This is a genomic window from Candidatus Limnocylindrales bacterium (assembly GCA_035559535.1).
Lineage (GTDB): Bacteria > Moduliflexota > Moduliflexia > Moduliflexales > JAUQPW01 > JAUQPW01.
On record DATMBG010000052.1, the window covers coordinates 1 to 57,671 of the forward strand.

Here is a 57,671-nt window from a genome sequence, read left to right on the forward strand (position 1 = left end):
GCGGGAAGCCCGCCTCAAGATGAGATCTCCCAATCCGCAAGGATTCTGAAGACCCCTGGAAGAAGACCAGGTAGATAGGTCGGAGGTGTAAGCCGGGTAACCGGTTGAGCCCACCGATCCTAATCGGTCGTGAGACTTGACCTCTCAATAAAAAGAAGGGAGTTGATTACTCCAAACCTAACCTGTTTTTTAGACCTCCCAGGTTTTAAAACCCGGGAGGTCTTAATTTAAAATAACCTCTTCACTTTATCCTCTCTTCTCCTCACACATCAATCTGAGCCTTCTGCAACTTTCCACTGTAATCTATATAAACCGTCTTCCATTCTGTAAATACATCCAAAACATGTCCCCCTTCCCGATGGCCATTACCGGTCTGCCTGGTTCCTCCGAAGGGTAAATGAACTTCCGCACCAATGGTGGAGGAGTTTACATAGGTAATCCCTGTATAAATATCTCGGATGGCAACAAAAGCTTTATTAATATCTTGCGTGTAAATCGCGGAGGAAAGGCCGTATTTGCTGTTGTTAACAATATCAATGGCCTCTTCCAAACTTTCAGCAGGAATAATGGCCGGGCAGGGACCAAAAATCTCTTCCTGGGCAATCCGGGACTGAGGTTTTACCTCTGCAAAAACCGTCGGAAGATAAAAATAACCCTTGGCACATTCCCCCTCTTTATAGATTTCTCCCCCTGTGAGAATTTGAATCCCTTCCTCGCGGGCAATCTGGGTATACCGATGGATTCGCTTCAATTGTTGTTCATTAATGACCGGACCTACATCGGTATTGGGGTCTAATCCGTTTCCCAACTTTAACTTTTTAACCTGGGTTACGAACCTGTCGGTAAATTCCTGAAGGACTTTTTTATGAACGATCAGACGACTGGCTGCCGTACAACGTTGTCCGGTTGTTCCAAAGGCTCCCCAGATAGCTCCTTCCACCGCCAGATCCAGGTTAGCATCATCCATGACGATAATCGCATTCTTGCCTCCCATCTCCAAAGAAACCCGCTTATAGCTTTCGGCGCACTTTAAAGCCACTTCTCGTCCTACTTCACTGGAACCTGTGAAGGAAACGAGATCTACACCAGGATGGGTTACCAGGGCGGCCCCTGCTTCTTCTCCAAATCCGTGAACTAAATTCAAGACCCCTTTAGGTAAGCCGGATTCAACCAATATCTCCACAAACTTGGTCGCCATAAGGGGAGTATCCTCGGCAGGTTTGAAGACCACCGTATTCCCACAAACAAGGGCCGGTATCAATTTCCAGGAAGGAATAGCCAGAGGGAAATTCCAGGGTGTAATGGCAGCTACGACTCCAACCGGCATGCGAATAGACATGGCAAACTTGTTGGGTAATTCCGAAGGTGTCGTCTCCCCAAACATCCTTCTTCCTTCACCGGCAATGTAATAGGTCATATCAATGGCTTCCTGAACATCTCCCCGGGCTTCTTTAAGAACTTTTCCCATTTCTCGGGTCATGAGTTGGGCAAGCTCTTCTTTTCTCTGAACCAGCTTTTCTGCAGCCCGAAACATGATCTCAGCCCGTTTGGGGGCCGGTACTTTCCGCCATGAATCAAAACTGGCTCTGGCCGCTTCTACAGCGGAAGCTACATCTTTCTCGGTAGATCTGGGAAATAATCCTAAAACCTCTTCGGTATTTGCTGGGTTAATATCCTCAAAAGTTTGCCCGGATTGAGCATCTACCCACTGGCCGTTTATGTAATTTTTATAAACTTGCGGCATAAAAAACCTCCCATTTTTCTTTTAAGTCGGTCCTATAGATAAAGGTTCTATAAAGGTTTCTATACTTAGAAATTAGGACAAACTCTTCCCTAAATCAAGGAACCTTCTTCCATGGTCCGGATTTTGGGATGAAGGAGAGGCTGGACAAATGTTGTTAAGGAACCGGGGATAGATGAGCCAGGTAATAAGCCAGAGCTTCGATTTCCTCATCAGATAAGGGTTGTGCGGCCTCTGTCATACTTCCGTCAATGTCGGCACTGGTTTGATCTTTGAATCCACGCAGTTGTTTTAAAAGATAAGCATAAGGTTGCCCTGTGAGGCGTGGAATATGATCCCGCCCTGCTAATCCAGGCCCATGGCAGAATGCACAGCGATGTTTCTCTAAAGCTTGTTTGCCTGCCGCCATTTTTTGAGGATCAGGTTCTCCACCGTGGGTGGAGACCGGTTTTTGTGCTGCAAAGTAGGCAGCGATGTCTTGAATATCTTTATCACTGAGGTTTGCGGCAAACGGTGACATTAAAGGATTCCTACGACGTCCCTCCCGGAACTGGATGAGTTGATTGTAAAGATAGAGTTGTGGCTGACCGGCCAGCGAGGGAACCTCCGGAGCGATAGAGTTGCCGTCTAAGCCATGACAGGGTGCACAAACTTCAATCTTCCGTCTCCCGGCCTCCAAATCTGCTGCTTTACCCCCAACCGGAATGATCAACCCTGATAACATACCCATCCCTATTATTACGAAACTAAAAATTCCTTTCATTTAACCTCTGGGTTAACCCCCCCTTGCAAATCCAGATATCCCTGCGAAAGGGGATACCTGGATTTGCTTCTCAAAGACCTAGCGTTGATAGGTAATACGATAGAGAACCCCATTCCAGTCATCAGATACCAGGAGAGATCCATCTGGCATGACCTGTACATCGACCGGTCGACCCCAGAATTCCTCACCCTGTAACCAACCTTCGGCAAAAACTTCATAACCCGGCGGCTGTCCTGGAGTCAGAGTGACCTGCATCAGCTTGAAACCTGTCTTCTGGGTACGGTTCCATGAGCCGTGTAAGGCCATAATGATGCGATTCTTGTACTCTGAAGGGAACATATTGCCGGTATAGAATCGCATCCCCAATGCAGCTACATGGGGTCCAAGCTTGAGGATGGGAGGTGTGAATTCACTGCAGGAATGCCCTTTCCCGAACTCCGGATCCAGCACATCACCCTGATGACAATACGGATATCCAAAGTGGAGTCCGATGCGGGGTGCATAGTTCAGTTCATCATTGGGCAAATCATCCCCCAACCAGTCACGACCGTTATCGGTGAAATATAACTCTTTGGTAACTGGATGCCAATCCATCCCTACGCTATTGCGGACCCCACTGGCAAAGACTTCATAACCACTCCCATCGGTGTTGACCCGTACAATACGGGCATAGGCAGGGGGCGGCTCGCAGATGTTGCAGGGAGCTCCGATGTTAAAGTAGAGTTTGCCGTCCGGTCCTAAGGCCAGGAACTTCCAGCCATGGGGTTCATCCTTGGGTAGATTGTCTAAAATCACAACCGGTGATGGCGGATTATCCAGCCGCTCTTCGATGTTGTCAAAGCGAAGAATACGACTTAATTCGGCGACATACAGGGTGCCATCCTTAAAGGCAACGCCGTTGGGACGATGAAGCCCTTTGGCAATAACCTTAACCTCGCGACTATTCCCCTTATCTACCACAGCATAAACATTCCCAACCAGGCGGGTACCAACAAACACCGTGCCTTTATCGCCGATTGTAATAGAACGGGCGTTCGCTAACCCTTCTGCCCAAATGCTGATCTGGAAGCCGGGGGGTAATTTGATCTTGTCTAAGGGGATATCTTTGGCCGGTTTGGCAGTGAGCGCAGGGGGGTGAGGTCTCAAGGGGGAATTGGCAAATTCAGGGGGTCGGCCCTGGGTCCCGGGCGGTGGCGCTCCCGGAGGGGATTGCTGAGCCTGAATCGGCAACTGTATCAGGGCCCATAGCAAAGCCAGGAATGTTACCCTCCTAAGACCATAGGGGATGAAACGATGCCATAGGCCGGTTATCCGGTTCCCATGCGCAATTGGCTTCTCCCCCTCCGTTAAGTTGCCTCTCTCTGCTCTTTGTCGACTTGAAGCCTGTACGTGCCTGAAGGGTTGATGATCTCCGTCCGAAGTAGTTTGTAGGAGTTCAGATCTGGTCTGTTTGTTTTCCATTTGGATACCTCCCCGTAAAATTCTTGGTTTCCCAGTTACGATAAATTTAAAATTCTTTTTGTCAATTAAGATAAATTTGAAATTCTTTTTGTCAAGTTCTTCATCCGGTAAGTTCTTCACTTATCAAAGAAGCCTTCTTTCATGATAAAAAGCTTGACAAGTAGTTGGAAAGAGATTAGAACGTGTAGGATTTATTAAGTACAAGAAATGGCTTTCATTTTTTTTATAGAGGGAGATGGATATGAAACAAGAATCTCAAGGTTTAGAGATTAGTGTGGTAGGACTTGGACAGTGCGGGGGAAACATCGCCGCTGAATTTTACAAGAGAGGATATAATGCCGTAGCGCTCAATACCTCCTATACCGATCTAAGGGCTTTGGAAGCCCTACCCGAGGAGAACAAAGTTTATATCGGTGTAGACGGCAGGAATGGCGCCGGTAAAGATATATCCCTCGGAAAACGAAGCATTCAGATAAATCAGAACAAGATTCTAAGTGTCATACAGAGATTACTCTCCGGAGCCGATGTTCTCCTGTTAACCGCAGGTCTGGGTGGAGGTACAGGGAGTAATCTTTCGGAGTTAGCGACCGTTTTAGAACCTTTAAAAGTTTTAACCTCTGCTCTGGTTACCATTCCTACATCCGGTGAGAGTAGTATTACCAAGGTAAATGCCGTTAAATCGTTGAATAACCTTTTGAGTGCTAACCTGGGGAGTATCATTCTGGTAGATAATCAGAAAATATTGGAGCAATCTCCTCATATCAGTCTTGCTTCCTTCTATTCACGGGCTAACGCCACCATTGCCGAAGTTTTTAATATTTTTAACACGATTAATGAAGAAGCCGATGCCATTAGCATTCGAAGCTTTGATAGTGAAGATTTTAAAAAGGTATTTCTCTCCAGTGGTTTTGTAACCTTTGGATATACCACCCTCCCTTCCCAGGAGCCTTTGACCAGTCAGGTTTTGGTGGAAAAAATGAGCGAACTCTGGGACTCTGGCGGTATTTTTGCCTCTGGATTTGATTTTTCGGCTGCTGCTATTTCTGCCGTAATTCTCTTTGCTCCTAAACAAATCCTCACGAAAAGCTCTGCCGATGTTTTTGAGAAATTTACCCATGCTATTAAGGAGATTACCTCCGGTTCTGCCGTTTACACAGGAATTTATCAGTATACCAAAGAGGACAAACCCATTAAGCTTTATGCCATGCTGGGGAAATTACCTATTCCATCCCGGGTGAAAGAGTTGTTATCCCAGGCTTTAGATGAGGGTAAGCAACTCTCTCAAAAGGTAAAGTTAGAAATACCTAAGCTGGATTTAAGCGGATTAGAAGGGGTTGAGTTATTCAGCAGTGCTTCAATGGTAGAGCCTATTTCTGCAAAACCTGAATCCAAGAGAAGATCTGAAGCTGAACGCCGGATGTTGGATTATGACAAGGTTATTCAATACTTGAAAAAAGAAACCCAACCCCAGAGAAGAAATGAAATTCTCCAACTGGTCCTTGAAGATTATAATAGCGAAGATCCCGATATACGAAGAAAAGTTATTGAAACTTTAGGGGAAATAGGAGATCCCAGTGTTCGAGCCGTTATCCTGAAGGCCCTGGGTGACAGGGATAAGGCCGTTCAACGAGCTGCTGCCAGGGCTTTAGAGAAGATTTCGGGCGAAAAGCCGGAGAAAGAATAAAATTCAAGAGAAGGACGGTTTGAATCGTTCTTTCTTTAGAGGTTGTAACGTAACTTGCTGATCTACGCTTCGTAGGGCGAAACGTAGTTTCGCCCTATCTTTCAGGCAAGGATTTGAATATCCTCTGCTAAGGTATCTTGAGTTTTTGTCCGGTATAAATCACCATGCCTTTTAATTGGTTAATTTCGGCAAGGGTATCTACTTCAACTTTGTAAAGATTGGCAATCCGCCAGAGAGTCTCTCCTTCTTTTACAATATGGATGCGACCCTCGCTTTGCCGGACGGGCAGGCCGGTCTCTACGGTTACAGGGGAAGAAGAAGATACCAATTCACCAGGGAGAGATGGCTGGATAAAAGACTTACTCTCCCGGCTGGTTTGGCGGACCGGAAATAGTTTATTGGAACGAAGCCCTTTGGCAGAAGCTTCTGGATTTTTAAGGGAGGCTTCATTTTCATTTTTGTCAGGGCGGGATGAACGGAATCGCTCAAAATAACTTATGACACTTTGATAAAGGGCTTCTGCAATCCGATCCTGCATAACCGGATTTATCAAAAGCTGCTCTTCATAGGGATTGCTGATATAAAGGGCTTCTACCAAAACAGAAGGAATACTGGGTATTCTAAGGACCGCAAAGTTGGCCCTTTTTAACCCCTCATTACGAACCTTTAAGAAGGGAACGGCTTTATCTAAAGTCAACTCACCAAATGCAAGACTTCGGATTAAAGACTCCCCTCCGATAGATTTCTCAGATAAAATTCTGTTAATTTCTGGATCCTCTTGATTGAAAACAACCCCACCCATATGATCCGATGCATTTTCTCTCTGGGCAAGGAGTTTAGCCGCTTCGTCTGTAGCCTCTTCCGACAGGCAATAAACCGAAAAGCCATTCATACTCGTGTCGTAATTGGCATTTACATGGATACTCAGAAATAGATCGGCATCGTGTTCTCTGGCGATTTGAGTTCGTCGTCCGAGAGATAAAAAATAATCTCTATCTCGGGTCAGGTAGGCTTTAATATCCCTGGTTTGATCCAGCCAATATTTCAACTTTTTAGCGATATTCAAAACAATATGCTTTTCCATGGAGCCATTTCGACCGATGGCCCCTGAATCACTTCCGCCGTGTCCTGGGTCGATCACGACAACTTTATAATTCTGTCGGTCTCTATTTCGGGTTATTTGAGGTGGTTTTTTAAATTCAACCTCCTTTTCCTTGGGATGGAAAATATTGACCATAAGACGGTCTGGTTGATCATTGGTCTTTTCAATGGGAGATACTTTAAATTCCGGCCGGGATTGAACTAAATCAAAGACGACCTGAAATCGCCCGCTGGTTAAACGCTGAAGTCGAATGGTTTTAACCGCCCTATCATAAACTTGAATGGTTTCTTTCTCCTGAATGTATTTACCCCGAGTGAACTCAACGACCAGGCGAGGAGGATCTTCCAGGGTATAGGTGTGATAAGACCCACTCCTGGGACTTCGATTTAAATTAACCACTACCTGAGTCTGGTCGGGGGCCAGCCAGTATTCGACACCGGTGATAAGGATCGGTTCTTCATTTATAACCGGATAAGAACGATCGGTTGAATCCCCTGTCTCGAACTCCTTTGCATAAGTTTCTGCCCCTGATTCTTTAGAAACCTCTGAAGGGGAAGGAATCCGAGAATCCAACCTTGCCGGAGAGTCTTCTGTTATCTGGGGGGTTATATAGGAATTGGTTTTTTCGGTTACAGCGGGTTTTTCCAAAGCCAAAACCGGCTTGTATTCCTTCATAAGGAGAGCTGACGGAGAAGAAGTGGAATGATAACGAGAATTTAAGAATAAGAATAAACCACCTGAGATAAGCAATAACCAAAAGATGCGCCTTTTCATAGCTAACCTTTCCTCCACAACCTGTTGAGATTCGGTGAATCAGATCAACTGCTTGCCATTACCATAACCACGGGCAGATGTCAAGGACTTTTCTCTTTCTTTCGGACAAAAATTGTAAGATATCCCGAAGTCCCCGGCTAATCCAATCCAAATACTTGCCCGGTTACACCGTCGACCTCCCGCTTTTTCAGCCTGCCTGCCACATACAATCCTTCTAAGATGGCTTCGGTTACCGAGGCTATCACCTCATCAACCTCCTTTAATCCCTGATCCTGAATATATCGGTCAACCAGCTTTTTTAATTCAGGTTCCGAATCCAGTTGTTGAACATATTCAGCGCCGACCATGTTGGGGGAAACACGAAAATTGCCAATAGATAGGGTTTCCCAATTATATTTGGCAAAGTGCCGCGTACAGATTTTTAGGATAGCCTGCCTGCATAGCTCATCGATGATTTGATCTTTGCTTTTAGATGCCATATAGGTCAGTTCCAGCTTTGGATACATAGAAGCCCGAATGGCATTCAAATCCGAAATCCGTGGAACAGGGGGAACATTTTTTAGATCGAATCGCTCTTCGGCCTGGCTGATCAGGTTTTCGTAATTATCGATGGTCATCCGTACGCTGGTCCCTTTGACCTGATCCACATCGGGATGGTTCCTCGCCTCCAGGGTAATCTGTACGATGATTTCCTGCATAAAGACAGGTACGATAGGTTGAGAATCTCGATTACTAAAGGCTTCCTGAACCATAATCTCGCGCTCTTCTTCAAGGGTGCGTGGATAGTGGGTATAGATACCACTACCAAACCGGTCCAGGAGGGGTTCGACGATTTTACCGGCTGTGGTGTAGTCCACCGGATTGGCCGTTGCAACCAAGAGCAAGTCTACGGGAAACTCTATGGGATAGCCTTTAGCCACTACGATTCCTTCTTCCATTAAGTTAAAAAGAGAAACCTGGGTCTTAGGAGCTAAATCCGGAAGCTCATCGATGTAGAGAATTCCATTATTGGCCTGAAGGGCCTTACCCGGAGAGAAGGTAGCAGGATCAATGAGATAACGTCCTTCGGCTACTTTGATGGGATCAATATCTCCGATGATTTCAGAACTTGAAATATCTGTGGTGGAGAGAATCTGGCGAAAACGCTCTCGTCCGGTAATCCACCGAATTTTAGCCTCTTTTCCTTTCTCGGCAATGAGCGTTTTGCAGAAATGACACAGGGGATGAAGGGGATTATCATTGATGGGGCAGCCTTCCAGTACGGGAATTTCATTTAATAAAGAGGACAACTGGCGGGCTATTTTAGATTTTGCCTGACCTCGTTCTCCGATCAACAAGACATGATGACCCGAACGAAGGGCATTATAAAGCTGGGGAATAACCGTATCGCTATAACCGATGAGTCCTTCAAAAACAGGCTCTCCGGCTCTTAATTTCCTCCGTAAATTGGTTCTGATCTGTTCGATCACCCTAGGTCTTTTATAGTCTTGGGCTATTAAATCACCCAAAGTCTTTATTTCAGCGTGAATCATATAAGGAAATTGAGGGTTATAAAAATAAAAAGGGTTAGGCAAACCAGGTTTTTACCATCCCTTCGACTAAGGAATAGGGGTCTGCTTCTCGATTGACTATTTTTGAAAGGAGCCGGGCAAACGCTTCCCGGTCGCCTACTTTGGCCATAGCTTGTTGCATCAGGTTATGTTGTAAAATTTCCAGGAATTCACTTTCGGTCTGGTTGAGTTTCCTTTTTTTAAGCTCTCCTGAATCTTTCAGATAGCTCAGATGGGCATCGATACCTTCGACAAGTGCGGGAATTCCTTCCTCTTTGACGGCTATAGTTTTATAAATAAGAGGTTTCCAGCTTTTTTGCTGGTAGGTATTAAATCCCAGCATGATTTCTAATTCCTTGACCATTTTATCGGCTCCTTCCCGATCTGCTTTATTAACTACGAAGATATCTCCGATTTCGAGGATACCTGCTTTAATGGCCTGGATATCATCGCCCATGCCGGGTACTGTAATGACGAGGCACGTATGGGCCGTTTTAACAATTTCCACCTCATCCTGTCCCACTCCAACGGTTTCTATGAGGATGATGTCCATTCCATAAGCATCCAAAATATGAACCACATCATGGGTCGCCACGGCTAACCCGCCCAGGTGGCCCCGGGTCGCCATACTCCGGATAAAAACCCCTTCATCCAGGTAATGGCGCTGCATACGGATTCGATCACCTAAAATGGCACCTCCGGTAAAGGGACTGGTGGGATCGACGGCAATAATTCCCACGGTCTGCCCACGGCTTCGAAACGCCGAGGTGAGTTTATCGACTAAAGTGCTTTTTCCGGCTCCTGGAGCTCCTGTAACACCTAAAATATAAGCTCGTCCGGTATGCGGATAAAGGGCTTTTAAGGCCGGTAGTGCCTCCGGGTCTCCATTTTCTACTAAAGTAATGAGTCGGGCAACTGCACGAACATCCTTGCTTAAGACACGGTCTGCTAACTTCAAGTACCGGTGGGAGGGGATAGGAGTATGGGAATAGGGGCGACCGGCCGGTCGCCCGTATCAGGAAGTAAGGGTGACCGGCCGATCACCTCTACTCCCATACTCCTATACTTCCATTCACTCTTTTAATAACTGATTGGCAATAACCATTCGATGAATTTCCGAAGTTCCTTCGCCAATTTCGCAGAGTTTGGCATCTCGATAATAGCGAGACACGGGATATTCCCCGATATATCCATAGCCGCCATGGATTTGAACGGCTCGATCTACAACCCGAACACAGGCCCGAGAGGAATAAAGCTTGGCCATGGAGGCTTCTTTCTTGATAGGTAAACCTTGATCCTTAAGATAAGCGGCTCGAAGGGTTAACATTCTGGCAGCTTCCAATTCTACTTCTGAATCGGCCAGCATCCATTGAACAGCCTGAAAATCTGCAATAGGTCTACCAAATTGAATTCGCTGTTTGGAATATTTAATGCTTTCTTCCAAAGCCGCACGTCCAATCCCAACAGCTAACGCAGAGATCCCGATACGTCCACCTTCCAGAACCTTCAGGCTGTCTATAAAACCCTGTCCTTCCTGCCCCAATAGGTTTTCCCTGGGAATACGACAGTTCTCGAAGATCAACTCTGCGGTATCGCTTCCCCGCATTCCCAACTTGTTGCGTAGTTTAACAGAAGAAAATCCCCGGGTTCCTCTCTCTACCAGAAAGGCTGAGATACCATGATGTCCCTTGGTTTTATCTGTAATAGCCATAACGACAACAACATCACAGACTGTCCCTTGGGTTGTAAACATCTTGCTTCCGTTTAAGACCCATTCGGAGCCATCGAGTACGGCTGTGGTACGAAGGGATTTAGCATCACTGCCAGAGTTTGGCTCGGTTAATCCCCAGGCACCCAGGAGTTCTCCCTGAATAAGGGGAATTAAATATTTTCGTTTCTGTTCTTCATTCCCGGCCAGATAGATATGGTTCGAACAGAGAGAAATATGGGCCAGGGCACTCAAAGCGATAGAACCGTCGGCTGCGGCCAATTCTTCCATAGCCAGTGCATAGGTCACGTAATCGGCTCCAACTCCTCCCCATTCCTCCGGGAAGATAATCCCAAAAAAGTTGATAAGGGCCAATTTTCTAAAAATTTCCTCGGGAAACTCTTCCCGTTCATCATAGTAAGCCGCATAGGGAGCCACTTCCTTCTGGACAAACTCCCTGACGGTCTGTTGGATCAACTTCTGATCCTCTGTTAAATCAAAATCCATTTTTAACATGGAAATGTGGGAGTATGGAGGTAGAGAAGTGTGGGAGTATGGGAGTGTGGGGGTATATTTGTGCTCTTACACTCCCATACTCCCACACTTCTGTACTCCCATACTTCCATACCCCCACACCTCCACACTTCCCTGCTTCCCTACTTCTTTCTAAGCGGGTACAAAGTACACATCGGTGGGTTTGAATTTGCAATTCCGTAAGAATTGAGCCTTGACCCGCATCCCAATTTCGGCTTTACCGGGCTCCACCCCAACCAGACGGCTTAAAAAGAGGGTATTAACCCCTTCAAACTCTACCAGAATAAGGGTAAAAGGGGTTTCTTTTAGAAATTCTTCGCTTCCAAAATAACAGGTGGTCCAGGTATGAATTTTCCCTTCCAGGGGTAATTCAAACCATTCAGTTTTTGCTCCACATTCCATGCAGTGAGATCGGGGTGTCGCAAACTTATAGTTACATTGCGTACATCGACTTCCTAAAAGTTTTTTCTTGGTCAATCCGGCAAAAAAAGGGGAATCTTGGGCATAACTATGGATATAGTCGATTTCATAATGGTGTTTGATGATAATGGGGTCTACACCAAAAAGAACTGTTCCTTCTTCTGTTTCAGGTAATTTAATTTTTTGGGCTCCTGGTTCGTGACTCATGATTTTAAGTAGGGGAGTGTGAGGGTATGGGAGTATGGGAGTACTTCCACACTTCCACACTTCCATACTCCCATACCCTCCACACTCCCCTACTCTTTAAACGGCTTCCAAAATACTTACGGTGATATAGGTTCCCGTTCCGGCATGGCTATGAATAAGTCCACGTCGGGCGTTTTTAATCTGGAGATGGTCATTTCCCAGATGTTTCTGGATAGTCCCCTGAAGTTGCCAGAAAGCAAAAACAGCCTGCATGAGGCCTGTAGCACCTACCGGATGACCGCAGGCCAGAAGGCCACCGGAAGGGTTAACCGGTATTTTTCCAGTTAAGGTACTATGACCGGCCTCGATAAAGGGGCCTCCTTCCCCATACTTACAAAGACCCAGATCTTCGTAGGTCTGAATCTCAGAAGAAGTATAGGCATCGTGTAACTCTACAAAATCCAGTTCTTCCAGGGGGTTTGTAATTCCGGCCATCTCATAAGCCTGTTTAGCGGCCATTCGACCTCCCCGAAACGAATGAACCCCGGGGTATTTGAGATTTTTGTAATCAGACTCAGATTCGTGGGGTAACAAAATGACTTTACCGTGGGGACGATCTGCCATACGCATGCTATCGGTACCTGCGCCGATTCCGATGATTTTAACCGGTTTGTCGGTTAAGCGGGCCGCCATTTCTTCCGAAGCGAGAATACAAACTGCTGCTCCATCCGACATGGTGCAGATATCCAACATGGTCAGGGGGTCTGCAACCATGGGCGAGTTACGAACATCTTCAATGGTCAATTTCATAGGACTCTGGGCATAGGGGTTATAGAGAGCATTTCCGTGATTTTTTATGGAGACCAGGGCCATTTGTTCTACGGTGGTACCAAACTCATGCATATGCCGTCGGACCATCATGGCGTAGTAACCGGTATAAAATCCTCCCACAGGGTAATCAAAATTAGTATCGGAGGCGTGGGCGATAAATTCGTTGCCTTTCCAGGTGCTGACACGAGACATGGTTTCAAATCCAAAGGCCACGCAAACATTCATTCGGCCTGAGGCAACAGCCTCCCATGCTGCTTGAAAACAGAGCCCACCCGTAGCTCCCCCTCCTTCGATCCGTTTAGAAGGCTTGGGGCAAAGTCCGAGGTAGTCTTGAACCATAGAGGCCGCTTTCAATTGCCGGGTAAAGTGATCTGAAAAATAAGACGCTACGCTTCCATCGATCATATCCCTTGTCAGGTTTGGGACATCGTTCATGGCATAGTCAAAGGCCTGTTTGACCATATAACGAAAATCCATATCCGGGTGAGCTTTGGCAAATTTTGTAATTCCACCCGATACCATGTAAACGGGGCGCATTTATTACAGGTATGGAGGTATGGAGGTAGGTATGGGGGTGCGGGGTATGGGAGTAAGTATTTATACTCCCACCCTTCCATACTCCCACCCTTCCATACTCCTACCCCTCCCATACTATTTTTTAATGTTTTCTCTCAAAAACTTGATAACCTCTTCCGTAGAAGTTCCCGGAGTGAAGATTTCCTTCACACCCATTGCCTTGAGTTTAGCAATATCTTCATCGGGGATAATTCCCCCTCCAAAGAGCATCACGTCTTCCAAACCTTTTTCCTTCATAAGCTCCAGGACACGCGGGAAAAGATAGTTGTGAGCTCCCGATAAAATACTCAATCCTATGGCATCCACGTCTTCTTGAAGGGCCGTGGCAACCACCTGTTCTGGGGTCTGGTGAAGTCCGGTGTAGATCACCTCCATTCCGGCATCCCGCAATGCCCGGGCAATGATTTTCGCACCTCGATCGTGCCCATCTAATCCCGGTTTAGCGATAAGCACCCGTATTTTTTTCTGTTTTTCCTCGGCCATACGTTTGGGTCCCGGAGGTCCGGAGAGCACAGAGGAAATTTTTATAACCTAAATCTTTAGATCCCTCGTTTGGGATGTTCTGGATTAAAACCGACAGAGTCGGTCTTATCAGGGTTTCGGTTTCATTCTGACGTATTTCCTTCTCCATGTTCTCCGGGTCTCTGGGACTAAAAAAATCCCGGATCCTGGTAAATCCCGAAGACTTCCCTAAACACGTCGCAGATTTCTCCAACGGTTGCGTAGGCTTTTACTGCTTCAAGGACCGGAGGTACAAGGTTTTCCTTTCCCTTAGCTGCGGCACGAAGTTGCTCTAAAGCCGCTTTATGTTTGATCGGATCTCTTCTTTTTTTCACATTCTCCAGCCGTTCGAGCTGCTTTTTTTCTACTTCAGGGCCGATTTTTAATATTTTAATCGGGGTTTCCTCCTTGGCTACAAACTCATTCACGCCCACGATAATTTTCTCCTTATTCTCGATTTGTTTCTGGTAGGTGTAGGCAGCTTCTTGAATTTCCTTTTGCGGGAAACCCTGATGAATGGCCGGAATCATTCCCCCCAGGGCATCCAATTTTTTAAAGTAATCGTAGGCGGCTTCTTCCATCTCATTGGTCAATCTTTCGAGGTAGTAAGAGCCTCCCAGGGGATCCACCGTATTTGTAACTTCGCTTTCATAGGCAATAATCTGTTGAGTTCGCAGGGCAATGGTTACCGCTTCTTCTGTGGGGAGGGCTAAGGTTTCATCGTAGGAGTTGGTATGCAGGGATTGGGTTCCTCCTAATACGGCGGCCAGAGCTTGAATGGTTGTTCGGATGATATTATTTAAGGGTTGCTGGGCGGTTGCCGAGCATCCGGCGGTTTGTGTGTGAAACCGAAGCATCAAGGAGCGAGGATTTTTGGGGTTATAGCGGCGTTTCAGCTCACGGGCCCAGATCCTTCGGGCCGCCCGGTATTTTGCGATTTCTTCAAAGAAATCATTATGGGCGTTGAAAAAGAAAGAGAGTCTGGGTGCAAACTCATCCACTTCCAATCCGGCCCGGATTCCATAATCTACATAAGTTAATCCATCGTAAAGGGTAAAGGCAAGTTCTTGAACGGCGGTAGATCCAGCTTCTCGTATGTGGTAACCGCTGATACTGATACTGTTCCACCGGGGCATATGGCGTGTGCAGTAAACGATAATATCGGTCAAAATTCGCATGGCCGGTTCGGGTGGACAGATCCACTCCCGTTGAGCAATGTACTCTTTTAAAATGTCTGCCTGGAGGGTTCCGCGGAGTTGGGCCGGTGGAACTCCCTGTTTCTCTGCGACTGCCAGGTACATGGCCAGAAGGACGATAGCCGGTCCATTAATCGTCATGGAGGTGCTGATTTGATCCAGAGGTATGCCTTTGAAGAGAATTTCCATATCTTCCAGGCTATCAATAGCCACGCCCTCCCGACCAACTTCTCCTCGAGATATGGGATGATCTGAATCATAACCCATGAGGGTCGGAAGATCAAAGGCTACACTAAGTCCCATCTGTCCCTGGCTTAGAAGATAGTGAAATCTCCGGTTGGTATCTTCAGCCGTACCAAAACCGGCGAATTGACGCATAGTCCAGAGTCGCCCCCGATGCATGGTTGCATGAATCCCACGGGTGAAAGGATATTCTCCAGGAAATCCGATGTCTTCATTATAATCCATCCCGGCAATATCTAAAGGGGTATACAGCACTTTAACAGGTCGATTGGAGAGGCTGACAAACTTAGCCTGTCTCTCCGGCATAACCTCCAGGGTTTTCTTCAAGGTGGTCTGTTCCCATTGGACTTTACGTTCTTGAATTTTTTTTAAACTTTGGACGTCGATCATAACTAAGTACTGAGTGTTGAGTACTGAGTACTGAGTCAAAGAGAGAGGATTAAGTAGGGACACGGCACGCCGTGTCCCTACTGTTCAGTACTCAGTATCAATTTTGCAATCACATTTCGCTGAATCTCCGAGGTTCCTTCATAAATTGTCGTAACCCGGGCATCTCGATAATAACGTTCTACGGGAAAGTCTTTGAGATAACCATAACCCCCATGAATTTGAAGGGCCTTGTAGGCCACTCGATTAACCATTTCAGAGGCGAAAAGTTTGGCCATGGAAGCCTCTTTTGTAAAGGGGAGTCCCCGGTCTTTTAACAGGGCGGCCTGCAGGGTTAATAGTCTGGCCGCTTCAATCTCCGTCGCCATATCTGCGATCATCCATCGGATTCCCTGAAATTCGGCAATGGGTTGACCGAAAGCTTCTCGTTTTTTAGCATAGCGTGTCGCTGCATCCAGACAGGCCTGCGCAATTCCCACAGATTGTGAAGCAATTCCGATTCGACCCCCGTCTAAAGCTGTCATCATGATCTTGAATCCCTCTCCTTCTTTCCCTAACAGATTCTCAGAAGGGACTCGACAGTTTTCAAAAATCAGCTCGGTGGTATCTGAGGCCCGAAGTCCCATTTTATCCTCGACTTTACCTATGGAAAAGCCCGGCATCCCTTTTTCCACAATGAAAGCCGAAATTCCATGATGCCGGGCTGTTTTATCAGTTACGGCCGTCGTGATAAAAACTTTCGCATGGCTTCCACTGGTAATAAACATCTTGGTCCCGTTCAGGATATAGAAATTATCCTTTAAGAGAGCCGAGGTTTTTTGATTGGCCGCATCGGACCCAGCTCCCGGCTCGGTTAAGGCGAAGGAACCGATAAATTTTCCTTGGGCCAGAGGGACAAGGTATTTCTGCTTTTGAACTTCCGTTCCGAATTTCAGGAGAGGTTCACAAACCAGATTATTGACTCCCATGATAACCGAGGTAGCTGCGCAGGCATAGGCAATCTCTTGCATTGCCAGTGAATAGCTGACGGTATCCAGCCCGGCACCTCCATACTCGGTGGGAACCATCATTCCCAGAAGTCCCATCTCGGCCATTTTTGAAATCGTTTCCTCCGGGAAAAGACTTTCCCGGTCGCACTTCCCGGCCATGGGTTCGATCTCTTTCCGGGCAAATTCCCGAACGGTCATCTGGATCATCCGTTGTTCTTCGGTGAGTTGAAAGATCATATTTTATCGATAATCCCCTGTTGGAAGACGATCAGGTCGTTCCAGACTCGACAACCGGATCGCCTATAAATGGAACTCAACTTTCTGCCAGGAGCTTTTTAAATTCCTCTGTCAAGATCGGAAGGATTTCAAACACATCTCCCACGATCCCATAATTGCAGACATTAAAGATATTGGCATCGGGATCTTTATTAATGGCCACGATATATTTCGAGGAACCCATTCCGGCCAGATGTTGAATAGCTCCCGAAATTCCACAGGCAATGTAAAGGTTTGGGGTCACTACTTTTCCGGTCTGTCCGACCTGATAGGCATGCTCTTTCCAACCTGCATCCACCACGGCCCTGGAAGCCCCTACGGCAGCTCCAAGGACTTCGGCCAGATTTTCTACAAGATAGAAATTCTCCGGTCCCTTTAATCCACGACCTCCCGATACTACAATGCTCGCTTCCGTTAATCCCACTTTACCTGTGGTCCCTTTTATGATCTCTTTAACGGTAGTTCGAATCTCTCCGGGGGCAAATTCCACAGGAACTTTTTCAACTTCTGCTTTATGGGATTCATCTCGCCTGGCCGGCCTAAATACATTAGGTCTCAGGGAAGCCATCTGAGGCCTGGTTAAAATAGCCTCCCATACCAATGCCTTTCCGGCATACACGGGACGTTTACAAAGTAAGGATTTATTTTCGTCCAGTTTAAGCTCAATACAGTCAACCGAAAGTCCCGCGCCAACCCTGGCAGCCACCCTGGGAGCAAAGTCCCTTCCCATGGTTGTTGCAGCAAATAATACTACGGCAGGCTGTTGGGTTTTAATTAAATTCGTAATAACCTTGGCATATCCGTCGGTTGTATACTTGTCAAGTGCCTCGTGATCTGCTACGAATACCTTATCTGCTCCATAAGAACCGATGGATTCTGCAAGATGGGTTATGTTTCTTCCAAGTAAAACAACTTCTAACTTACCTCCCAGTTCGTCTGCCAACCGCCGTCCCTCGCCGATGAGTTCGTAGGTTACCTTCTTCAATTCACCTTCTCGCTGCTCTGCGATAACCCAAATATTTCCTGACATGTCGGGGAGTGGGCGGTGAACAATGGACGGCAAATCCTGATGCAGTCATCAACTACGGCCCATTGCCTACTGCCCACGGTGTAAAGTTTAAATAACTTTGGCTTCCTCCCGTAATAACCGTACCAGTTCTCGACAAACCTCTCTGGGGTCTCCTTTAAGGATTTTCCCTTTGCTTCGAGGGGGTGGAAGTTCCATACTTAAAACTTTAACTCGAGAACCTTTCTCACCCACCTGGGTAGGATCTAAACCCAGGGCTGCCGCGTTCAACTCCTTGAGTTCTTTCTTTTTGGCTTTCATGATATTGGGAAGGGTAGGGTAGCGAGGTTCATTCAACTTCCATTGGGTGGAAATAACAGCCGGTAGTGGACCTTCGATTACTTCCTTGGCTCCTTCAATATCCCGATAAGCCATGAACTTTCGGGCGTTGGGATCTACTTCTAACTTGACGACGATGGTTGCCTGGGGTAATCCCAACAATTCCGCCAGGTAGGCGGGAACACTCATGGTATCCTGGTCGATGGCCTGTTTCCCACAAAATATAATATCATAAGGAAGTTGCTGAATAGCCTTTGAGAGGATGAGCGCCGTTGTGTAAGGATCTGAATTCTCAAAGGCCGGATCCCAAAGTTGAATGGCTTTATCGGCTCCCATGGCCAGGCACATTCTAAGAGCCTCTTTGACCCGCTCTGGACCTATGGAGATAACCGTAACTTCGCCGCCGAATCGCTCCTTAAGTCGGATGGCTTCTTCCACAGCGAAGTCATCGTAGGTGTTGACGATAAATTTAACCCCCTCGGGATCAATATGTTTTCCGTCTTTCCCAACCCGTACCTTTGTCGTTGTATCCGGAACTTGCTTGATGCAAACGATGATGTTCATTTTTTAAGTCCCATGCTCAGTCTCCAGTCTCGAGTCCAAAATCCCAAATCTCAGGCCCTACTCAAAAAGTCGATTGTCCTTCCCGCCGAGTCTGGATAAGACCTTCTCAACGGACCTGGGATGAACTGGTAGAGGCACAGCATGCTGTGCCTCTACTTTATTTCTCAACGTTTTCGGAGTCTGAAGTTGATCAAACCTGGCTTCAGGCTTTGGACTTTAGGCTTGAGACTTCTTTATTTCAACAGATTGGCGGCAATTATCAATCTTTGTATTTCTGAAGTTCCCTCGTAAATTTCGGTAATTTTAGCATCCCGAAAATAACGTTCCACGGGATAATCTTTGATATAACCGTAACCTCCGTGAATCTGAACGGCTTTATGGGTTGCCCGCATAGCCGTTTCAGAAGCAAAGAGTTTTGCCATAGAAGACTCTTTGGTATGACGAACGCCTTTATCTTTCAGGGTTGCCGCTTTTAAAGTTAAAAGTCGGGCGCACTCAATTTCGGTGGCCATATCTGCCAGCATCCATTGAATAGCCTGGAAGTTAGAAATCGGCTGCCCAAACTGGACCCGTTCCTTGGAGTATTTAATCGATTGCTCTAGGGCCGCCTGGGCAATTCCCACGGCCTGGGCGGCAATTCCAATGCGTCCGCCATCCAGGGTTTCCATGGCTATTTTAAAACCTTTTCCCAACTCCCCAAGAAGGTTCTCTTTGGGAATTAAACAATCTTCAAAAACCAGAGATGCCGTGTCGGAGCCGCAAATTCCTAATTTTTTTTCGATCTTACCTATGGAAAACCCCGGGGTATCCAATTCGACAATGAAGGCACTGATGCCATGATGACCTTTGGTTTTATCTGTAACTGCAAATAGAATGCAAATATCCGCATGGGCTCCATTGGTTGTGAAGTTTTTTCGTCCATTGATAACCCATTTATCTCCTTTTAACACGGCCGTCGTTTGTTGATTGGCAGCGTCAGAACCGGCGTTGGGTTCTGAAAGGGCGAAGCACCCTAACCACTCGCCCTTGGCCAGGGGAACCAGATACTTTTGTTTTTGCTCCTCGGTCCCGTTCCGTAGAAGCGGATCACATACCAGGGAGTTATTAACCGACATAATGACAGAAGTACTGGCACAGGCCTTAGCAATTTCTTCCATGGCCAGAACATAACTGACCGTATCAACTCCGGCTCCCCCGTACTTTTCCGGAACCATCATCCCCATCAGGTTAAGTTCTGCCATTTTCTTAACCGTTTCCGCCGGATATCGAGCCTCTGCATCGATCTCCGCGGCCAGCGGAGCCACTTCCTTTTCAGCAAACTCCCGAACCATCTGCTGAATCATTTTTTGATCTTCCGTAAGCTCAAATCTCATAGTTTAAGAGGTAATAAGAGTATGGAGGTGTGGAAGTATGGGAGTGTGGGGGGTATGGGAGGAGGGAAGTATGAAAAATTTTTCCCCACTCCCACACTTCTCTCCTCCCAACATACTTCCCCACACCCATACTTTCCTACTCCCGCGCTCCCATACCCCCCACACTCCCATACTTCCACACCTCCATACTTCCTCACTCTCCAGGGTATTCATAAAAGCCTTTTCCGGTTTTTCTTCCCAGGTGGCCTGCATCGACCATTTTTCTTAGTAAGGGGCAGGGGCGGTATTTAGAGTCTCCAAAACCCTTATACAGGGTCTCCATAATAGCCAGGCAGACATCCAAACCGATAAAATCGGCCAGTTCCAGGGGTCCCATGGGTTGATTGGTACCTAACTTCATCATGGTATCGATGGCTTCCTTGGTGGCAACCCCTTCCTGGAGGGCAAATATGGCCTCGTTGATCATAGGCATGAAAATTCGATTTACAGCAAAACCCGGGGAGTCTTGAGCTTCGGCAACTACTTTATCTAGCTTTTCACAAACAGATCGGGTAACCTGGAAAGTCTCTTCGCTGGTCAGGTATCCTCGAATCACTTCAACGAGTTTCATGAGGGGAGGGGGATTCATAAAGTGCATGCCAATAACTTTCTGAGGACGTTTTGTTGCGGCACCTAATCGGGTGATGGATATGGAAGAGGTATTGCTGGCCAGAATCACCTCTTTTTCACAGATTTCATCCAGCTTTTTAAAAAGCTCCAGCTTAAGATCCTCTTTCTCGCTGGCTGCTTCTATCACAAAGTGGACCTCTCTGAGGTCTTTTAGCCCGGTTGTCCCCCGAATTCGCCCCAAAACCTGATCTTTCTCCTGGGGTGTTAATTTCCCTTTACTCACCATTTTATTTAATCCCGAAGCAATCTTCTCCTGACCTTTTTGAACCAACTCCTGGGTTATATCTACCAGGGTGACCTCGTAGCCGGATACTGCACAAATCTGAGCAATTCCATGACCCATAGTTCCGGCGCCGATTACGCCGATTTTTTTAATTTCTGTCATTTGCTCGTTGTCCGTAATTTTTTGCCTCAGAGGCCTAGTAGATACAGAGAAAAGTAAAAATTTACCTCTGCATTTTCTGTGCCTCCGCGGTTTTATCTTTTAACCACCATAGCCACTGCGTTACCTCCGCCCAGGCAGAGCGTTACCAGGCCTGTTCGCACGTCCCGTTCCATCATTTCGTAAAGTAAAGTAGTCAAAATGCGGGCTCCTGTAGCCCCGATGGGATGGCCCAGGGCTACAGCGCCACCGTTGACATTGACCTTATCCAGGCTCAGACCTAATTCCCTACAAACGGCCAGGACTGCAACCGAAAACGCCTCGTTCAATTCCACCAGGTCAATGTCATCCAGGGAGAGTCCCGTTTTTTCCAGTACTTTTCTAACTGCCACCACCGGGGCCATCATAACCCATTCCGGGGCCAGTCCACCCGTTGCATAGCCTACAATAGAAGCCAGGGGTCGAATCCCCAGCTCTTCCGCTTTCTCTCGAGATGTCACGACTACGGCTGCAGCCCCATCACTGATACCCGGCGCATTTCCGGCCGTAATGGTTCCATTTTCTTTAAAAGCCGGTTTCAGTTGGGCTAACTGCTCCAGGCTGGTTTCCCGAGGGTCTTCATCGGTATCAAAAAGAAAGGTAGGGTGATCCTGTCGGGACCTGTCTCCCTTCTTCTGGGGAACTTCTACCGGGACGATTTCTTTTTTGAACTTGCCGGTAGCAATGGCCTGTAAAGCTCGTTGGTAACTCTGAAGAGCATATTCATCCTGTTCCCTTCGGCCGATCCCGTATTTTTCAGCGACCAACTCTCCGGTGTTTCCCATATGAAAGTCATTATAAACATCCCAAAGCCCATCCCAGATCATTAGATCCAGTAATCTTCCATGCCCCATTCGATAACCGTTCCGGGCTCTATCTAAGGCATAAGGGGCCTGACTCATGTTTTCCATGCCTCCTGCCACAACAACCTGAGCGTCTCCCAAAGCTACAGCCTGAGCGGCTAAAACAACAGCTTTTAGCCCGGAGGCGCAAACTTTATTAATCGTCAAAGCTGAAACCGCAGGCGGTAATCCGGCTCCCAATGCCGCTTGCCTGGCAGGTGCCTGCCCGAGCCCTGCCGAGAGGACATTGCCCATAATCACCTCGTCGACCAAATCTTTAGAAATTCCTGCTCTTCGGATAGCCTCTTCAATCACCAGGCTTCCGAGTTTGGTAGCTTTAATAGAGCTCAAGGATCCATTAAAACTCCCAATAGGTGTACGGGCTGCACTAATAATGACGACTTCTTTCATAAGGATATAGAACAGGAGAATTAAGAGAAAGGGAAGGTAATACGTTGTAAAGTTGATTCTGTGTAACTCTCTCCCCTCACCTCCGGCCCCTCTCCCACGCTGCGGGAGAGGGGCCGGAGGTGAGGGCCGCGTAGTAGGTCCAGAATTATTTTAACTTCGATTCAGAGAGTTCTTGTAACTTCTTGACCATACGTTCCCGATACTCTTGAATCTCCTTTTTCAACTGCTCCAGTTGATTGATCCGATCATCCACCCGAGCCAAATGTTCATCTAAGAGCTCAATAAGCCGGGGAAGAACTTTTTCGTTGGTTCTGTGAATTCGATAAATATCTTCCAGTTCGAGCATTTCGGCTAGAGATAGTCCTAAACATTTTAGTTTCTGAATAAATCGTATCCGCTGATAATCCGCCTGGGTATAAATCCTCTTTCCATTCTCCGTCCGTTTAACCGTACTCATTAAACCGATTTCTTCGTAATATCGAATCGTTCGAGTGCTGATTCCTACACGCCTGGCAAGTTCACCAATCTGCATGTAGCCTTCGGATTGGTCTTGCATTTTAATAACTCCTTTTCCCAGTTTACGTAAACGTAATGTTTAGGGGAATAAAAAAAGCCTTTTCTACAAATTATTTTCAGACAAAAGTAAATTAAAATGATTCTCAATCTACCCTTATGAATGCTTCAGTCCTGGGGGTTTGTCAAGGAAAATAAGAAATATCTCGAAAATCGAAACTTCCAGAATAATTTTCTTGCATTTCCAAAAATTAAAGGTAAAAATAAGATAACTTGTTAAAACTTTGTGAACAAGCTCCCAGCCTCAAGGAAAGATTTCTTCTTATTAGGAAACTATAAATCAACACAGCGTAAAAGGGTAGTATGGTCCAGTTATGTTTAGAGAATCTCCATCTTCGGTTTGGAGGAGTTAAAGCCTTAGACGGAGTCAGCCTGGAAGTTAAAAGAGGGGAGTTATTTGCTCTTATTGGTCCCAATGGAGCCGGAAAGACCAGTATCTTCAATTGCATCAGCGGACTTTACAAACCCCAGGAAGGGAGGATTCTCTTTGAAGGGGAGGACCTGATCCCACTCAAGCCCCATCAGATTGCAGCACGTGGCATTGCGAGGACTTTTCAAAATATTGAACTTTTTAAAGGAATGACGGTACTGGACAATATCAAACTGGGGCGGCATATTCATTTAAAATCCGGAGTTTTTGCAAGCAGTTTCTTCTACGGTAAAGCCCGGTCTGAGGAGCTGGCCCATCGTAAAATCATTGAGGAGAAGGTCATCGATTTACTGGAGATCCAGGGAATTCGAAAAAAGATCGTAGGGACTCTACCCTATGGCCTCCAAAAACGCGTGGAACTGGCCCGGGCCTTGGCGATGGAACCCCGGCTCTTGCTCCTGGATGAACCCATGGCTGGTATGAATGTAGAAGAAACAGAGGACATGGCCCGATTTATTTTGGATATTAAAGAGGAGATGGGTATGACTCTAATCATGATCGAGCATGATATGGGGGTGGTCATGGACATTTCGGATCGGGTCTGCGTATTGGATTTTGGTAAAAAAATAGCCGAGGGTCTTCCACGGGAAATTCAACAAAATCCCCATGTTATTAATGCTTATTTAGGTAAAGAGGATGAATTTTTAACTTCCAGCAAGGGCTACTAAAGGCTATGAAGGGTCCAGATAACCGCTGGGTTACCTCTATCGATCGGTCCTTCGGGATTCCCGGTGGATTATCTTTTCTTGTCGTTCATGAATCTGACACTACCGAAGCTTTTGGCTCAAAATGCAAAAAAATTTGGAGATAAAAAAATTGCCATTCGGGAAAAGGAATTTGGAATCTGGCAAGAGGTTACGTGGAAGGCTTATTACGAAAATGTGAAAGCGCTTTCTCTGGGTTTGATCAGCCTGGGCTTTGAAAGGGGGGATACCCTTGCCATTCTAGGCGATAATCGACCCGAGTGGATTTATACCGAGCTGGCTGCTCAAGCCGCCGGGGGAATTTCTGCAGGGATTTATCCGGATAGTTTACCAGAGCAGGTTCAATATATTACCGATCATTCCGATGCCAAGTTCATTATGGTGGAGGATCAAGAACAAACCGACAAGGTATTGGAGGTTAAAGATCGGCTTCCCAAATTAAAAAAAATCATTGTAGATGATTGGAAAGGCTTACGACATTATCGGGATCCTGCCTTAATCGACTTTAAACAGGTACAGGAGCTAGGCCGAGAATTAGAAAGAAAAGCTCCTGGTTTGTTTGAGGAAAATTTAGAGAAAGGGAGCCCGGAGGATGTTGCCATTCTCTGTTATACCTCTGGTACCACCGGTTTTCCCAAGGGAGCCATGTTGTGCCATCGAAACCTTATCAGCATGGCTATGAATCTGGATCAGGTAGATCCGGCTTATGAAACCGATAATTTCGTTTCCTTCCTTCCTCTTCCCTGGATCGGTGAGCAGATGATGTCCATTTCCTGGGCCCTGGTTAAAGGTTTTACCGTTAACTTTCCGGAATCGGTGGATACGGTGCGGGAAAACATTCGAGAGATCGGCCCTCATTTGATGTTTGCACCCCCTCGCATTTGGGAAAAGCTGTGCTCCGACTATCAGGTTAGAATTCAGGATGCCAGTTGGTTAAAAAGGAAAGTGGCGCAATTTTGTATGCCCATCGGAATGAAGATAGCGGATATGAAACTTCAAAAGAAGATTATCCCTCTTCAGTGGAAGGCTCTATATGCACTGGCCCATTTCCTTATGTTTCGGGCTTTAAAAGATCGGTTCGGCTTAACCTTCCTTCGAAACGTTTACACCGGGGGCGCTGCTCTGGGACCTGATGTATTCAAGTTTTTCCAGGCTATTGGAGTCAGAATCAAACAGATTTACGGTCAAACCGAGATAGCCGGGATCTCGGTCGTCCACCGCAATGATGATATCAAGCTGGAAACGGTCGGTTTACCTATTCCCAATACCGAGATAAGAATTTCGGATACCGGTGAGATTTTATCCCGAAGCCCCAGTGTCTTTTTAGGTTATTACAAAGACCCGGAGGCCACTGCCAAAACCCTGGCCGGGGGATGGCTCCATTCAGGGGATGCGGGGCTTATCGATGAAGATGGGCATCTGGTTGTCATCGACCGACTGAAAGATGTCATGCAGCTTACTGACGGAACCAAGTTTTCTCCTCAGTTTATTGAGAACAAGCTTAAATATAGTCCTTATATTGCCGAAGCCGTGGTCATCGGTAAAGGCCGGCCTTATGTTACCGCTTTAATCAATATGGATATGGCTAACACCGGAAAATGGGCCGAAGATCATCGGATCACCTATACGACGTTTACGGACCTTTCTCAAAAACCGGAGGTGTACCGTCTAATCGAAGAGGAGATCAGGCGGGTTAATCGAGAGTTACCCAAAGCGGCCCGGATTCACAAGTTTGTAATGCTTTACAAAGAACTGGATGCCGACGACGATGAATTAACTCGAACCCGAAAGCTCCGCCGGAGTTTCATAGAAACCCGTTATAAACCTCTTATCGAAGCCATGTATGAAGATCGTTCGGAAATCCAGGTAGAGGCCGAAGTCAAATACCGAGACGGTCGGGAAGTTCTACTTCAAACGGTTATTAAAGTAGGAGTTTTAGAGGAAGGATGAGGAAAGTGTAGGAGTATGGGAGTATAGGAGAATATACTTCCATACTTCCATACCCCCACACTCCCATACTCCTATACCTTTAAAATACATGGATTTCTTCCTTCAACTGGTTGTAAACGGAATAGTAGTCGGAAGCATTTATGCCCTGGTTGCGTTGGGATTTGTTTTGATCTATAAAGCTTCCGGGATTCTCAACCTGGCCCAGGGAGAGTTTCTCATGGTCGGGGCTTATATTTTCTTTGCCATTGTTGATCAATTCCATGTACCCTTGCTTCCGGCCTTTTTTTTAACCCTCCTTTTCTCGTTTATATTAGGGCTCTTGATAGAGCGATGGGTTCTCAGGCCTTTGATAGGAGAACCGGTTATATCTGTCATTATGGTCACTTTGGGACTTGCCAGTGTACTACGGGCCCTGGTCCAGGCCTTCTATGGTACGGATACACGACCCTTTCCTGAGTTTTTTTCTCAAAAACCCGTCAATCTATTGGGAATTCCTGTCGCGACCAGTTATATCGGAAGCTTTATCTGTGTAAGTTTGTTGGTCGTTTTATTTTCCATATTTTTTAAATATACCAAAACGGGTATTGCCATGCGGGCCACGGCCAGTGACCAGCAAGCTGCCATGTCCATGGGAATTAGTATTAAAAGGATTTTCGCTATTTCCTGGAGTATTGCCGCGGTGGTTTCAGCCATAGGAGGCATTCTCCTGGGAAATATTCGCGGAGGAATAGATGGATCCCTGGTTTTTCTCGGTTTGAAAGTGATCCCGGTCGTTATCTTAGGGGGTCTGGACAGTATTCTTGGAGCCATTTTAGGTGGACTCCTGATAGGAGTTTTTGAGAACCTGGCCGGAGGTTATTTAGATCCTTTCTTTGGGGGAGGGGTTAAGGAAGTAGCCCCCTTTGTTATTCTGGTTTTAATTTTAATGATTAAACCTTATGGATTATTCGGGACCGAGGAGATAGAGCGGGTGTAGTACAAAGAAGCAAGGGCAAGAAGCAGGAGTAAAAAATTCTTGTTTCTTGCTTCTTCCATTTCTCCAACTTATGGTAGCAAAGTGCGGAGATTTTAAGCGCAGCTATTCTGAAGACGAGGCCATCTTCGAGACCCGTTTTGTACGAGCTTGTGTGGTAGGATGGATTATAGTCCTTTTTATTTTTCCGTTTCTTGCCAATAGTTATCTTCTGGATGTAGCCAATCAAATTGGTGTTGCGATTATCGGTGCCATAGGGTTGAATATCCTGACGGGATTTACCGGTCAGATTTCTATCGGTCATGCGGCTTTTCTTGCTATAGGTGCCTATACTTCGGCTATTTTAACCTCGAAAGTAGAATTTTCTTTCTGGATTTCACTTCCTCTGGCCGGTTTCATCACCGCTTTAATTGGTATGATTTTTGGCGTACCTTCCCTGAGACTCAAGGGGTTATATCTGGCCATGGCCACTTTCGCCGCCCATTTTATTACCGAATTTACTATCAATCATTGGGAAAGTCTGACCAACGGAACGGCCGGAATCCTGGTTCCTCCTCCGGCTATAGGTACCTTTCAATTTGATACCGATCAACGCATGTACTTTATTATTTTCATCACGGCGATTCTGCTAACCTTTTTTGCCAGAAACCTTTTTCGTACAAAAGTAGGTAGGGCCTTTATTGCTATTCGAGATCGAGATATTTCTGCGGCTGTTATGGGGGTTAATCTATTTAAATATAAGCTGCTGGCTTTTGCCATTAGTTCTTTCTATGCAGGGATCGCAGGCGCTTTACTGGCACACCACCGTAAAATTATCACACCCGAGAACTTTCCCATTTGGGAGGCTATTCGATATTTGGCTATGATCATCATAGGAGGTCTGGGGAGTATCTTGGGTTCCATTTATGGAGCCATTTTCATGATCCTGTTGGATGAGATCCTTAGAAATATCACCACCACCCTAAGTGGCATATTTCCCCATATGGTGGGTTTATTAGCTTCTTTAAGGGAAGGGGTATTCGGTGTAACGATTATTCTTTTTTTAATTTTTGAACCCGATGGACTCGCAGCACGCTGGTATACCATTCGAAGTTATTGGAAACTCTGGCCGTTTTCATATTAAACTTTCCTGACCTTCTGGATTGCCTACTCTTTTTAATTTGAATGAAATTTGTTGACAGGTTCCCCCCTGTTTGATAGCGTCTCATCTTAGATGATGCCGTTCCGGTATCTTCGATTCAGCTACCAGAAAGATAGGTCATAACCAGATTCTGCTGGTTTATGCCTTGATTTAACCAAATAAGGAGGAATTAAGAATGATGTCCGGATCTACAGGTAAACAGGGAAAAAAAACAGAGAATTCAAACAAGTTAGCCGAAGAGGATACGGTGGATAGACTGGGAAATATCGATCAGATTCGGGATATTATTTTCGGTCCTCAATTGCGTGAATATAATCGTCGATTTGAGAAGATAGAAACCAGTCTATCCTCTCTCCAGGAGGAGGTAAGATCTCGTATTGAAGAAACCAAAAATACCCTATCGGCAGCTTTACGTACGGCCGTTGAATCCCTGGAGAAGAAGATCAGATCTCTTAATGCCAATGCCCAGGAAGAGTGGGGTAATCTTCGGCAACAGCTTGAGCATATCGATAGAAAGTTCTCCAATAGCCTCGAAACCCTTAGCGGGGAAGTCGAGGCGAATACCAAATCTCTTCGGGAAGATCTTTCACAAACCCGAAGTAAACTTCAGGACGATATTCGAATTCTGAAGACTCAAATCTATGAGGAACTGGATAGACGGCTCTCTCTACTTGGGGATGTTAAAGTTTCCAGGGATGATATGGCGGAAATTCTCGTTGAGCTTGGGATGAGGCTAAGGGGTGTCGAGTCTTTTTCAGAGCCCGTCATGAAAATTAAAGGAACGGAGATCGTTCCTGCCCTGAAAGACGTGGTCCAGTCGGAAACAGAGGATGAATGATGGAGGATGAATGTAAGAACGATGAAGCGGTCCATGAGGAGATTATCCCTCTATTTCTCGATTACTTCTACATTCATCGTCCGGGGTTTAGATGGCGATATCAAAGAAAAGGCTATCCTACGGAAATGATCCAAAGAGTCTCCTCTCTGAAGTTATCGAGGCAGGGGATAACTCTGTAAGCGAGATTGAACGTTTAAGAACTCTACTTATCAAACCGGAGATTCAAGGATTATCTGAATTACGTCGCCAACTCACACATCTCCAACATCAAATCCAAAATCCCGAGAAGCTTATCCGTTTACTTCTGCCTGTGATTGCAGAACTTTTGAGCCGTAAAGTTGCCGAGTCGGGAGAACACCTGGCAAGTGTCCTGGCTCCCATTATGGATGAAGCAATACGGAAAAAAATCCAGCAGGATAGAGAGGCTATCACCAAAACTTTAGGTCCTATCCTCCTGGATGCCCTGAAGGATCAGATTCCATCATCCGAAAGGGAACTCGTTGAAATTTTAACTCCTGTCATCTCGAAAGCCCTTTTCCATCAGCTTAAGGAATCTTCCTGGGAAATAGTTACGGCTCTCGCCCCGGTCATGGAGGTTAAGATTAAAGAGCAACTGAATTCCCAAAGGGAGGAAATGGTTCATACCCTTTATCCGGTTATTGGGCGTGCTACCATTAAATATCTATCTGAGGTACTAAAACATTTTATTCAGGGAGTGAACGAGAGCCTCTATAATTTTTTTTCAATTAAAAGGAGATCGCAAAAGGCTCGTTCTACATTATCTGAGCCGGATTCCACCTTAGCCGATTCCGGATTCACTTCTGCGCCTTCCCCTTATCCTCTACTTATCATCACCTTCGTACTTCTAAGCCTGCTTTTCGTTCCCTGGGGCATATATTGGCAGAAAAACAAAGTGGATCGTTATACCGAAGCTAAAATAGCTGGAGCTTTAGCTTCGGTTCCCGAGCTGACTCTACATCCTCTTACGGTGAAGGTCTACCGGGATACCTTCAAACTTTCTGGATGGGTTCCCAATGAGTATCTTCGTTTACGGGCGGAACAGGTGGCCCGGGCAGTTGCTCCGACTTTAAAGCTAAAAAATATGATTCGCGCGGTTCCTGCCGATCCTTTAATTGCAGCGGCTGAGGTGAAACGGGTAGCTTCTATGGTGAATGAGATTGAAGGTGTCTCTATTTCGGCGAGTTATCGGGATGGTTCTGTAACCATCGAAGGTGTTGTTTTATTTCCCATCGAAGAAAGGCTGGTTAAACCCTTTGAGCAAATTCCAGGGATTCGTAGCTTGCAGGTAAATGTCAGGCAGGGAAAACCCGGCCTTACTACCAGGATTTATTTTGATCCTGCCTCAGCCAGACTGAAGCCTTCCGAACTCGATAAAATAAGTCAGGTCAAGGAGTTTATGGATCAACATCCAAACTGGCGTCTCAAGATAATAGGCCACACAGATCTTAACGGTCCTATGGAAGGGAAACGTTCCCTGGCCTTGGGTCGGGCTGAGAATGTGAGAAAGGCTCTGATCCATTATGGAATCGAGGCCGACCGATTGCAGGTCGATGGAATTCCGGAACCGCCTTCCCATCAGGAGGCCGATCAATCCTTAAATCTGGGCAGATGTGTACGCTTTGAGCCTATAGAGCCGCCAGAGGAGCTGGTTTCGGGTTATCAAAGAAAATAACCATGTCCTTGACGCCTCAGAAAATGAACCTTGTTAAAGATCCCAGGGTAGATACAACCGACCCCATTGATCGCTAAATCGGGCTTAATGGCGTGATAGATAAAGCAGAAATAAATTTTAAACTCCCCTTTATAGAAAAGCTTCGAAATTTCGGGGTCTTGTGATAGATTCAAAATCTAAGATCCAAAAGATTTTCACTCTAAAGTAATAAAAATCCTTAGAGGGTAGGGGGGCTATGTGTCTGATAAAAGGGGAAGAAGGACAATGCCTTTTCTGGTTAAGAATAAGAATCAGATTCCAGGCGGTCCTTGTCGGCATGTTTCAAGAGATGACCTTGTGCCCCAAGGGCCTTCCTGAAGGATCCTTCTCAAGTTGAGAAGGTATAAGGTATGAGTATACTGATCATCGATGATTCTCAGGAGAGTAGACTCTTGCTCAAATCTATCCTGAAAGCTGCCGGATATACCGATGTCTTAACCGCCGGATCAGCCCATGAAGCCTTCAAGATTCTGAATTTGGATGGTGAAACAAAAGCCCCGACCCCTATTGATTTGATTTTGATGGATATTATGATGCCTGAAATCGATGGAATTGAAGCCTGTAAACGGATCAAGGCAAGGGAACATCTTCGAGATATTCCGATTATTATGATTACGGCTCTGACCGATGTAGAAATTCTAAAAACCGCCTTTGCTGCAGGAGCCATGGATTATATAGCTAAACCCCCCAATAAAGTGGAGTTATTGGCGCGGGTACGCTCTGCTTTAAGACTTAAGCATGAAATGGATGCCCGCAAAGCCCGGGAGCAGGAACTATTGGAAGTAACCCGGCAGCTTGAAGAGGCCAATCAAATCCTGTTACGGCTCTCTTCCTTGGATGGATTGACGGGTATTGCGAATCGTCGGCGCTTTGATGAGTTTCTCGATGTGGAGTGGCGGCGGGGTCTCCGGGAATCTGCCCCGCTCTCTTTAATTATGCTGGATATAGATTTTTTTAAAGCTTATAATGATGCTTACGGTCATCAAGCGGGTGATGATTGTTTGAAGGTTGTAGCGAATACCTTGAGCAATACGGTGAATCGACCCGGTGATTTGGTAGCCCGCTATGGAGGCGAGGAATTTGCCGTCATTCTACCCCGAACGCATCCAGAAGGGGCTGTTACTGTAGCAGAACTGTTGCGGGCTAAAGTTGAGGCTTTAAAGATACCCCATTCCCGATCTCGGGTTAGCGACGTGGTAACCATCAGTTTGGGAGTTTCTACAGTTGTTCCCAGACCGGGTTACTCGACGGCCGCGCTCATTGCCGCAGCCGATCAGGCCCTCTATCAAGCCAAACAAGAAGGTCGTAATCGGGTAAGGGTCCGATATCCTGCACCTTTCCCTGATTATACACTTCCAGAATCCGGGAAGATAACGCCATGACCCCAGATGATCCCATAAAACAAAATAAAAAAATCGTTGTCTATATAGATGCAGAGCTTGAAGAGCTTATCCCTGGCTTCTTTGAGAATAGACGTAATGATATAAAGGCTATCCAGGAAGCTCTGGCAAAAGGTGACTATGAGACAATAAAAATTTTGGGGCACCGTATGAAAGGTTCTGGAGGAGGTTATGGATTCGACGAGATCAGCCAGATAGGCGGCTTCCTTGAACAGGCGGCAAAAAAACAAAATTCACAAGAAATCCAAAAAGGGTTGAATAAGCTTTTAACTTATCTTGAAAATGTGGAAATCGTTTATAAAAATTAATTAATATAAGGGAAAAAAGAGATTCCTTTTATCCTTCCAGAGAAGAAAATTCAAAGGAAAGGCTAAAAAATGGGAGAAAGGGATTTCGAAAAAACGACGAACGAAGTTTCTGATTTTCAAAAATCTATCCGGTATCATCTTAAATATTCACTGGGAAGGAACTGGGAAAAAGCTTCCGGGCATGATCTCTTTATGGCTATTGCTTTAGCCACTCGAGAGTTAATGATCGACAAAATGATGGAAACCGAAGAGCGCTATCAGAAAGCCGATACGAAAAGGTTGTATTATTTATCCATGGAGTTTCTTATGGGCCGATCCTTAGGAAATAATCTCTACAATTTGGGGATTTTTGATCTTTGTAAAGAGGCCGCCGAGAAAATGGGGATTGATTTCGAAGAGGTTCTGGAACGCGGGGAATATGATGCGGCCCTGGGAAATGGGGGCTTAGGTCGTTTAGCGGCTTGCTTTCTGGATTCATTAGCTACTTTGGGGATGCCGGGATATGGATATGGAATCAACTACGAGTTTGGTCTTTTTAAACAAGAAATAGAAAACGGTTATCAGAAAGAAAAACCGGATCATTGGCTGAGGGAAAAGACCCCCTGGCAGATCGAGCGGGCCGATGAAGCCTGTATTATTCCCGTATATGGACGTATCGGTCAGGGACAGGGCCGAAATAGAAGTTATAATAGAAGTTATAAGGTGATGTGGACCGATTGGAAAACCTTAATCGGTGTTCCATATGATATGCCCATTGTAGGTTATGGGGGCAAGACGGTTAATTTCCTGAGATTGTACTCAGCCAAATCATCGGATGAGTTTGATATTCAGATATTCAATCGAGGGGATTATTTTAAGGCGGTAGAACAGAAAATCTCTTCGGAAATTGTTTCCAAGGTTCTCTATCCTTCAGACTCTGTGGAAGCCGGACGTGAACTTCGTTTGATTCAGGAATATTTCCTGGTAGCCTGTGCAATTCGAGATATTGTTTATAGATATCTAAAAACCCGCAATACTTTTGATCAGTTTGCTTCCAAGGTAGCCATCCAGCTCAACGATACCCATCCTGCCCTGGCAGTGGCCGAATTAATGCGGATCTTGATAGATGAATATGATGTACCCTGGGAAAAGGCCTGGGAAATTACTCAGGGAGCCATCGCCTATACGAATCATACCTTACTTCCTGAAGCCCTTGAAAAATGGGCATTACCCCTGATAGAACGGGTTCTACCCAGACATTTGCAGATTATCTATGAAATCAATCAGCATTTTCTAAAACAGGTAATTTCGGTTTGGCCAAACGATACCCATCGGATCAGTCGCATGTCGATCATTGAAGAGGGAGCCCCTAAACAGGTTCGTATGGCTTATCTGGCCATTGTAGGAAGTCATTCGGTCAATGGGGTTTCGGCCCTGCATTCTGAGCTTATAAAAACATCTTTAGTTCCTGATTTTTATCAACTCTGGCCGGAAAAATTCAATAACAAAACCAATGGAGTCACCCAACGTCGATGGTTATTGCAGGCGAATCCTTTACTGGCAAGATTGATAACTCACACCCTAGGAGATGACTGGATTACCAATCTGGATAAACTGAAGGATCTGGAATGTTATGCAGAAGATAAAGGGTTCCAGAGGGAATTTAGAATGATCAAATTAGCCAATAAAGACAGATTGGCAAAGATTATTCAGGACACCACGCAGATCCTCGTCGACCCGGATTCCCTCTTCGATATCCAGGCAAAACGCCTGCATGAGTATAAACGTCAACTGTTGAATGTCATGCATATTATTCATCAATATTTAAGCCTGGTAGAGGATGGAAGAGAGTTAACGGTTCCCAAGACTTATATTTTCTCGGGTAAAGCGGCTCCGGGTTATATAATGGCAAAATTAATCATTAAACTCATTCACAATGTCGGTGCGGTGATTAACAAAGACCCTAAGGTTAAAGGACAAATCAAAGTAGTATTTATTCCCGATTATCGGGTTTCGTTAGCTGAAAAGATCATTCCGGCAGCCGATTTAAGTGAGCAGATCTCCACAGCCGGTAAGGAGGCTTCAGGGACGGGGAATATGAAGTTTGCCATGAACGGAGCCTTAACCATCGGAACCCTGGATGGGGCCAACGTGGAGATGCGAGAAGAAATCGGAAAAGAGAATATGTATATATTTGGCTTGACCGCCGAAGAGGTGGATCGGATGAGAAAGACCGGTTCTTATAATCCCTGGGATTATTACAACAAGAGTCCGGTTATTCGGCGGGTTATGGAGAGTATCGGCTCGGATAGATTTTGTCCTGGGGAGCCCGGTCTGTTTCGGCCTATTTATAATAAAATTCTCTATAATGGGGATGAATATTTTCATCTGGCAGACCTGGAATCTTATATTTCAGTCCAGGAGGAAGCGGCCAAAGAATTTAAAAATCCAGGGCTTTGGACCAGGAAAGCCATCTTAAATGTGGCGCGGATTGGAAAATTCTCCAGTGATCGTACGGTTTCGGAATATGCTCAGGAGATATGGGGGATTAAGCCTGTATTGTAGCGATGAAGGTATCCAGTTTTAAAATCTCTCGGGGATCTGCCCTTCCCTTAGGGGCAACAGTTAAACGAAACGGGATTAACTTTGCGGTTTTCTCCAAACACGCCACCTCGGTCACATTAGTGATTTTTGCTTCAGGAATCAACGACCCCGTTGCCGAGTTTCCTTTAGATCCCAAGATTAATCGAACGGGGCACATCTGGCATATCTTTGTCCAGGGGATGGATCCCGGCTTACGCTACGGTTATCGTATGGATAGACGACTTCCAGCAGAGTCTTCAAATTCTGAAACTTCAAATTCCACCCCTTTAATCCATCGGTTTGACCCCAGCATCGTTTTGGTGGATCCCTATGCCCGGGCTCTTTCAGGGGGATCCATTTGGGGAGAGATTTATCTCCGTAAAGGGGATCAGGGCCCTTATGTGAAGCGGAATATCCGACGTTCCTTAATTATAAACAATGAATTTGATTGGGGGCCGGATCAACCCTTAAATATCCCTCTGGCCGATTCCATTATCTACGAACTCCACGTTCGAGGTTTTACCATTCATAATTCTTCTGGGGTCCAAAATCCGGGAACTTTTGCCGGGCTTATCGAAAAGATTCCATATCTTAAAGAGTTGGGAATTACGGCGGTAGAACTCTTACCCATCAATGAATTCCAGGAAACGGATACCGATCGGGTAAATCCCTTAACCGGGGAACGTCTCCTTAATTTTTGGGGTTATAATCCCATCTCTTTTTTTGCTCCTAAGGCCTCTTATGCTTCCAACGGTCGAAACGGTAATCAGGTAAAGGAATTTAAAGCCATGGTCAAAGCCTTCCATGAAGCCGGCATCGAAGTGATTCTAGACGTAGTATTTAACCATACTGCCGAAGGGGACGAGCGGGGAACTACCTTTTGTTTTAGGGGATTGGATAATGCGGTCTATTATATGATCGATCCCAAAACAGGAGCTTATTACAATTATTCAGGTTGTGGCAACACGCTCAACTGTAATCATCCAGTGGTCCGAAATATGATACTGGATTGTTTACATTACTGGGTAACCGAAATGCATGTAGACGGATTTCGATTTGATCTGGCTTCCATTTTAGGCCGTGGGGAAGATGGTTCCGTTTTGTCTAACCCTCCTGTTTTAGAAAACATTACCGCAGACCCTGTTCTGGCTAATACCAAACTTATTGCAGAGGCCTGGGATGCGGCCGGCCTTTACCAGGTAGGAAGCTTTCCAGGCGGAGCCTCTCTTTCGGCCTTTAATCGCTGGGCTGAATGGAACGGGAAATTCCGGGATGATATACGAAGATTTATCCGGGGAGATCCGGGTATGGTCTCAGCCCTGGCAACTCGACTGGTAGGTAGTCCAGACCTTTATCAAGGGACCGGACGTGCCCCTTATCACAGCATTAACTTTGTAACCAGTCATGATGGATTCACTCTGGCCGACCTGGTTTCTTATAACCACAAGCATAATGAGATGAACGGAGAAAATAACTTAGATGGCTCTAATGAAAATTTCAGTTGGAATTGTGGGTGGGAAGGACCTTTACCCCCTTCTTGGAAAGGGGAAAAGAAATGGGAAGAGATTCATACCCTTCGCCTTCGTCAAATGAAAAACCTGGCTACCCTTCTCCTGCTTTCCCGAGGCGTGCCCATGATTTTGGGTGGGGACGAAATGGGACGAACCCAACAGGGTAATAATAATGCTTATTGTCAGGACAATGAAATAAGTTGGGTCAATTGGGAATTTACAAAACTCCATGCGGATTTGCTTCGATTTTTCAAACTCCTGATTCGATTTCGTAAAAAACACGAGGTTTTGAGGGTTAAAAGCTTTGATGAAAGTAAACCTGACAAATGGGGAAGCATATCCTGGCACGGTATCAGACTGGGACAACCTGACTGGTCCTGGGAATCACGATCCCTGGCCATGCATATAAACGGAGGCCTTCACGATGAAGATATTTACATAATTATGAATGCCCACTGGGAAGGCCATGAGTTTGAACTTCCTCCCTTCAATAAAGGACGGAATACCCGTTGGGGATGGTTCCGGTTTATTGATACCTCCCTTGAGTCTCCCTTTGACATAGCCGAAGAGGGCAGAGAAGGGTACCTGGTAAACCAGCATTCCTATCCGGTTGGCCCTCGTACAGTAGTTGTATTGGTGGGTAAAAGATTGTAGGACGAATCGCTGATTCGTTTTTACGAAACAGCGTTTTGCGCTACAGCGTCGATACTATGAACCAGCTAACGAGTAAAGATCAGGTCGAGAAGCCAGACAGACTCCATCAAATTCGAGATATTATTGTTGGCCCTCAACTCCGGGAATTGAATCGTCGGCTTGAAAAAATAGAATCGGATCTGCTCACCCTTCAAGAAGAAATGCACCATCGGATGGATGAAACCCGAAATGCACTCTCTAAAGAGCTACATATAGCCGTGGAATCCCTCGTCAGGAAGATAGGATCCCTTAGCCTGGCTACCCAACAAGAATGGACCGACCTTCGCCAACAATTTGAACAGACCGAAGCCAGGCTCTCCGACCGCCTTAAAACCCTGGACAGGGAAGTAGATGCCGGTACAACATCCCTACGGAAAGAGTTTTCACAAACTTTAGATAAATTTCGGGAAGAAATGCAACATTTGAGAATTCAGATTCACGAGGAGTTGGATAGGCGGCTCTTGGTACTTGAAGAGGCCGGGATTTCTAAAGATGAAATGGCCGAAATCCTTTTCGAGCTCGGTATGAGACTCAAAGGAGCTGAGTTCGTCAGTGACCCGTCTTACTCACCCATCGTGTAATTCTTAAGTAAGGAGGTATGGGGGTATGGAAGGTATGGGCGTGTGGGGGTGTGGGGGTATGGGAGTGTGGGAGTATGGAAGTATAGTCTTCCACACTCTCACACTTCCATCCCTCCACACTTCCACACTCCCACACCCCTATACACCTTTACTCAAGGAGGTATGATCATGAGAAAACTGCAGATTCTTCTGTTTGTTTCGTTCATCTTGCCTATAACGGGGGGTTTTGTCCTTTTCTCGGAATCTGTAAAGTCCCAAGAAACTCTTAAAGTGGGGGGTCTTTTTGATCTGACCGGGGTTACTTCGGAGGTAGGTAAACCCTTTGCTCAAGGAGTTCGGGATGCGGTGGATTGGGTTAATCAGCAGGGAGGTGTCAACGGTAAACAGATCGAATTAATTCCGGTGGATTACAGTTATAAAATTCCCCAGGCCGTTGCAGCCTATAAAAAATTTGTTTCCCAGGATAAAGTTCTTTTGATCAACGGCTGGGGTACGGGAGATACCGAAGCCTTGAGAGCTGATGTCAATAAAGACAAGATCCCGTATATTTCCGCCTCGTTTTCTGCGCACCTCACAGATCCTTCCAAAACCCCTTACAATTTTTTCGTAGGGGCCGATTATTCCACAGAATTAAGGATTTTTCTCAAGTGGATTAAGGATAACTGGAAGGATACATCTCGTAATCCCAGAGTAGCTTTTATTTACTCGGATAATCCGTATGGTAGGGCTCCTATTGAAGCAGGTCGGGCTTATGCAAAGGAAATCGGAGTTGACCTGGTAGATGAGGAGATTGTTCCTCCTTCGTTTCAAGATTCTACCTCCCAACTCCTCAACATGCAAAAAAAGGAACCGGATTTTGCCTATATCAACACCACCACATCCTGGGTTGCCATTATTTTGAAAGATGCCCGTAAATTGGGACTTAAAACCCAATTTGGTATGAACCCTTACGGCTTTGGAGAGAAACTTCCTCAAATAGCCAAAGAAGCTGCAGAGGGGGCCTATGGGATGATGCCCAATGTGGCTTATGGAGAAAATGTTCCCATGATGAAGACGATTCAAGATTACGTAGAGAAAAATAAAACCATTGAAAATCCCGATACCCTCTACGTACGAGGATGGGCGTATGTGTTGGTTTGGTCGGAGGCCCTCCGGAGAACTCAAGAGTTCACAGGTCCTGGAGTTAAAGCGGCTCTGGAAACTCTAAGGGATTTTGATACCGGTGGTTTAACCCCTCCCATAACCTTCACCCCGGAAGACCATCGCCCGACCATGAGATGCAAAATCTATCAGGTTCAGAATGGAAAGATTGTTCCCATTGCTGAATTGGAACTGCCAAGAAAGAAGGAGTGGCTAGGATTGTAGAAAGGGTGAAATGAAGGAAAAAGCCGAACGGTAAATCTTCTTTTCCCCTTTTCTCCTCTCTCCCGGGTTATGCTTAAACTGAACAATGTCGAGGTTGTTTACAACGATGTCATCCTGGTCCTCAAAGGATTATCTCTGGAAGTACCTCGAGGGAGTATAGTGGCTCTATTGGGGGGAAACGGTGCGGGCAAAACAACAACCCTTCGGGCGATTTCTGGGCTTTTAAAAGCAGAGGATGGAGAGCTTACCGATGGAAGTATCGAATTCATGGGGGAGCGGATTGATCGAAAAGATCCCGAAGAGATTGTGCGGATGGGGATCTTTCAAGTCATGGAAGGTCGTCGGGTTTTTGAAGAATTGACCGTAGATGAAAATATCCGTATCGGGGCTTATACCCGAAGGGATCGACAGAATATCAAACAGGATTATGAGCGTGTCTTCGACTACTTCCCCAGGCTTAGAGAACGACGTTCCCAACTGGCCGGTTATTTAAGCGGCGGTGAACAGCAGATGCTGGTTATTGGACGGGCTTTGATGGCACGCCCCAGACTTCTCATGCTGGATGAACCCTCACTGGGTCTGGCTCCCCTGCTGGTTCAAGAAATCTTCCAGATCATCCAACGGATCAACCGGGAAGAAAAAACTACCATTCTCCTGGTAGAACAAAATGCAAATATCGCGCTCTCTATTGCAGATTATGGATATATCATGGAAAACGGGAAGATCGTTCTGGACGGACCGGTAAATAAATTAAGGGAAAATGCCGATGTCAGAGAGTTCTATCTGGGATTGACTGAAATCGGAAAGCGGAAAAGTTTTCGAGATGTCAAACATTATAAACGGAGAAAACGGTGGCTTTCTTAATCCTTCCGGCTTATATTTCCTGCTTCTTAGATAAGGATTATAGATAATGACCTTCCAGGCGTCCTCACTTCTGGAAAGAAGAAGGGAATAGCAAGGGGTAAGGTAAAAAAAATAGTAAGACTCTAAAAAGAACCGTTTATGGAAGAAGCATCATTTAGACCAAAAGGTCTTCATCTCATGACCTGGAATATCCGTCTTGCAAAGCACTATGCGAGGCTGATGGAGAGTATTCAAACCGAGCCTGCCTTTCGAGACCTGGATATCTTGGTCTTACAAGAATCTACCGAAACGGAAAAAGGGTCTACAACCGAGGATATCGTTAAATGTTTAGGACCTGATTATGCCTTTCGACATGAACCGGCGCAGAGACTGCGAGGTCGGGTACAGGCCAATGCAGTGATCTGGAATACGCGAACCCTCAGGGAAGTGAACGTTGAAGTCCTTAAGTTGCCTTTGATCACCCGTAAAGACGCTCTGAAATATGGAAAGATTTTCAAGCGCAATCATCGGCTTTGCTTAAGACTGGATGCCAGATATGAAGATCTGACCCTTCGCATCTATGCTCCCCATTTTGATACGGCAGGGGGATTATTCGGTAAATTGGTCCATTTAGATGCTATTCGACAGGATAATGAAAACCTGCCTGTTGCCGATGCCGTATTTATTGCCGGAGATTTAAACACTTTTGGTATTCGACGCAGTCTGAATTTGAAATCCTTTCGTAACGAAGCAGCTAAACGAGATTTTGTGGATCTTTCTCAAGCCATTACGGTAACCTGGAATTCTCGTAAAGCTTATAGATATTTGCCAAGCCTGGATCAAAAACTGGACTGGATCCTCCTTAAATGTAAACTGGATTATACCTATACAACCCAAGTATTAAGAGTTCCCGGGTCCGATCATTATCCGCTGGTTACCTACATAAAATTTCAAAAGCCCCAGGAGACAAAATGGGAGTTTTACTGGACTGCCGATTCAGCCTGGAAGGCCATGTTACAGGATTGCCAGGAGGCAAAGGTTTCCATTGATTTCGAGTCTTACATTTTTATCGATGATGCCATAGGAAAACAATTTGTTTCTACCTTGATTCAAAGAGCACAAAGTGGAGTGAGGGTACGATTACTGGTTGATGCCTTAGGTAGTCTCTCCCTGAGTGGAGAAGCCCTCCGGGCCCTGGAAAGTGCCGGGGTTCAGGTGATTCGATACAATCCACCTACCTCCTGGATAACTCGTCTGAAGATCTTTTCCTGCTACAATCGAGATCATCGAAAAATCCTTATCGTGGATAATCGTATAGGCTATACAGGTGGTGTGGGAATTAATGAAACCATGTCCAATTGGCGAGATACCCAGGTTCGTATCCAGGGTCCCATTGTGGATAGTATGGCCTATGCCTTTGATTACCTGTGGAAAAAATGCTTAAAGGAGGAACAGGCAGATCATCTGGTATTGCAAAATAGTGGTGCTTTTATGTTTCGGGTTGCTTCACCCTATAGTCCCATTCATCCTATTAAGGAGGCTTATCTTGACGGAATCAATTCTGCGCAGAATCTCGTTTATATTACAACCCCTTATCTCTTTGTTCCTCCCAGAGAGTTTTTTCAAGCGATGTTACGGGCGGTAAAACGAGGTGTCGATTTACAATTACTCCTGCCCAAGGAATCCGATCATAAAATTCTCGATCTTGCTGTCGGATATTATTTCGATAGATTATTGCGGGTCGGAGTAAAGATTTACTTATATGAGAATGCTATGATCCATTGCAAAACAGCCGTCATAGATGATCATTGGTCTACCGTGGGGAGTATGAACCTGGATACCCTCAGTTTTTACTACAACCATGAAGCCAATATTTTCAGTTTTAGTAATCGATTTAATGCAGACCTTAAGAGGCAATTTCTTCTTGACCTAAAAAATTCCCAAGAAATTACCCTGGCGGCCTGGAAACAGCGTCCTCTTTGGAGGAAAGTTTTAGAAGTATTACTTCGACCTTTTCATATGTTTTTTTAAATAGACCCCTAAAAAAATACTCTTTAAGGTTTTAAATTTTGTATATTATTATGATCCCTCTCGGAGGTAGACAGTTAATAATAGAGACCTGAAAGTAAAGAAACATGTTTATTTCTTTTGTTTTCGCATGAGTTTTCCTCATGGAAAGGAGTTTCTATGCCTGTTTTAGCAGTCGATCAATCTCATATTAAATTTTTTGAAGAGCAAGGATATGTTGTTATTGAGGATATACTGGATCCTGAAGAGGATCTCCAACCTGTTATAGAGGAGTATGAAGCTGTTCTGGATGGATTGGTTGAGCGGTTGTACGTCGAAGGTAAAATCACTTCTCTTTATCGAGAGCTCCCATTTGGGCAACGTCTGACCCGGATTGTAGCAGAGACGGGTCAGTTTTACTCCCAATATTTTGATATTTCTTTACCTCAATCCGGAGTAACTGAAGACACTCCGATCCACCTGGGTAAAGCTGTTTTTAATCTCTTACGCAATCCTAAGCTACTAGACGTAGTGGAGGCTTTTATTGGGCCTGAAATTTATTCCAATCCGGTACAGCATGTACGTATAAAGCCTCCAGAGTGGGCTCTTCCCAAAGGTCGGTGGGATGGATTATCGTCGGCGGTTTATTGGCATCAAGACAACGGAGTTATTCTCCCGGAGGCTGATGAATCGAATATCCTGACGGTATGGCTGGCAATTTCAGATGCTACCGAGGAGAATGGCTGTCTAGCCGTAGCACCCAAGAGCCATAAACTGGGTCTTCTACCCCATTGCCCCAGCCCGGATAAAGGCGTTCATATTCCCGAGAAACTCCTTCCCAAGCCGTTTATTCCGATACCTGTGAAGCGTGGAGGAGCTCTGTTTATGACTCGAAAAACGGTCCACGTATCGCTTCGAAATTTAAGTAACGATATACGCTGGAGCTTCGATCTACGTTATAATCCCATAGGTCAGCCTACCGGTCGTCCTGCCTTTCCGGGTTTTATAGCCCGAAGTAAAGCCCATCCTGAGTCCGCTTTGACCGATCCCGAGGTCTGGGCACAACTCTGGAAGGATGCCCGTACCCGAATTGCACAAAGTACCAATCCCGTTTACAACCGCTGGAGTGCCGATTCTCCGGTATGTGCCTGAGATAGTCTACAGGAACCAGAAGTCAAAATAAGAACGATAAGATCCTTATCCTGTTGGAAATCGTTCCAGAATGACTTCTGGTTCCTGGCCTGACGAAATTCCTTTAAAAATTCAAATCTAACATTACATAGGCCCAATCTGCATCGTCGTTGCTACCCTTCAAGTCTTCCAGTGCTTTTCCAATGAAAAAGTGGGAATAACCAAAACTGATTTCCATCCGTCTGCGAAATAAATAGGGTATAACCAGATCGATCTCTTGTCCCAGATTATCCTCTCCCCGGTCATCTTTTTCTGCCAGGAAGAATTGATGTAATTCTAAAAAGAGTTTCGTGGTCCTGTGGGGAATCATGGAAAATTTAATAGCCACATCCTGAAGCCCTCGATTACCTGTATCCCGAGGAATATTAAGGAAAATATCCATAAATCCGTAGAATCGATGGTTGGTCGCAAAGAGTGTATCAAAGACCTTGATCTTATTATCTTCAAGATTATCATCTCCTGAGAGGTAATCATACCAGAGGGTAAAGGAAGGTTTATAAATCGATTCGACCGTATAGGTTCCACGAAGTCCAACCAAAAAAGCACGAATATCTTGAGAACCTGCCTGGCCAAATTGATAATAAGCTTCGCTGCGGTAACTAAAAGGTCCGAGATTACCCTCTAACCGGGCTCCTGTAGTAAAGCGATCGGTATCCTTGGGTTCGTCTTCCAACCAGAGAAAATAACCTGAGAGGATATGAGTTGGGACAGGTTTTACCCTGGCGTAGATCCCGTAAAAGTTAACATCATCTCCCTCACTGTTGCCGATGGGGGTTAGTCCTTGAGCAACCCCGTCGTTGATTTTCATGGCAAAGAGATCCCACTGGTCTGAAGGCCGCTCATAGGTAAGGCGAAACCCATCAAAGGCCTGGCCTTGGGGAGTAAAATCCACATTTCCTATCAAGCGCTCCTCATCAAAGCTTAGTTCCTGACGACCCAATCGGAAGGATAAGGGTTTACCGAAAAGATCTTGTACCTCAAGGTATCCTTGATGGAGATCAAAATGGTCGGCCTCAAAATCTCCAAGTGGGCTTGCTTCTTCTCCAAAAAATCGTACATCCTGGAGTTGAATAAAAGCCTGCATACCCTCCGCTAAAGAAACGTCAAACTGGACCCGGGTTCTGAGGCTGGTAAAGGTATCAGGATCTGTGTCTTTGTTAAAATCCCTGGCATCGTACTCAAACCTCGGACGAATCTGACCACCCCATGCGATCCTTCGTAAAGGCTTGAGTTCTTCATCTTCTACTTTTTTTTTTGACGGAATTGGCTTTCCCCTCGCCTTCCTTCTTCCCGGATTTGATCAAGTTCCTGGGGTGTTGTGCGTCGTGGAGGGTTACTGGCTGTCACCACTGCAGATTGTCCGGGACTTAATACTTCGGCAGGCTGGCCTGGACTGAGTAGACTTGTTAAGGTAACCGTTCCATTTTCTACCGATAGCCAGGTTGTATTGGTGGATCTAAAATAGCCCATGCTAAAGGCAGTAAATTTAACTCCGGCCAGGGCATTGGGAGTTTCCACTTCAAATTTCGAGCCTGGAGTTTTATAAGGCTGCGCAATAACCGCCTGGATCCTACCCCACACAAGTTTAAATAGAGAGGACTTGGCACGAGTGGTTAAGCTTAACTCGGTAACGTCTAATCGGGTATCCTCCCCTAATTCCAATCTACTTCCATCCGAGAGTTTAAGGGTCAGGCGACCCCCAACTTCGGTTCGCAGGATATCTCCGGCCTGAAGGTCCATACCTTTCCTGGCCCGGACTTCTCCCTGCCCTTGAAGGGATACCTTTACGATCCCGTTTACAGACTCTACCGACGCTAACACTTGAGATTGGGCAAACACCTCTAAAGCAGGAAACAACAGAATACCTATCGGAACAAGAATAAAGAAAATTCCCCGGTGATTGTGCATAGTTTTGAAGTCCTGTTATATCAGGATAATAGATTAGAGTGACTGTTTTACACGTTAACAAATCATATTTTGCCCGTGTAATCTAGTAAGAATTCAAGACCTCGTCAAGCTAATTTTAAGCTAATTTTTTAAGGATCTACACTTTTGCATTTTTATCCACGAAGGACTATGAAAGTATGGGAGGTGTGGGAGTATGGAAGAATAAGTACTTATACTTCCCCATCCCCCTACTCCCATGCTCCCACACCTCCCATACTTTTACCCCCTTCAGGGATAAACATTTAAAAATTGCAAAAGTAGAGGTATAGAGTCCTAGGCCGAATTCCGAAGAAACGTATAGAGTCCTGAACCCGGTGTTGGAATAATCTGTCCGTTGCTGTCCAGTTGATCCGTGATAATTCCAAATCCCATGGGAGGTTGTTCAAGTAAAACATAGTAAAAAACAAAATCCGTGGTAAGAACCCTTTTCATCTCGGGAATTTGATTCGTCCACATATCCAAATGCTCGCTAGGATCACTGGATCCAGTTTCTGTAATCATGATAGGTTTTCGAGTTGCTCGCTGAAAAGAGGTCCAGGGACTCGTAAGGTCATTTCTAAAATAGATATGAACTGCCCGAAAATCACAGTAATTATCGGCTCCTGCCAGGGACATTTGAGTAAAATCTTCTATTCCGCTGGGTTGGCCTATAGGAGCAGCAGCTACAATATTGACCGAAGGAAATTTTTCTCGAATGAGATCATGGGCTGGTTTCAAATAATCACGGACATACTCGGTGTTGGAGATCCCGTTAAAAGAGGCAGGTTCATTGAGGATCTCAAAATACCGGATGGATGGATAGCGTCGAATAACTGTTTCGACCATATCGGGCCAATCGGATTTATTAATGGGACCAAGGTTAAAATCGGCAATGAGTCCCAAAACGTTAGCCTGGGTTGCGGCCACATAAGGCCCTCCCACATCGGTTGTAATCCCTAAAGTTACCCGGATCCAGTTTGCCTTGATATCGTTTAATGCCTGCATCTGGATAGGTAAGGCAAGCCCCGGGTAAGGATGAACGTTAAATCCTATAACACCTCGGACTCCTGGATCTACCGGCGTTTTACATCCCTCTAGAGTCCAGGTGAGACCGGCTGCAGCTCCTAGTTTTAGAAAATCTCTTCTGGTGAGGGTACTCTGCATAGTCACCTTTTTATAAATAATGAGCCGCTAGAGGGGATGAAGTCCCTTTAGTTTTTGATTTTCCATACCATAAACCGCTTGCCCCTCCAGGGCCGTATCCAAAAAATTATCTATTACCGATAACCTAACCCGGATAGGGGAATAGACAGGTTATTGACAAGTCGATGATACCCGTAATACTATAAATTAGGAAGTAAAAATGCCAGAGAAGTTTTAAAAATATTTTCGATTTATTTTTTACAAGCTATGGAAAAAGAAACGATGAGAAATCCCGGGATTGCAGCGGTTTTAAGTCTGATACTCCCTGGTCTGGGACAGATTTACAACGGACAATTTCTGTGGGCTATTTTTTGGTTTATCGTGACCCCTGGAACCTGGATCACGACCGGAGGATTATTAGGGTGGGTTGCGCATATTATTTCGGCTTATGCAGCCTATCGAAGCGCCGAAAAGATAAATCAAGGTCTGGTTCAATTAAGGAAACTTTAATCCAGGAACCGGCTTTTAAGAGAGATTATGCGTCATACGTATTCTTTTTTCGAAGATCTTGGTTTTTTCCAGATGTTTTCGACTTTCTCGATAGGAGGCCCCTTTTGGAGGAAGTTTTATACAAAGGCAGAGCGACTTGAAAAACTTAAAGAATATAGGGACCTGTTAAAAAAGGAACTGGAAGGAGTTGAAGAGGCTATTCGAGAACTGGAGCAATCTCAGCGGTAAACAACCCCCAGGTAACTGATGACTCAAAACCCTCCCATTTCATTTGGAGATCAGAGTAACCGCAACGTTAAATAAGTCTCCTTTTTATTTCGGCGATTACCTCCTGGGTAAATTCCATAGTACCGCAGGAGCCTCCCAAGTCTGGCGTGGTAATTCCTCTTTCCAGGAGGGAAAGGGTAGAATCCCGGATAAGGGTGGACAGGGTAGCTTCTCCGAGTTGGAAAAGAAGTTGAGAAAAGGCTAAGAAGATGGCCGTTGGGTTTGCTTTGTTTTTCCCGGCGATATCCGGAGCTGTCCCACCGGCGGGATCAAACAGGGCTAAGGTTATATTCCCTTGTTCATCAAAGGCATAACTTCCACTGGCTCCAATTCCCAGAGATCCCACAAGACCACAGGCCATATCCGATAAGAAATCCCCGTATTCATTCAGTACTAGTATCACCTGATAGTCTTCGGGATACATAATGATTTTGGCCAGCAGGGCATCGAATAGCTCCTTTTTGTGAGGAACTCCAGGATATCGCTTTTCCATCTGGGCTACAATATCTTCAAAAAGCCCATCGGTGATCCGTTGGATGGTATATTTGGATGCTGAGGTAACCGATTTATGAGTCCTTTTAGCCAGTTCAAAGGCAAAAATAGCTGCGGTTTGGGTGGTCGCACGCTCTACAACCCGAAGAGATACCGCCGCGTCTTTTCCAATCATACGCCCGGGATCTTCATAGGTTCCGCCGGTTGCAACCCGAACGATATCCAGGTCTAATTTTTTGGTGAAATTGCTTTTAACACCCGGCAGGGTCATCACAGGGCGATGAATCACGCTAAAATTACAGAGTTTACGGAGGACTACATTGGGGCTTTCCTCTTCTGTTATCGTAGGATACTTCAGAGCAAATCGAGTCTTCAGGATAGCCTCATAGGCCTTTTCGTAAATCTTAGGCCCGACCTTATATCGGTTCTCCAGACTTAAATCAATCTGAATAAAGTCAAGGGTCAATGGAAGGGCCTCCACCAGGGTATGAACGGCCTGGCATAACTCCGGACCGATTCCATCCCCCAACAGTTCGGTTATTTCATACCTCATTTTAACCTCCGGCTCTGGGGTTCTATTCGATCCCTAATTCCTGCATGACATCCAGCAATGCCTTTAATCCGTGTACCAACGTTAAGGCACCGCCGGGTATGAAAGCTACCTCGATGGCCTCTATAAGTTCTTGCTTTGTAGCACCCAATGAAAAAGCCCGCTTAATTTGGGTCCGTAGGGCAACTTCGTCGGTTTTCGAGGCTAATACCGCAACCAAAATGATTTGCTTGATTTTTTGGGGAAGAACCACACTTCGAGCCCCTATGGTATCCCACATTTTCTCATAATTTTTGATAAAATCCGGATCTTCTTTAGCTAAAAGTTCTTGCCAGGGATATAAATAACCACGTTTTGCTTTAATTTCATCAAGAATTTTTTGCGTCTGATCGGTCATAGCAGATGTCCTTATCCATAAGATACCAGGTTAAAGTGCCAATTTCAGGTTTCTGGGCACGGCTTAATTCAAAGATAATCAACAAAGATAACAAAACCAGAAAGCCGATCAAAAAATAGAGCGCCATTTTTTTGATAAGTTTTCGGGTTCTTTCCACCTTAAAAATCTGATCCAGTGCCCTGTCGTCAAAAACCGGCTTACGCGAATCCCGCCGATTGTGCCATTGACAGCCACTCATCACATCATAATGCTCGCACGAGAGATTGTTACAGGTTAATATATCGTAGTAGCTATCTGTAACCGGATCTTTTAGCCCTAAGGGGCATAAGTCTCCTACCTCTATTTCCTCCCTGAGGGGATCGTAACTCTGGACTCGATTCTTTTCTCTTTTTCGAAAGGCAAGTAACAACAGAAAGGGGCCGAAAAGCAAAATTAAAGTGGGTACAATAAACCCAATAATAATAATAAATATTTGAGAGTAAGTCATAAAATTTCCCAACGCCTCAAGTTTAATCCGGCATTTCTTCATGGGACCTTATCTATAACCTTACACAGCCTTTCTTCCTTGTCAAGATATAAAATGGATTCAGTAACTGTAACAATTTAGTAGATGTCACTTTTTCTGTCTGAATATCCCTCTGGCCCCCCTCCAGGGGGGATGGGGGGTGTTTCTTTTTCCACCTACTAAATGGATACGGATACATGGATTCATTGTCTGGGGATGATTTCCACGGTTGATTCGTATTGACGAGCACCGGGATGGGGCATATCTTGTAATATCTAAGGGGAGGAAAGGTAAAAGTCCTCCATCTTCGATAGCCAACAAGAAACAAAATGATCGGTTTGTATATCCACATTCCCTTTTGCGCAAGCAAATGCTACTACTGTGATTTTAATTCCTATGCCGGAAAAGGAAATCTCGCTGGTAGCTTTTTTGAGGCCCTGGCTCTGGAGGTGGAGTCCTATCTTAGACAGGGTGTTTTCGACCAGGGAGTTCAAACGATTTTTTTTGGAGGCGGAACCCCTTCCTTATATATCGATGAAATCGTCGAATTTTTAAACGCTTACTATCCTCGATGGAAGGTGATTTCAGGTGCGGAGATTACCTTAGAAGCCAATCCCGGAACGGTTACCGCAGAAAAATTTGAAAAGTTGAGAAAATCCCCAGTGAATCGCTTGAGTTTTGGATTTCAGTCCTTCCACCCGGTTATTTTGAAAAGGTTAGGAAGAACCCACGGTCCGGAGGATTTATTCCAGGCCTTCCAGATGGCCCGTAATGCGGGATTTAATAATATTAATTGCGATCTTATTTTTGCCGTTCCAGGTCAAACCTTAGAGATGTGGCAAGAAGATCTGGACCGGTTGATCGGCCTTCATCCGGAGCATATTTCCACCTACAATTTGACCCTTGAGGAAGGTACCAGGTTCTGGGAATGGTATACCCTGGGAACCCTTAAGATGCCCGATGAGGACCTTCAATTAACCCTGTATCAACTCGGTATTGAGCGCCTGTCCAAAGCCGGTTATCAACACTATGAAATCTCCAATTTTGCTCTCCCCGGATTTCAATCAAAACATAATCAAATCTACTGGCGAAATGAAGAATATCTGGGCCTCGGACCTGGAGCTTTCTCCTATTTATCAGGTCGGCGGTTCTCTAATGTTCGAGGAATTGAAGAGTATATCCAAAGGCTTTTTAAAGGAGATTCTCCGGTGGTCGAAGAAGAAATCATCAGCCAGGATAAACAAATGGCCGAGACCTTGATGATGCATTTACGACTTACGGAAGGTATTTCCCTGGCCTATTTCCGAGATCGATTTGGAGTTTCAGTGGAAGAGGTTTATCCTGAGGCCCTCCAGAAACTCTTTCATTTGAAGTTAATAGAAAGGGTAGACGGTTATTTGCGACTAACCCGAGAAGGTTTATATGTAGCTAACGAAGTTTTTATTGAATTTTTAGATCCTGAACTATGATAAATTCTTATCAGATCCTTAAAGAAATTAAACAGATCGTCGATAAATCTAAAAGTTTTCTCATCACCGGACAATATAATCCCGACGGGGATTCTATCGGGGCAGAGCTGGCCTTGTATAAGATTTTATCGGTTGCCAAGAGCGGTCAGAACGGTATCTTAGACCCTGAAGTCGTTATTGATGTTGTCAACGAAGAACTTCCACCCCATCGCTACCACTTTCTTCCTAATTTTCAGGCCGTTAAGTCCCTGGAAGAAGTTCAAGGCCGGAGATACGAGGTCGGATTTATTGTAGATGGCGGGAGGGATCGTACGGGCGAAGTTCTTCCACTCTTAGAGAAGTGCGATTATACCATCAATATCGATCATCACAAAAGTCGCCTGACAAGTACTGATACCATTTCCTGGATAGAGCCTTATGTTTCCTCTACCTGTGAGTTGGTCTTCGAATTTATCGATCACCCGGATTGGCAAGTTCCCCTCACTCCGGATATCGCGACCTGTATTTATGCCGGAATGATTTACGATACGGGTTCTTTTCAGTTTTCCTCAACCTCTCCCCGAACCCATCGTATTGCGGCTCGATTACTAGAAGCCGGAATCAGTGCCTGGAAAATTAGCGAAGAGGTTCTTCTATCCAAATCTTATGCCGCGCTTAAATTACTCACCGCCGTTTTATCGGAAGTTCGTCGAGATCCCAGGGGAAGTATTTTATGGAGTGTTATTACCCAAAAAATGCTGAAAGAAACTGGAGCAACCCCTCAAGATGAAGAAGGGATTATCAATCAGTATAATTTTGTAGAGGGTTGTGAGGCGGCTGTTTTGTTTAAAGAACTTGATAAAAACAAAATCAAAGTATCCCTTCGATCCCGGGGTAAGGTCGATATGGGAGCTATTGCCAAAACCCTTAATCCTGGAGGTGGAGGCCACGAGCGTGCTGCCGGGTGTACCTTAGAAGGGCCCATGGAAGAAGTCCAGAAGCGTGTACTCAAAGCCGTGGAAAAAGCCTTATACGGTTCTTAGGGCTGAAGATATTTTTATTTCAGCCCGGATCTTGCTCCGTCTCCAGAGGTCCCAGGGATTCATAATAACAGACTCTGGAAATTTTTCTCGAGTCTATTCGGGGTCTAAGGTATAGGTCAGATCAAAATCCAGGTATCCTTCGATTTTGTCACCGGCAGGAAGTAAAAAACCCTTACCCATATAGGTTCCTCTCCCCTGGATAGGGGCAAACTTACCACTTCCTCGAATGATGGTACTTTCCCCCTTAAACGAAAAAACCTTTCCTTCCTGCTCAACGGTTGTAATTCCCTCGTTCTTGGTTGCAAGGGTGGATCCATCTGTAAAGGTGTAGACAAAATATAAAGTATGTGGACCACTCCCGTTAATATAATCGCTTGTGAAGCTATAAAAAACCGTAGCGATTCCACCTATGGGGAAGAAGGCCAGACCAGTACCCTGTCCTATCCCCAGAATGTGACCAGGTACATCCTGGACTTCTATGGACTCCAACCGGGTGATGTGCTGAACCTGTCGCCACTTCAGGGTGGCGGCTTCGGCCTGTATGGCAGATATCCCTAGCCAGACCAGGATAATCAAAAGGCTCCCGGCAAGCAGCTTACCTCTATAATTCCCTTTGCTTACAAACCAACGCATAAATCGTTCTTTTGGTAAAAGGACCCCACCCTTCCACACTTTTTCACGTCCTTCGTGGATGAATAAAATCAGTAACTTACAGATTCAGGAAGAAGGGAGATCTATGCTCGATTCCTTGAAATATTCGTCCAACACAAGGAGGACCGCCTTTATCATCTCCGTCCGAGGGAATGGATCCACATAACGGGGCGAAAAGACATGGGATAATGCAATACCCCAATGGTCTGCTTTTACAACCCCAAGACAGGTGGCGTCTCCTGTACTTTCAAAAAATTTCGAGTCCGGAAGAAGCAGTTGAGTATCATTGAGAACGTTGTATTTATACAATTCACGACCGGAAATATATAAAAACAAATCGTCCGGGTTGGTAATAAATTTAAACCCTTTTTTAAAAGCGCTCTGGGGATAAACGGCGGAGATGGAGAAAAGTTTGATGGAATCCCGGAGTCTTATCCGTGCATAGTTGTTTTGGCAGGTAATCCTGGCCAGGTCCAGGATCCCCTCGGGAAGGTCTGCCAGATCGTTGGCAAACTCTTCAGCTTTTTCGATTAATTCCTTCAACTCTTTAAGATTACCCGATGAGGCTTTTAATACCTCCTGGATCGTTTCTTTTACTCGATGTCTTAAAGTTCCTGTAGATTGTCTCAGTTTTCTATATGCCTTTAATAGGATGAGGGCAGCCTGACTCATAGGAGTGGACGGTAAGACTGACCCTCGAAGGGCTCCTGCAAAGCTGACCACTGCACGGGTTCTGTCGGCGATATCGGCATAACGGGAATCGGCCAGCATTTGTACGGCGACGGGGCTCCCTTTGCTATAGGTAAAGAAAATCAGTTTCTCCTCAGGGTTCAGTTCTTGTTTGAGAAGGCGATAGACACTTTCAGCACACCTCTCATTACTTGCAAAGGAATCTCGATAGGCCACATACCGTACGGGAAAACCGAGGTTCTCAAGTATGGGGATTTGATCCCCAAAGGCCTTTGTTTTAATGAGATGATGGCCAAATCCCGGTAAAATAACCAGAGTTGCATCGAGTCTTGCAGCTATTTCTCTGTTCAGAACAGGAATGGATGGAATATAGCCAGAAAAGTAGGTTGCATAAAGGTTTGTATTGACATGTAGATCTATCAGGTTAAAAGTTTCTTCCGAATGAGGGTCCAGGGTGGAGCCCAATGGGATAAAGTAAAGATACTCTTCCAACTTCTTCCCGGATTCTCTCAAAAAGGCTTGAAAGATTTGTCCAAAACGGATTTTCCATTTATCCGGATGTTGTGACATGTTTAAATTCTCCCGAAACAGGAATAGATAATGTTGCGGTCCTTTTTGTTATAAGGCGAAATTCTTTCTGAAGACAAGGAAATTTTTTACTCAAATTTCGATATAAGCCGGGTGTATCGTTTCAAGATTAGCTTTACAAGGTAATGTATCTGTATCAGTAGGTCGAACGTCCCCGGCTACCTCCCCGTGGACGGGGAGGGCTGGGGTGGGGGGCTATGGTAGTAGGTGATAGATGATCTTTGCTAGCCCCCTTGTTTCCAGTAAGTTAACCTGCTGGGAACAAGAAGGAAATGAATTATTCCGCCACCTACTAAGCAGTTATGACCCGTTGGGTCGCCACGAAGCATAAAAATCGTAAGACGATTTTCGTAAGAAATTGTTACAGTTACCAAGGTAATAGTCTCCTTGACGAAAAAAAACTCAGGTGCTATTCTCTTCCTGGAGCCTATGAAAATTATCCGAAGATATATCCTCTTGGAGATGATAAATCCCTTTCTGATAGGGCTTGCGATCTTTACTTTTGTCCTTTTAATGGACAAAACACTCAGTTTAACCGAGCTGGTGGTTAATAAAGGGGTAAGTGTGGCCGTAGTCGGAAAACTTATCGGTTATCTCCTCCCCTCTTTTTTGGTTCTAACCATTCCCATGGCGGTTTTGGTCGCCACCCTTATGGCCTTTGGTAGACTTTCTACCGATAGTGAAATCATTGCGTTGAGGGCCTCGGGGGTGAGTCTATACAGTTTGTTTGTTCCGGTTATGATATTTTCCCTGATAGCCACATTCATTACCTTTATCATCTACGTTAAGCTTCTCCCCTGGGGAAACTATTCCTTTCGATTGACCCTTTTTAATCTGGCCAGAACTAAAGCAGCCGTTGGAATTAAGGAGCGGGTTTTTAATTCTACGTTTGAAGGTTTGGATATTTATGTGGATGAGATCGAGCGGGATAACTCGTTTAAAGGGGTCATGATTGCAGATTCCAGAGACCCTCAAGATCCTCAAATTGTCTTTGCCAAACGAGGTGAACTGCTTTCAGATCCAGAATCCCTTAAAGTAATCTTGCGTTTGTACGATGCCAATGCCCACCCTCGATATATCACGAATATGACACGATATAAAATTATCAACTTTCCGGTTTCCGATTTTGTTTTAACCTTACAAAAGGATAGCAGTGGAATTATAGAAATCCCCCAGTCGGATCGAGACATGCCCATGAGTCGTCTATACGAAATGTATGTGACGGAAAAACAAGCCGGCCGGCGGTATTATTCTTATCTTATTGAACTCCATAAGAGGTTTTCCATTCCTATTGCTTGCTTTATCTTTAGTTTAATCGGAACCCCTCTGGGTATTACCTCGAAGCGAGCGGGAAAGTCGGGTGGATTTGCAGTAAGTATCGGATTGATTTTGGTTTATTATATTCTTATAACCGGGGGTGAAAATTTAGGGGATCAGGGAAAAATCCCGGCTTTTTTAGCCGCCTGGACTCCCAATGTGCTGCTGGGTGGAATTGGGACTTTACTGCTGGTTCGAATGGCTAAACAATAAGGTCTAAAAGTTGAGATAACTTCTGATTCCTGGTTTATGAAAGTTATAGATCGTTATCTTCTCCGTGAATTCCTGAAGATTTTTTTCTTAGGTTTGATTGCTCTAATTTGTGTTTTTACCATTGTGGATTTATTCGACCTGATTGACGATATCATTAAAAATCAGGTTCCTCTGAATGTACTTGTGGTCTACTTTTTAACCAAGATTCCGTGGCTTATTTTCTTTATCATGCCCATATCGATTCTTTTATCCACCCTGTTGACCTTAGGTACCTTTTCCAGGCACAGTGAGATTATTGCCATGCTGGCTAATGGAATCAGTATTTATCGAATTTCTCTGCCCTTGCTCATTTTAGGATTTCTGGCCAGCATTTTTCTGTTTATTGCCAATGAAACCTTTATTCCCTGGAGTAACCAGATCGCCGATGCCTGCAGGAGAATCATAAAAAACCGGCCCCAGGAGACTCAAATGACCAAGAGTGGGATCTGGTTCCGAAGCCCAAAAGAAAATAGAATTTACAACATCAAACTTCTGGATCCTAACAGGAATGAACTCCATGGTGTAACGATTTATACTTTAGATAAAAATTTTAATATCAAAGAGCGGATCGATGTAAGGGTCGCTAAATATCTGGGCAGAGAGTGGATCCTCTACAATGGTTCTCAGAGGACTTTCCAGGGCGACGTTTTAGGTGGAAATCAGACCCTATTTGCTGAAAGGAGAGGATTTCCTATTCAACCTTCCTTTGAGGAATTCCAGCGCATTCGGAAAGACCCGGAAGAAATGACTTATCGGGAATTAAAGAATTACATCGGCGAACTTCAAAGTACTGGATACGATGCCTCTCGTTACATTGTGGATTTACGAGGAAAGATCTCCTTCCCCTTTGTCAGTCTGGTGATGGTTATTATCGGAATTCCTTTTGCCTTAAAATCTCCGCGAAGTGGGACCACTGTAGGAATCGGGTTGAGTATTTTCATCGGGTTCAGCTATTGGATTACCTTAAATTTGGGGTTATCCTTAGGTCATGCCCAGATTTTCCCACCCCTTTTAGCTGCTTGGGTTTCGCACATTCTTTTTGTTGCCATCGGGGGATACCTGATTTTGAGCACCCAGACTTGACGGTATCCTCCTATGGACGGATCCCTTCATACTGCAACCGCACGAAGGGTTGACCATTCATCCTGTTAACCGATACCAGGCGAAGTGGGGGGGGGGTTGATGATAGCCCGCCAATTCAACAGAACTTTCCTCTCATCTCTTTATTTTTGCCTTTACCACGGCCATCACCTGCTCCAACTCCTCCACCTGAAGAACTCTACACGCTACATAGAAGAGCCCCACACTTACCAGAATACTCAGGCTTACCCAGATAAGGTTTCCTAACAAGCCCCATGAATGCAGATAACCGGCAAGGCTTTGCCGGGTTATCCAACAGGCCATAGCCATGACTGAAGAGGCTGCGATAATTTTAGAAAAAGAGCGGAGCAGGATTCTCCCATGAATTCCTTTGAGTTTATAACGTAGAATCGAGATTAAAAAGGTAAAATTGAAGATGGCCATGAGAGAAGTAGAGAGGGCCAATCCCCGATGGCCCAGGGGTTGAATCAACAGCCAGTTGAGTAAAATATTATTAACAATGGAGATCAAACTGACCATCATAGGGATTTGAGTATCCTTTAAGGCATAAAAAGCCGGTACCAGGACTTTGATTCCTGCGTAAGCCGAGAGGCCGATAGCATAAAAGGCCAAAGCTCCGGCGGTTTCCTGGGTGTCAAAACTTGTAAACCGCCCGTGCTCGTAAATGAGGCGGATGATAGGACTTCCGAGTACGATAAGTCCGAACGAAGCCGGAATGGTCAGCAAAAAGACCAGACCCAGGGAGGAGGCTAGAGTCTGGCGGAATTCATCCATGTCCTGGCGGGCGGCACTTCTGGAGATGGCCGGAAGGGTGGCCGTCGCGATAGCAACCCCGAAGACCCCGATAGGGAATTGCATAAGCCGGAAGGCATAGTTAAGCCAGGAGACCCAGCTTTGCTGGGTAGAAGCGAAATAGGTATTAATAAAAACATTGATCTGTACGGCGGCCTGGCCTATAATGGCGGGACCGATGAGTTTCATAATCTGGCGAATACCCGGGTCTGAAAAGCTTATGATCGGCTGATAGCGAAATCCAACCCGATAGAGAGAAGGGACCTGGATAAAAAACTGGAGTAATCCTCCGGCCAGAGTACCGATGGCCATTCCCACAATGGGTTCCTGGCCCAGATAGGGCATCAGATAAACGCAAGACACCCCTACCAGGATAGATCCCACGTTGAAGAACGTAGAAGCCGAAGCCGGAATTCCAAACCGATCCTTTGTATTTAAAATTCCCATGGCTACGGCGGCCAGGGAAATGAGTGGAAGGAAGGGAAACATGATCTGGGTCAATTTGACCGTGAGGGCTACTTTACCGGGAATATCTTCGAACCGGGGGGCCATCCAGGAGACAATCTGGTCTGAAAACAAAATACCCAGAAAGGCAACTCCTCCTAAAAGGAGGGTAAGGGTGTTAAGGACCAGGTTGGCCAGACGCCAGG

Annotated in this window: 51 protein-coding genes and 1 rRNA gene (1 of these 52 running past the window's edge); 24 read left to right on the top strand and 28 right to left on the bottom strand. The window is 45.5% G+C overall.

What is annotated here, in order from left to right; genetic code table 11:
- Window positions 1-144, top strand: a 23S ribosomal RNA gene (locus VNM22_20755); the annotation flags it as partial.
- Between the two features lie 118 nt (window positions 145-262).
- Here VNM22_20755 and VNM22_20760 read toward each other — a convergent pair.
- From VNM22_20760 to VNM22_20770, 3 genes are all read right to left on the bottom strand, one after another.
- Complete coding sequence (locus VNM22_20760) at window positions 263-1,744, bottom strand: aldehyde dehydrogenase family protein (protein HWP49602.1); 1,482 nt, start codon at window positions 1,742-1,744, stop codon at window positions 263-265.
- A 154-nt stretch (window positions 1,745-1,898) separates the two neighbouring features.
- Window positions 1,899-2,465 (bottom strand): c-type cytochrome, encoded by a 567-nt coding sequence (locus tag VNM22_20765; protein ID HWP49603.1) that lies wholly within the window; start codon window positions 2,463-2,465, stop codon window positions 1,899-1,901.
- A 117-nt stretch (window positions 2,466-2,582) separates the two neighbouring features.
- Entirely contained in the window at window positions 2,583-3,965 is a 1,383-nt protein-coding gene (locus VNM22_20770; protein HWP49604.1) for a sorbosone dehydrogenase family protein, read from the bottom strand.
- A gap of 241 nt (window positions 3,966-4,206) precedes the next feature.
- Here VNM22_20770 and VNM22_20775 point away from each other — a divergent pair, with 241 nt between their 5' ends.
- Entirely contained in the window at window positions 4,207-5,649 is a 1,443-nt protein-coding gene (locus VNM22_20775) for a HEAT repeat domain-containing protein (GenBank protein HWP49605.1), read from the top strand.
- Between the two features lie 127 nt (window positions 5,650-5,776).
- Here the strand turns inward: VNM22_20775 and VNM22_20780 are convergent, their stop codons facing one another.
- From VNM22_20780 to VNM22_20855, 16 genes are all read right to left on the bottom strand, one after another.
- Window positions 5,777-7,525 carry an N-acetylmuramoyl-L-alanine amidase gene (locus tag VNM22_20780; GenBank protein HWP49606.1) on the bottom strand — a complete coding sequence of 583 codons (1,749 nt, stop codon included), beginning with the start codon at window positions 7,523-7,525 and terminating at the stop codon, window positions 5,777-5,779.
- Window positions 7,526-7,662: 137 nt separating this feature from the next.
- Complete coding sequence (locus VNM22_20785) at window positions 7,663-9,099, bottom strand: ATP-binding protein (GenBank protein ID HWP49607.1); 1,437 nt, start codon at window positions 9,097-9,099, stop codon at window positions 7,663-7,665.
- Window positions 9,092-10,033 carry a methylmalonyl Co-A mutase-associated GTPase MeaB gene (meaB, locus tag VNM22_20790; GenBank protein HWP49608.1) on the bottom strand — a complete coding sequence of 314 codons (942 nt, stop codon included), beginning with the start codon at window positions 10,031-10,033 and terminating at the stop codon, window positions 9,092-9,094. The genes VNM22_20785 and meaB overlap by 8 nt, the downstream gene beginning before the upstream one ends.
- A gap of 114 nt (window positions 10,034-10,147) precedes the next feature.
- Complete coding sequence (locus VNM22_20795; GenBank protein HWP49609.1) at window positions 10,148-11,290, bottom strand: acyl-CoA dehydrogenase family protein; 1,143 nt, start codon at window positions 11,288-11,290, stop codon at window positions 10,148-10,150.
- A 159-nt stretch (window positions 11,291-11,449) separates the two neighbouring features.
- Entirely contained in the window at window positions 11,450-12,010 is a 561-nt protein-coding gene (locus VNM22_20800) for a Zn-ribbon domain-containing OB-fold protein (GenBank protein HWP49610.1), read from the bottom strand.
- Window positions 12,011-12,040: 30 nt separating this feature from the next.
- Complete coding sequence (locus tag VNM22_20805) at window positions 12,041-13,291, bottom strand: thiolase domain-containing protein (protein ID HWP49611.1); 1,251 nt, start codon at window positions 13,289-13,291, stop codon at window positions 12,041-12,043.
- Window positions 13,292-13,405: 114 nt separating this feature from the next.
- Window positions 13,406-13,813 carry a cobalamin B12-binding domain-containing protein gene (locus VNM22_20810; protein ID HWP49612.1) on the bottom strand — a complete coding sequence of 136 codons (408 nt, stop codon included), beginning with the start codon at window positions 13,811-13,813 and terminating at the stop codon, window positions 13,406-13,408.
- Window positions 13,814-13,980: 167 nt separating this feature from the next.
- Complete coding sequence (locus tag VNM22_20815) at window positions 13,981-15,660, bottom strand: methylmalonyl-CoA mutase family protein (GenBank protein HWP49613.1); 1,680 nt, start codon at window positions 15,658-15,660, stop codon at window positions 13,981-13,983.
- Window positions 15,661-15,737: 77 nt separating this feature from the next.
- The gene (locus VNM22_20820; protein ID HWP49614.1) at window positions 15,738-16,883 is read right to left on the bottom strand and encodes an acyl-CoA dehydrogenase; all 1,146 of its coding nucleotides are present in this window, start codon (window positions 16,881-16,883) and stop codon (window positions 15,738-15,740) included.
- A gap of 76 nt (window positions 16,884-16,959) precedes the next feature.
- Entirely contained in the window at window positions 16,960-17,985 is a 1,026-nt protein-coding gene (locus VNM22_20825; protein HWP49615.1) for an electron transfer flavoprotein subunit alpha/FixB family protein, read from the bottom strand.
- A 54-nt stretch (window positions 17,986-18,039) separates the two neighbouring features.
- Window positions 18,040-18,831 carry an electron transfer flavoprotein subunit beta/FixA family protein gene (locus VNM22_20830; protein HWP49616.1) on the bottom strand — a complete coding sequence of 264 codons (792 nt, stop codon included), beginning with the start codon at window positions 18,829-18,831 and terminating at the stop codon, window positions 18,040-18,042.
- A 233-nt stretch (window positions 18,832-19,064) separates the two neighbouring features.
- Window positions 19,065-20,204: an acyl-CoA dehydrogenase gene (locus VNM22_20835; GenBank protein ID HWP49617.1), complete on the bottom strand. Its 1,140-nt coding sequence runs from the start codon at window positions 20,202-20,204 to the stop codon at window positions 19,065-19,067.
- Window positions 20,205-20,207: 3 nt separating this feature from the next.
- The gene (locus tag VNM22_20840) at window positions 20,208-20,417 is read right to left on the bottom strand and encodes a hypothetical protein (GenBank protein HWP49618.1); all 210 of its coding nucleotides are present in this window, start codon (window positions 20,415-20,417) and stop codon (window positions 20,208-20,210) included.
- On the bottom strand, window positions 20,398-21,258 hold the full coding sequence (locus VNM22_20845) for a 3-hydroxybutyryl-CoA dehydrogenase (GenBank protein HWP49619.1): 861 nt from the start codon (window positions 21,256-21,258) through the stop codon (window positions 20,398-20,400). The genes VNM22_20840 and VNM22_20845 overlap by 20 nt, the downstream gene beginning before the upstream one ends.
- A gap of 92 nt (window positions 21,259-21,350) precedes the next feature.
- A complete protein-coding gene (locus VNM22_20850) occupies window positions 21,351-22,547 on the bottom strand; it encodes an acetyl-CoA C-acetyltransferase (protein ID HWP49620.1) in 1,197 nt (398 codons plus the stop codon).
- A gap of 145 nt (window positions 22,548-22,692) precedes the next feature.
- On the bottom strand, window positions 22,693-23,103 hold the full coding sequence (locus VNM22_20855) for a MerR family transcriptional regulator (protein HWP49621.1): 411 nt from the start codon (window positions 23,101-23,103) through the stop codon (window positions 22,693-22,695).
- A gap of 320 nt (window positions 23,104-23,423) precedes the next feature.
- Here VNM22_20855 and VNM22_20860 point away from each other — a divergent pair, with 320 nt between their 5' ends.
- The 16 genes from VNM22_20860 to VNM22_20935 all read left to right on the top strand — a co-directional run bounded on the left by VNM22_20860 (window position 23,424) and on the right by VNM22_20935 (window position 43,310).
- Window positions 23,424-24,218 carry an ABC transporter ATP-binding protein gene (locus tag VNM22_20860; GenBank protein HWP49622.1) on the top strand — a complete coding sequence of 265 codons (795 nt, stop codon included), beginning with the start codon at window positions 23,424-23,426 and terminating at the stop codon, window positions 24,216-24,218.
- An 87-nt stretch (window positions 24,219-24,305) separates the two neighbouring features.
- The gene (locus VNM22_20865; GenBank protein ID HWP49623.1) at window positions 24,306-26,204 is read left to right on the top strand and encodes an AMP-binding protein; all 1,899 of its coding nucleotides are present in this window, start codon (window positions 24,306-24,308) and stop codon (window positions 26,202-26,204) included.
- Window positions 26,205-26,292: 88 nt separating this feature from the next.
- Window positions 26,293-27,180, top strand: a complete 888-nt coding sequence (locus VNM22_20870; protein ID HWP49624.1) for a branched-chain amino acid ABC transporter permease — start codon at window positions 26,293-26,295, stop codon at window positions 27,178-27,180.
- A gap of 70 nt (window positions 27,181-27,250) precedes the next feature.
- On the top strand, window positions 27,251-28,300 hold the full coding sequence (locus VNM22_20875; protein HWP49625.1) for a branched-chain amino acid ABC transporter permease: 1,050 nt from the start codon (window positions 27,251-27,253) through the stop codon (window positions 28,298-28,300).
- A 193-nt stretch (window positions 28,301-28,493) separates the two neighbouring features.
- Complete coding sequence (locus tag VNM22_20880; GenBank protein ID HWP49626.1) at window positions 28,494-29,156, top strand: hypothetical protein; 663 nt, start codon at window positions 28,494-28,496, stop codon at window positions 29,154-29,156.
- 91 nt (window positions 29,157-29,247) lie between these two features.
- The gene (locus tag VNM22_20885) at window positions 29,248-30,849 is read left to right on the top strand and encodes an OmpA family protein (protein ID HWP49627.1); all 1,602 of its coding nucleotides are present in this window, start codon (window positions 29,248-29,250) and stop codon (window positions 30,847-30,849) included.
- Window positions 30,850-31,238: 389 nt separating this feature from the next.
- A complete protein-coding gene (locus tag VNM22_20890; GenBank protein ID HWP49628.1) occupies window positions 31,239-32,270 on the top strand; it encodes a diguanylate cyclase in 1,032 nt (343 codons plus the stop codon).
- Window positions 32,267-32,596, top strand: a complete 330-nt coding sequence (locus VNM22_20895; GenBank protein ID HWP49629.1) for an Hpt domain-containing protein — start codon at window positions 32,267-32,269, stop codon at window positions 32,594-32,596. The genes VNM22_20890 and VNM22_20895 overlap by 4 nt, the downstream gene beginning before the upstream one ends.
- 69 nt (window positions 32,597-32,665) lie before the next feature.
- Window positions 32,666-35,140: a glycogen/starch/alpha-glucan phosphorylase gene (locus VNM22_20900; GenBank protein HWP49630.1), complete on the top strand. Its 2,475-nt coding sequence runs from the start codon at window positions 32,666-32,668 to the stop codon at window positions 35,138-35,140.
- Between the two features lie 2 nt (window positions 35,141-35,142).
- On the top strand, window positions 35,143-37,323 hold the full coding sequence (gene glgX / locus VNM22_20905) for a glycogen debranching protein GlgX (GenBank protein ID HWP49631.1): 2,181 nt from the start codon (window positions 35,143-35,145) through the stop codon (window positions 37,321-37,323).
- A gap of 56 nt (window positions 37,324-37,379) precedes the next feature.
- Window positions 37,380-37,943 (top strand): hypothetical protein, encoded by a 564-nt coding sequence (locus VNM22_20910; protein ID HWP49632.1) that lies wholly within the window; start codon window positions 37,380-37,382, stop codon window positions 37,941-37,943.
- A 25-nt stretch (window positions 37,944-37,968) separates the two neighbouring features.
- A complete protein-coding gene (locus tag VNM22_20915; GenBank protein ID HWP49633.1) occupies window positions 37,969-38,109 on the top strand; it encodes a hypothetical protein in 141 nt (46 codons plus the stop codon).
- A gap of 2 nt (window positions 38,110-38,111) precedes the next feature.
- Window positions 38,112-39,308, top strand: a complete 1,197-nt coding sequence (locus VNM22_20920) for an ABC transporter substrate-binding protein (protein HWP49634.1) — start codon at window positions 38,112-38,114, stop codon at window positions 39,306-39,308.
- A 69-nt stretch (window positions 39,309-39,377) separates the two neighbouring features.
- Window positions 39,378-40,172, top strand: coding sequence for an ABC transporter ATP-binding protein (locus tag VNM22_20925; GenBank protein ID HWP49635.1), 795 nt, complete (start codon window positions 39,378-39,380; stop codon window positions 40,170-40,172).
- 138 nt (window positions 40,173-40,310) lie between these two features.
- Window positions 40,311-42,182: a phospholipase D-like domain-containing protein gene (locus VNM22_20930; protein ID HWP49636.1), complete on the top strand. Its 1,872-nt coding sequence runs from the start codon at window positions 40,311-40,313 to the stop codon at window positions 42,180-42,182.
- A 156-nt stretch (window positions 42,183-42,338) separates the two neighbouring features.
- Complete coding sequence (locus VNM22_20935; protein ID HWP49637.1) at window positions 42,339-43,310, top strand: phytanoyl-CoA dioxygenase family protein; 972 nt, start codon at window positions 42,339-42,341, stop codon at window positions 43,308-43,310.
- Between the two features lie 103 nt (window positions 43,311-43,413).
- Here the strand turns inward: VNM22_20935 and VNM22_20940 are convergent, their stop codons facing one another.
- From VNM22_20940 to VNM22_20950, 3 genes are all read right to left on the bottom strand, one after another.
- Window positions 43,414-44,613, bottom strand: a complete 1,200-nt coding sequence (locus VNM22_20940) for an alginate export family protein (protein ID HWP49638.1) — start codon at window positions 44,611-44,613, stop codon at window positions 43,414-43,416.
- Window positions 44,592-45,257: a FecR family protein gene (locus tag VNM22_20945; protein ID HWP49639.1), complete on the bottom strand. Its 666-nt coding sequence runs from the start codon at window positions 45,255-45,257 to the stop codon at window positions 44,592-44,594. Before VNM22_20945 ends, VNM22_20940 begins: the two co-directional genes overlap by 22 nt.
- A 312-nt stretch (window positions 45,258-45,569) precedes the next feature.
- Window positions 45,570-46,439: a twin-arginine translocation signal domain-containing protein gene (locus VNM22_20950; protein ID HWP49640.1), complete on the bottom strand. Its 870-nt coding sequence runs from the start codon at window positions 46,437-46,439 to the stop codon at window positions 45,570-45,572.
- A gap of 246 nt (window positions 46,440-46,685) precedes the next feature.
- Between VNM22_20950 and VNM22_20955 the strand changes: the two genes are divergently transcribed.
- Entirely contained in the window at window positions 46,686-46,928 is a 243-nt protein-coding gene (locus VNM22_20955; protein ID HWP49641.1) for a DUF5683 domain-containing protein, read from the top strand.
- Between the two features lie 27 nt (window positions 46,929-46,955).
- Complete coding sequence (locus VNM22_20960) at window positions 46,956-47,156, top strand: DUF5320 domain-containing protein (protein ID HWP49642.1); 201 nt, start codon at window positions 46,956-46,958, stop codon at window positions 47,154-47,156.
- A gap of 67 nt (window positions 47,157-47,223) precedes the next feature.
- On the opposite strand, the gene VNM22_20965 is transcribed toward VNM22_20960, so the two are convergent.
- The 3 genes from VNM22_20965 to VNM22_20975 are packed head-to-tail and all read right to left on the bottom strand — an operon-like array spanning window position 47,224 to window position 49,121.
- Window positions 47,224-48,240 carry an isocitrate/isopropylmalate family dehydrogenase gene (locus tag VNM22_20965; GenBank protein ID HWP49643.1) on the bottom strand — a complete coding sequence of 339 codons (1,017 nt, stop codon included), beginning with the start codon at window positions 48,238-48,240 and terminating at the stop codon, window positions 47,224-47,226.
- 22 nt (window positions 48,241-48,262) lie between these two features.
- Window positions 48,263-48,634, bottom strand: a complete 372-nt coding sequence (locus VNM22_20970; protein HWP49644.1) for a carboxymuconolactone decarboxylase family protein — start codon at window positions 48,632-48,634, stop codon at window positions 48,263-48,265.
- A complete protein-coding gene (locus VNM22_20975) occupies window positions 48,606-49,121 on the bottom strand; it encodes a hypothetical protein (protein ID HWP49645.1) in 516 nt (171 codons plus the stop codon). Before VNM22_20975 ends, VNM22_20970 begins: the two co-directional genes overlap by 29 nt.
- Window positions 49,122-49,468: 347 nt before the next feature.
- Here VNM22_20975 and hemW point away from each other — a divergent pair, with 347 nt between their 5' ends.
- Both hemW and VNM22_20985 read left to right on the top strand, forming a co-directional pair.
- The gene (gene hemW, locus VNM22_20980; GenBank protein ID HWP49646.1) at window positions 49,469-50,608 is read left to right on the top strand and encodes a radical SAM family heme chaperone HemW; all 1,140 of its coding nucleotides are present in this window, start codon (window positions 49,469-49,471) and stop codon (window positions 50,606-50,608) included.
- Window positions 50,605-51,630, top strand: a complete 1,026-nt coding sequence (locus VNM22_20985) for a bifunctional oligoribonuclease/PAP phosphatase NrnA (protein HWP49647.1) — start codon at window positions 50,605-50,607, stop codon at window positions 51,628-51,630. Before hemW ends, VNM22_20985 begins: the two co-directional genes overlap by 4 nt.
- A gap of 93 nt (window positions 51,631-51,723) precedes the next feature.
- On the opposite strand, the gene VNM22_20990 is transcribed toward VNM22_20985, so the two are convergent.
- Complete coding sequence (locus VNM22_20990) at window positions 51,724-52,263, bottom strand: hypothetical protein (GenBank protein HWP49648.1); 540 nt, start codon at window positions 52,261-52,263, stop codon at window positions 51,724-51,726.
- A gap of 84 nt (window positions 52,264-52,347) precedes the next feature.
- On the bottom strand, window positions 52,348-53,541 hold the full coding sequence (locus tag VNM22_20995) for a hypothetical protein (protein ID HWP49649.1): 1,194 nt from the start codon (window positions 53,539-53,541) through the stop codon (window positions 52,348-52,350).
- A 405-nt stretch (window positions 53,542-53,946) separates the two neighbouring features.
- Here VNM22_20995 and lptF point away from each other — a divergent pair, with 405 nt between their 5' ends.
- Window positions 53,947-55,089, top strand: coding sequence for an LPS export ABC transporter permease LptF (gene lptF / locus VNM22_21000; GenBank protein HWP49650.1), 1,143 nt, complete (start codon window positions 53,947-53,949; stop codon window positions 55,087-55,089).
- A 36-nt stretch (window positions 55,090-55,125) separates the two neighbouring features.
- A complete protein-coding gene (gene lptG / locus VNM22_21005; GenBank protein ID HWP49651.1) occupies window positions 55,126-56,211 on the top strand; it encodes an LPS export ABC transporter permease LptG in 1,086 nt (361 codons plus the stop codon).
- A 132-nt stretch (window positions 56,212-56,343) separates the two neighbouring features.
- Here the strand turns inward: lptG and murJ are convergent, their stop codons facing one another.
- Window positions 56,344-57,671, bottom strand: the 3' portion of a protein-coding gene (murJ, locus tag VNM22_21010; protein ID HWP49652.1) for a murein biosynthesis integral membrane protein MurJ. It continues 247 nt past the right edge of the window; the window shows 1,328 of its 1,575 coding nt (coding positions 248-1,575); its start codon lies beyond the right edge, outside the window — the gene reads right to left on this strand; the stop codon is at window positions 56,344-56,346.

What these genes read in the sequence shown, in the direction of transcription:
- VNM22_20900 (HWP49630.1), top strand. Translation starts at nt 32,666, where the DNA reads ATGGGAGAAAGGGATTTCGAAAAAACGACGAACGAAGTTTCTGATTTT.
- VNM22_20975 (HWP49645.1), bottom strand. Translation starts at nt 49,121, where the DNA reads ATGACTTACTCTCAAATATTTATTATTATTATTGGGTTTATTGTACCC.
- VNM22_20815 (HWP49613.1), bottom strand. Translation starts at nt 15,660, where the DNA reads ATGATCGACGTCCAAAGTTTAAAAAAAATTCAAGAACGTAAAGTCCAA.
- VNM22_20865 (HWP49623.1), top strand. Translation starts at nt 24,306, where the DNA reads ATGAATCTGACACTACCGAAGCTTTTGGCTCAAAATGCAAAAAAATTT.
- VNM22_20780 (HWP49606.1), bottom strand. Translation starts at nt 7,525, where the DNA reads ATGAAAAGGCGCATCTTTTGGTTATTGCTTATCTCAGGTGGTTTATTC.
- VNM22_20760 (HWP49602.1), bottom strand. Translation starts at nt 1,744, where the DNA reads ATGCCGCAAGTTTATAAAAATTACATAAACGGCCAGTGGGTAGATGCT.
- VNM22_20990 (HWP49648.1), bottom strand. Translation starts at nt 52,263, where the DNA reads ATGCGTTGGTTTGTAAGCAAAGGGAATTATAGAGGTAAGCTGCTTGCC.
- VNM22_20890 (HWP49628.1), top strand. Translation starts at nt 31,239, where the DNA reads ATGAGTATACTGATCATCGATGATTCTCAGGAGAGTAGACTCTTGCTC.
- VNM22_20920 (HWP49634.1), top strand. Translation starts at nt 38,112, where the DNA reads ATGAGAAAACTGCAGATTCTTCTGTTTGTTTCGTTCATCTTGCCTATA.
- VNM22_20860 (HWP49622.1), top strand. Translation starts at nt 23,424, where the DNA reads ATGGTCCAGTTATGTTTAGAGAATCTCCATCTTCGGTTTGGAGGAGTT.
- glgX (HWP49631.1), top strand. Translation starts at nt 35,143, where the DNA reads ATGAAGGTATCCAGTTTTAAAATCTCTCGGGGATCTGCCCTTCCCTTA.
- VNM22_20870 (HWP49624.1), top strand. Translation starts at nt 26,293, where the DNA reads ATGGATTTCTTCCTTCAACTGGTTGTAAACGGAATAGTAGTCGGAAGC.
- VNM22_20915 (HWP49633.1), top strand. Translation starts at nt 37,969, where the DNA reads ATGGAAGGTATGGGCGTGTGGGGGTGTGGGGGTATGGGAGTGTGGGAG.
- VNM22_20810 (HWP49612.1), bottom strand. Translation starts at nt 13,813, where the DNA reads ATGGCCGAGGAAAAACAGAAAAAAATACGGGTGCTTATCGCTAAACCG.
- VNM22_20770 (HWP49604.1), bottom strand. Translation starts at nt 3,965, where the DNA reads ATGGAAAACAAACAGACCAGATCTGAACTCCTACAAACTACTTCGGAC.
- VNM22_20985 (HWP49647.1), top strand. Translation starts at nt 50,605, where the DNA reads ATGATAAATTCTTATCAGATCCTTAAAGAAATTAAACAGATCGTCGAT.
- VNM22_20795 (HWP49609.1), bottom strand. Translation starts at nt 11,290, where the DNA reads ATGGATTTTGATTTAACAGAGGATCAGAAGTTGATCCAACAGACCGTC.
- VNM22_20965 (HWP49643.1), bottom strand. Translation starts at nt 48,240, where the DNA reads ATGAGGTATGAAATAACCGAACTGTTGGGGGATGGAATCGGTCCGGAG.
- VNM22_20835 (HWP49617.1), bottom strand. Translation starts at nt 20,204, where the DNA reads ATGAGATTTGAGCTTACGGAAGATCAAAAAATGATTCAGCAGATGGTT.
- VNM22_20850 (HWP49620.1), bottom strand. Translation starts at nt 22,547, where the DNA reads ATGAAAGAAGTCGTCATTATTAGTGCAGCCCGTACACCTATTGGGAGT.
- hemW (HWP49646.1), top strand. Translation starts at nt 49,469, where the DNA reads ATGATCGGTTTGTATATCCACATTCCCTTTTGCGCAAGCAAATGCTAC.
- lptG (HWP49651.1), top strand. Translation starts at nt 55,126, where the DNA reads ATGAAAGTTATAGATCGTTATCTTCTCCGTGAATTCCTGAAGATTTTT.
- VNM22_20885 (HWP49627.1), top strand. Translation starts at nt 29,248, where the DNA reads ATGGCGATATCAAAGAAAAGGCTATCCTACGGAAATGATCCAAAGAGT.
- VNM22_20910 (HWP49632.1), top strand. Translation starts at nt 37,380, where the DNA reads ATGAACCAGCTAACGAGTAAAGATCAGGTCGAGAAGCCAGACAGACTC.
- VNM22_20925 (HWP49635.1), top strand. Translation starts at nt 39,378, where the DNA reads ATGCTTAAACTGAACAATGTCGAGGTTGTTTACAACGATGTCATCCTG.
- VNM22_20845 (HWP49619.1), bottom strand. Translation starts at nt 21,258, where the DNA reads ATGACAGAAATTAAAAAAATCGGCGTAATCGGCGCCGGAACTATGGGT.
- VNM22_20800 (HWP49610.1), bottom strand. Translation starts at nt 12,010, where the DNA reads ATGGAAGTGTGGAAGTGTGGAAGTACTCCCATACTCCCATACCCTCAC.
- VNM22_20960 (HWP49642.1), top strand. Translation starts at nt 46,956, where the DNA reads ATGCGTCATACGTATTCTTTTTTCGAAGATCTTGGTTTTTTCCAGATG.
- VNM22_20775 (HWP49605.1), top strand. Translation starts at nt 4,207, where the DNA reads ATGAAACAAGAATCTCAAGGTTTAGAGATTAGTGTGGTAGGACTTGGA.
- VNM22_20895 (HWP49629.1), top strand. Translation starts at nt 32,267, where the DNA reads ATGACCCCAGATGATCCCATAAAACAAAATAAAAAAATCGTTGTCTAT.
- VNM22_20995 (HWP49649.1), bottom strand. Translation starts at nt 53,541, where the DNA reads ATGTCACAACATCCGGATAAATGGAAAATCCGTTTTGGACAAATCTTT.
- VNM22_20930 (HWP49636.1), top strand. Translation starts at nt 40,311, where the DNA reads ATGGAAGAAGCATCATTTAGACCAAAAGGTCTTCATCTCATGACCTGG.
- VNM22_20950 (HWP49640.1), bottom strand. Translation starts at nt 46,439, where the DNA reads ATGCAGAGTACCCTCACCAGAAGAGATTTTCTAAAACTAGGAGCTGCA.
- VNM22_20945 (HWP49639.1), bottom strand. Translation starts at nt 45,257, where the DNA reads ATGCACAATCACCGGGGAATTTTCTTTATTCTTGTTCCGATAGGTATT.
- VNM22_20935 (HWP49637.1), top strand. Translation starts at nt 42,339, where the DNA reads ATGCCTGTTTTAGCAGTCGATCAATCTCATATTAAATTTTTTGAAGAG.
- VNM22_20805 (HWP49611.1), bottom strand. Translation starts at nt 13,291, where the DNA reads ATGCGCCCCGTTTACATGGTATCGGGTGGAATTACAAAATTTGCCAAA.
- VNM22_20840 (HWP49618.1), bottom strand. Translation starts at nt 20,417, where the DNA reads ATGAATACCCTGGAGAGTGAGGAAGTATGGAGGTGTGGAAGTATGGGA.
- VNM22_20820 (HWP49614.1), bottom strand. Translation starts at nt 16,883, where the DNA reads ATGATCTTTCAACTCACCGAAGAACAACGGATGATCCAGATGACCGTT.
- VNM22_20955 (HWP49641.1), top strand. Translation starts at nt 46,686, where the DNA reads ATGGAAAAAGAAACGATGAGAAATCCCGGGATTGCAGCGGTTTTAAGT.
- VNM22_20765 (HWP49603.1), bottom strand. Translation starts at nt 2,465, where the DNA reads ATGTTATCAGGGTTGATCATTCCGGTTGGGGGTAAAGCAGCAGATTTG.
- VNM22_20970 (HWP49644.1), bottom strand. Translation starts at nt 48,634, where the DNA reads ATGACCGATCAGACGCAAAAAATTCTTGATGAAATTAAAGCAAAACGT.
- VNM22_20880 (HWP49626.1), top strand. Translation starts at nt 28,494, where the DNA reads ATGATGTCCGGATCTACAGGTAAACAGGGAAAAAAAACAGAGAATTCA.
- VNM22_20830 (HWP49616.1), bottom strand. Translation starts at nt 18,831, where the DNA reads ATGAACATCATCGTTTGCATCAAGCAAGTTCCGGATACAACGACAAAG.
- VNM22_20855 (HWP49621.1), bottom strand. Translation starts at nt 23,103, where the DNA reads ATGCAAGACCAATCCGAAGGCTACATGCAGATTGGTGAACTTGCCAGG.
- VNM22_20875 (HWP49625.1), top strand. Translation starts at nt 27,251, where the DNA reads ATGGTAGCAAAGTGCGGAGATTTTAAGCGCAGCTATTCTGAAGACGAG.